Annotated in this window: 41 protein-coding genes; 15 read left to right on the top strand and 26 right to left on the bottom strand. The window is 61.5% G+C overall.

Features of this window, described 5'->3' with window-relative positions; all coding sequences use genetic code 11:
• Window positions 1-500, top strand: a 500-nt coding sequence (locus tag J5J06_17830) for a hypothetical protein (protein ID MCO6438958.1), incomplete at its 5' end; no start/stop codon positions are given.
• Between the two features lie 93 nt (window positions 501-593).
• Here J5J06_17830 and J5J06_17825 read toward each other — a convergent pair.
• Both J5J06_17825 and J5J06_17820 read right to left on the bottom strand, forming a co-directional pair.
• The gene (locus J5J06_17825; protein ID MCO6438957.1) at window positions 594-2,153 is read right to left on the bottom strand and encodes a hypothetical protein; all 1,560 of its coding nucleotides are present in this window, start codon (window positions 2,151-2,153) and stop codon (window positions 594-596) included.
• Window position 2,154: 1 nt separating this feature from the next.
• A complete protein-coding gene (locus J5J06_17820) occupies window positions 2,155-3,090 on the bottom strand; it encodes an ABC transporter ATP-binding protein (protein MCO6438956.1) in 936 nt (311 codons plus the stop codon).
• A gap of 258 nt (window positions 3,091-3,348) precedes the next feature.
• Between J5J06_17820 and eno the strand changes: the two genes are divergently transcribed.
• Window positions 3,349-4,638 carry a phosphopyruvate hydratase gene (gene eno, locus J5J06_17815; protein ID MCO6438955.1) on the top strand — a complete coding sequence of 430 codons (1,290 nt, stop codon included), beginning with the start codon at window positions 3,349-3,351 and terminating at the stop codon, window positions 4,636-4,638.
• A gap of 51 nt (window positions 4,639-4,689) precedes the next feature.
• Window positions 4,690-5,214 carry a hypothetical protein gene (locus J5J06_17810; protein MCO6438954.1) on the top strand — a complete coding sequence of 175 codons (525 nt, stop codon included), beginning with the start codon at window positions 4,690-4,692 and terminating at the stop codon, window positions 5,212-5,214.
• Window positions 5,215-5,417: 203 nt separating this feature from the next.
• On the opposite strand, the gene J5J06_17805 is transcribed toward J5J06_17810, so the two are convergent.
• Window positions 5,418-7,328 carry a VCBS repeat-containing protein gene (locus tag J5J06_17805; protein ID MCO6438953.1) on the bottom strand — a complete coding sequence of 637 codons (1,911 nt, stop codon included), beginning with the start codon at window positions 7,326-7,328 and terminating at the stop codon, window positions 5,418-5,420.
• Between J5J06_17805 and J5J06_17800 the strand changes: the two genes are divergently transcribed.
• Together J5J06_17800 and J5J06_17795 are read left to right on the top strand one after the other, a co-directional pair.
• Entirely contained in the window at window positions 7,279-8,055 is a 777-nt protein-coding gene (locus tag J5J06_17800) for a peptide chain release factor-like protein (GenBank protein MCO6438952.1), read from the top strand. The two genes, J5J06_17805 and J5J06_17800, sit on opposite strands and share 50 nt — an antisense overlap.
• Window positions 8,056-8,227: 172 nt before the next feature.
• Window positions 8,228-9,919, top strand: a complete 1,692-nt coding sequence (locus J5J06_17795) for a cobalamin-dependent protein (protein MCO6438951.1) — start codon at window positions 8,228-8,230, stop codon at window positions 9,917-9,919.
• Here the strand turns inward: J5J06_17795 and galE are convergent.
• The 5 genes from galE to J5J06_17770 all read right to left on the bottom strand — a co-directional run bounded on the left by galE (window position 9,916) and on the right by J5J06_17770 (window position 14,454).
• Window positions 9,916-10,926 (bottom strand): UDP-glucose 4-epimerase GalE, encoded by a 1,011-nt coding sequence (galE, locus tag J5J06_17790; protein ID MCO6438950.1) that lies wholly within the window; start codon window positions 10,924-10,926, stop codon window positions 9,916-9,918. The two genes, J5J06_17795 and galE, sit on opposite strands and share 4 nt — an antisense overlap.
• Before the next feature lie 96 nt (window positions 10,927-11,022).
• On the bottom strand, window positions 11,023-11,295 hold the full coding sequence (locus tag J5J06_17785; protein MCO6438949.1) for a hypothetical protein: 273 nt from the start codon (window positions 11,293-11,295) through the stop codon (window positions 11,023-11,025).
• A gap of 116 nt (window positions 11,296-11,411) precedes the next feature.
• Window positions 11,412-12,755, bottom strand: coding sequence for an acetyl-CoA carboxylase biotin carboxylase subunit (gene accC / locus J5J06_17780; GenBank protein ID MCO6438948.1), 1,344 nt, complete (start codon window positions 12,753-12,755; stop codon window positions 11,412-11,414).
• A 72-nt stretch (window positions 12,756-12,827) separates the two neighbouring features.
• Window positions 12,828-13,310 carry an acetyl-CoA carboxylase biotin carboxyl carrier protein gene (accB, locus tag J5J06_17775; GenBank protein ID MCO6438947.1) on the bottom strand — a complete coding sequence of 161 codons (483 nt, stop codon included), beginning with the start codon at window positions 13,308-13,310 and terminating at the stop codon, window positions 12,828-12,830.
• Between the two features lie 34 nt (window positions 13,311-13,344).
• Window positions 13,345-14,454, bottom strand: coding sequence for an aminopeptidase P family protein (locus J5J06_17770; protein ID MCO6438946.1), 1,110 nt, complete (start codon window positions 14,452-14,454; stop codon window positions 13,345-13,347).
• A 212-nt stretch (window positions 14,455-14,666) separates the two neighbouring features.
• Between J5J06_17770 and kdsA the strand changes: the two genes are divergently transcribed.
• A complete protein-coding gene (kdsA, locus tag J5J06_17765) occupies window positions 14,667-15,497 on the top strand; it encodes a 3-deoxy-8-phosphooctulonate synthase (protein MCO6438945.1) in 831 nt (276 codons plus the stop codon).
• A gap of 82 nt (window positions 15,498-15,579) precedes the next feature.
• Here the strand turns inward: kdsA and J5J06_17760 are convergent, their stop codons facing one another.
• Together J5J06_17760 and J5J06_17755 are read right to left on the bottom strand one after the other, a co-directional pair.
• Entirely contained in the window at window positions 15,580-16,629 is a 1,050-nt protein-coding gene (locus tag J5J06_17760) for an ABC transporter permease (protein MCO6438944.1), read from the bottom strand.
• Entirely contained in the window at window positions 16,622-17,578 is a 957-nt protein-coding gene (locus J5J06_17755) for an ABC transporter ATP-binding protein (GenBank protein MCO6438943.1), read from the bottom strand. The genes J5J06_17760 and J5J06_17755 overlap by 8 nt, the downstream gene beginning before the upstream one ends.
• Window positions 17,579-17,799: 221 nt before the next feature.
• Between J5J06_17755 and J5J06_17750 the strand changes: the two genes are divergently transcribed.
• Window positions 17,800-19,407, top strand: a complete 1,608-nt coding sequence (locus J5J06_17750) for a glycosyltransferase family 39 protein (protein MCO6438942.1) — start codon at window positions 17,800-17,802, stop codon at window positions 19,405-19,407.
• 29 nt (window positions 19,408-19,436) lie between these two features.
• Here J5J06_17750 and J5J06_17745 read toward each other — a convergent pair whose 3' ends face one another.
• From J5J06_17745 to J5J06_17735, 3 genes are read right to left on the bottom strand one after another with little or no spacing between them, the layout of a single operon-like run.
• On the bottom strand, window positions 19,437-20,156 hold the full coding sequence (locus tag J5J06_17745) for a hypothetical protein (GenBank protein MCO6438941.1): 720 nt from the start codon (window positions 20,154-20,156) through the stop codon (window positions 19,437-19,439).
• Window positions 20,157-20,174: 18 nt separating this feature from the next.
• Complete coding sequence (locus tag J5J06_17740; GenBank protein ID MCO6438940.1) at window positions 20,175-20,804, bottom strand: hypothetical protein; 630 nt, start codon at window positions 20,802-20,804, stop codon at window positions 20,175-20,177.
• Entirely contained in the window at window positions 20,801-21,361 is a 561-nt protein-coding gene (locus J5J06_17735; GenBank protein ID MCO6438939.1) for an RNA polymerase sigma factor, read from the bottom strand. The genes J5J06_17740 and J5J06_17735 overlap by 4 nt, the downstream gene beginning before the upstream one ends.
• A gap of 166 nt (window positions 21,362-21,527) precedes the next feature.
• On the opposite strand from J5J06_17735, the gene rpmB reads away from it, so the two are divergent.
• Complete coding sequence (gene rpmB, locus J5J06_17730; GenBank protein ID MCO6438938.1) at window positions 21,528-21,806, top strand: 50S ribosomal protein L28; 279 nt, start codon at window positions 21,528-21,530, stop codon at window positions 21,804-21,806.
• Window positions 21,807-22,248: 442 nt separating this feature from the next.
• Here the strand turns inward: rpmB and J5J06_17725 are convergent, their stop codons facing one another.
• Complete coding sequence (locus tag J5J06_17725; GenBank protein ID MCO6438937.1) at window positions 22,249-25,323, bottom strand: indolepyruvate oxidoreductase subunit beta; 3,075 nt, start codon at window positions 25,321-25,323, stop codon at window positions 22,249-22,251.
• Between the two features lie 137 nt (window positions 25,324-25,460).
• Window positions 25,461-27,077, bottom strand: coding sequence for an indolepyruvate ferredoxin oxidoreductase (locus J5J06_17720; GenBank protein MCO6438936.1), 1,617 nt, complete (start codon window positions 27,075-27,077; stop codon window positions 25,461-25,463).
• A gap of 296 nt (window positions 27,078-27,373) precedes the next feature.
• On the opposite strand from J5J06_17720, the gene J5J06_17715 reads away from it, so the two are divergent.
• Together J5J06_17715 and J5J06_17710 are read left to right on the top strand one after the other, a co-directional pair.
• Window positions 27,374-32,005 carry a S8 family serine peptidase gene (locus J5J06_17715; protein ID MCO6438935.1) on the top strand — a complete coding sequence of 1,544 codons (4,632 nt, stop codon included), beginning with the start codon at window positions 27,374-27,376 and terminating at the stop codon, window positions 32,003-32,005.
• A 198-nt stretch (window positions 32,006-32,203) separates the two neighbouring features.
• Window positions 32,204-34,915 (top strand): insulinase family protein, encoded by a 2,712-nt coding sequence (locus tag J5J06_17710; protein MCO6438934.1) that lies wholly within the window; start codon window positions 32,204-32,206, stop codon window positions 34,913-34,915.
• A 9-nt stretch (window positions 34,916-34,924) separates the two neighbouring features.
• Here J5J06_17710 and J5J06_17705 read toward each other — a convergent pair whose 3' ends face one another.
• On the bottom strand, window positions 34,925-36,481 hold the full coding sequence (locus tag J5J06_17705; protein MCO6438933.1) for a DUF2723 domain-containing protein: 1,557 nt from the start codon (window positions 36,479-36,481) through the stop codon (window positions 34,925-34,927).
• A 201-nt stretch (window positions 36,482-36,682) separates the two neighbouring features.
• Here J5J06_17705 and J5J06_17700 point away from each other — a divergent pair, with 201 nt between their 5' ends.
• Window positions 36,683-37,357 (top strand): HAD family phosphatase, encoded by a 675-nt coding sequence (locus J5J06_17700; GenBank protein ID MCO6438932.1) that lies wholly within the window; start codon window positions 36,683-36,685, stop codon window positions 37,355-37,357.
• Between the two features lie 72 nt (window positions 37,358-37,429).
• Window positions 37,430-38,629, top strand: a complete 1,200-nt coding sequence (locus J5J06_17695) for a trypsin-like peptidase domain-containing protein (GenBank protein ID MCO6438931.1) — start codon at window positions 37,430-37,432, stop codon at window positions 38,627-38,629.
• 69 nt (window positions 38,630-38,698) lie between these two features.
• On the opposite strand, the gene J5J06_17690 is transcribed toward J5J06_17695, so the two are convergent.
• The 3 genes from J5J06_17690 to miaA are packed head-to-tail and all read right to left on the bottom strand — an operon-like array spanning window position 38,699 to window position 41,526.
• Window positions 38,699-39,631 carry an ABC transporter permease gene (locus tag J5J06_17690; protein MCO6438930.1) on the bottom strand — a complete coding sequence of 311 codons (933 nt, stop codon included), beginning with the start codon at window positions 39,629-39,631 and terminating at the stop codon, window positions 38,699-38,701.
• Window positions 39,632-39,634: 3 nt separating this feature from the next.
• The gene (locus J5J06_17685) at window positions 39,635-40,606 is read right to left on the bottom strand and encodes an ABC transporter ATP-binding protein (GenBank protein MCO6438929.1); all 972 of its coding nucleotides are present in this window, start codon (window positions 40,604-40,606) and stop codon (window positions 39,635-39,637) included.
• On the bottom strand, window positions 40,582-41,526 hold the full coding sequence (gene miaA / locus J5J06_17680) for a tRNA (adenosine(37)-N6)-dimethylallyltransferase MiaA (protein MCO6438928.1): 945 nt from the start codon (window positions 41,524-41,526) through the stop codon (window positions 40,582-40,584). Before miaA ends, J5J06_17685 begins: the two co-directional genes overlap by 25 nt.
• A gap of 105 nt (window positions 41,527-41,631) precedes the next feature.
• Here miaA and lpxD point away from each other — a divergent pair, with 105 nt between their 5' ends.
• A complete protein-coding gene (gene lpxD, locus J5J06_17675) occupies window positions 41,632-42,684 on the top strand; it encodes a UDP-3-O-(3-hydroxymyristoyl)glucosamine N-acyltransferase (GenBank protein MCO6438927.1) in 1,053 nt (350 codons plus the stop codon).
• Between the two features lie 22 nt (window positions 42,685-42,706).
• On the opposite strand, the gene J5J06_17670 is transcribed toward lpxD, so the two are convergent.
• A complete protein-coding gene (locus tag J5J06_17670; GenBank protein ID MCO6438926.1) occupies window positions 42,707-42,994 on the bottom strand; it encodes a NifU family protein in 288 nt (95 codons plus the stop codon).
• Between the two features lie 174 nt (window positions 42,995-43,168).
• Between J5J06_17670 and J5J06_17665 the strand changes: the two genes are divergently transcribed.
• Window positions 43,169-45,490 (top strand): HEAT repeat domain-containing protein, encoded by a 2,322-nt coding sequence (locus J5J06_17665; GenBank protein ID MCO6438925.1) that lies wholly within the window; start codon window positions 43,169-43,171, stop codon window positions 45,488-45,490.
• A gap of 13 nt (window positions 45,491-45,503) precedes the next feature.
• On the opposite strand, the gene gmd is transcribed toward J5J06_17665, so the two are convergent.
• On the bottom strand, window positions 45,504-46,547 hold the full coding sequence (gene gmd, locus J5J06_17660) for a GDP-mannose 4,6-dehydratase (GenBank protein MCO6438924.1): 1,044 nt from the start codon (window positions 46,545-46,547) through the stop codon (window positions 45,504-45,506).
• Between the two features lie 123 nt (window positions 46,548-46,670).
• Complete coding sequence (locus J5J06_17655) at window positions 46,671-47,825, bottom strand: glycosyltransferase (protein ID MCO6438923.1); 1,155 nt, start codon at window positions 47,823-47,825, stop codon at window positions 46,671-46,673.
• A gap of 350 nt (window positions 47,826-48,175) precedes the next feature.
• On the opposite strand from J5J06_17655, the gene nadD reads away from it, so the two are divergent.
• Complete coding sequence (nadD, locus tag J5J06_17650) at window positions 48,176-48,799, top strand: nicotinate-nucleotide adenylyltransferase (GenBank protein ID MCO6438922.1); 624 nt, start codon at window positions 48,176-48,178, stop codon at window positions 48,797-48,799.
• Between the two features lie 77 nt (window positions 48,800-48,876).
• Here the strand turns inward: nadD and J5J06_17645 are convergent, their stop codons facing one another.
• The 4 genes from J5J06_17645 to J5J06_17630 all read right to left on the bottom strand — a co-directional run bounded on the left by J5J06_17645 (window position 48,877) and on the right by J5J06_17630 (window position 55,539).
• Window positions 48,877-49,746: an outer membrane lipoprotein carrier protein LolA gene (locus J5J06_17645; protein MCO6438921.1), complete on the bottom strand. Its 870-nt coding sequence runs from the start codon at window positions 49,744-49,746 to the stop codon at window positions 48,877-48,879.
• Between the two features lie 76 nt (window positions 49,747-49,822).
• Complete coding sequence (locus J5J06_17640) at window positions 49,823-51,325, bottom strand: aminoacyl-histidine dipeptidase (protein MCO6438920.1); 1,503 nt, start codon at window positions 51,323-51,325, stop codon at window positions 49,823-49,825.
• Window positions 51,326-51,498: 173 nt separating this feature from the next.
• A complete protein-coding gene (locus tag J5J06_17635; GenBank protein MCO6438919.1) occupies window positions 51,499-53,721 on the bottom strand; it encodes an OPT/YSL family transporter in 2,223 nt (740 codons plus the stop codon).
• A 210-nt stretch (window positions 53,722-53,931) separates the two neighbouring features.
• Window positions 53,932-55,539, bottom strand: a complete 1,608-nt coding sequence (locus tag J5J06_17630; protein ID MCO6438918.1) for an MFS transporter — start codon at window positions 55,537-55,539, stop codon at window positions 53,932-53,934.
• Window positions 55,540-55,573 lie beyond the last annotated feature (34 nt).

Raw genomic sequence — 55,573 nt, 5'->3', positions numbered from 1 at the left:
CGCCGTTCCCGAATTCTCCGGGCTCGGCGCCGAGTGTGCAGGTGCCTCCGTTCCAGTCGATCGGGCGGGGCTTCTTCACCGAGCCCGACCCGGACAATCCGGGCCAGGTGATCACCACGCTGCGGGGTTACGTGCTGGCGTGGGCGATCGGGCAGTTCCCGGACGGCAACGGTGGGTTGCGGATCAACGAGATCCACTGGAACCACCTGTCGGGCATGGCGACGATTCTGAATTATGCAGACGCATCGGCGTGGGAGTACAACGCGTGGGCGTTCCAGGCGGTGGCCGATCTGGCGCCGGGCACGGAGCTTCCGGGCGCGGCCGGGGTGTTGAACCTGGACGGCGTGGACTATGACTGGGCGCCGGACGTGCTGCTGTTCGACTTCTATGCGTCGGACGCGCGGCTGACCTCCGATCGCGATCCGAGCAAGCCCTGGCCGACGTTCACCGTCGATACCGATCTGACCCTCTGGCCGGCGATCAAGGACCTGAGACGGTAGTAGACAACGTAGTCTGACAGTCCATTTTGCCGGCACGGGCGAACGCGCGAAATCAGGCGCGGTCGTTCGTGCCGGTTTCATTTGCGTCGAGCATCACGTGGTAGTCGAAAGGCGAAGCGTGCGAAGTCGCCAGAACCGCGCGGCGAATGAGGCAATCAGTAGCAGCAAGGCAAGCTGAACCAATAGTCCGGGTTCGAAGGCGATGGGAATGCCCTGCCAAATGCCGACGATCGTGCCGAGGGGGGATGCGCCGAAGAGCCAGGTTCGCAATTCAGGCTGGAACGGATCATTCTTCGGATACCGAGCCATCCCCAGGAAAAAGTCGGTTGCAGGAATGGCCACCCAAAGGAGCAACGGGAATGCAAGGCATGCGATCCACGGACGTTGCATGATGGCGTTCGTCAAGCGCAGACATGATCGCAGCGTGAATAGCATGATGGCAATGGTAAGCACCGTGTAGGCAACTCCCATCCATTGCGCGGCGATTCGCCGCTCCTCCGAATGCGTGGGGAAAGTCGGAATCCAGCGCTTCAGCCAGGACGCGCGGTAAAGCACCGTGGGATCATCGGACAGGCCGACATTCCAGATGGCACCCGAAAGGGCAATTGCGGCTGCGGCGATGAACAGCAGGGCAATCGATGTAATCAGAAAATCAGGCATGCGATCCGACCAGTCGCGCAGCGGTGTCCCGCGAACACGATGAAACGCGCAAGCGACTGAGCCGCTTACGGCCGGGAGCGCAAGCAATATGCTTGCGATCAAGAGGGCGATCCAGGGCAGGACAATCTCTTCCTGTGTCCGGAGGGCGGGGATTCGCGACGCCTGCTGGGCCATCAGGGCCGCCTGTCCCCCGAAGGCGAAGACCAGCCAAAGAGACAAGAGGGTCAAACCACGAACACCGGCGAGCGCGGGGAGATCGGGACGGCGGTAGCGCGCGGCTCCGGCGAGCAGCCAGAATACTGTGAGAACGAGGGTTGCAAAGATGATTCCGGAGACGACCGCGGGCGTAAAGGTCAGCGATCCGGTCATCGCGGAGTACGCAGTGAATCCCACGTATACTCCGCTGAAGAGGCCGAGTCCCGGAACGCCCCACATTGGGGCGGCCAGCGAAGAGCCGATCGCGACGATGGCGATGGGATTGGTAGGTTTGGCGAGGCGGATACCGAAGAATACGGCGAGTGTCCAGACCATGACGGCGCACAGGAGTGCCAGAACATTGCCCAGAATCCAAAGGTCGGGGGCCGCGCCTGCGATCGCGCAAAGCGCCAGCCCGATGAAGACGTTTATGGTAAAGAAGCTGAGCATCTGGATTGTCGGGCCGAACAAATAGCCGAGAATAATCGTGACGTTGGAAAGCGGCGTCAGGCGGTGGCTCTCGATCATCTTGGATTCGTAATCCCGCAGCATCGCGCGGTGCAGGGCGCCGCAGCCGCCCAGGATCAAAAGGGCAAGTTGGACCGCCGCGAGGAAGCGGAGGGCGCCGTCGGCGAATTCGGCCGGTGGTATGTCCCGAAGCGAATGGCGAAAGAGGCTCCAAATGGCCACGGCGGTCATGATATAGATCGTGCAAAACTGCAAGGTGCGGCGGTGCCCACCGAGCAGATTGTAATGCAGCGTCCACAGGGGCGTCGGAAGTTGGAGTCGTTCGCGCATGTCAGTCTACCTGTTTCACGCCCGCCCGAAGGTAGAGCTCTTCCAGGCTGGCGCGGATGGGAGAAAACGAACACACCGGCGCTTTGATCTGCATCAACGATTGAAGCAGTTCCGTGGCCGCTTCGTCGCCGTCGGCGTATTCGATGATCACCACGCGCCCGTCGGGATTGACCGTTCCCACGCCGGCGAGCTCGGCGATCCGCGGTGCCCAGTCGGCGGCGCTGCCCGCCAGCTCGACCCGGTAAGGACGGCGCTGGGACTCATCCTGCCGGATCGCTTCGGCCGTCGCCCAACGAAGTATCTTGCCGTGCTCGAGAATAGCGATGTGAGAGGCGATCTCCTCCAGGTCGGAGAGAATGTGTGACGAGACCACCATGGCGCAGCCTTGTTCGCGAAGCATGGCCAGTACGCGACGGAGCTGGATGCGACCGGCCGGGTCCAGTCCGCCTAGGGGTTCGTCGAGCAGAATGACGTGCGGCCGGGACAGAAACGTGCGGGCCAGCGTGACCCGCTGGCGCATGCCGCGGGAGAGTTCGCGGATTTTGCTCTTGCGTTTCTCGGTGAGCCAAAGCTGCTCGAGCCAATAGTCGATTCGCTCCTCGATTTCCCCGTGATCAAGTCCATAGGCACCGCCGATGAACCGGAGGAACTGGTCCACGGTAAGGTCGTCGTAGGCGGGCGGGGAGTCCGGGGCGAAGCCGATGTGATGGCGAACGACCTCGTGTTCGCCGAGCACAGGATGCTCCAGGACATAGGCCATGCCGCGAGTGGGCACCTGCAGCCCGGCGATGACCCGCAGGAGGGTGGTTTTGCCCGCCCCATTGGGGCCGATCAGCCCAAGGAGCTGTCCGCCTTCGAGTTCAAAAGACAGGTCAGCCAGAGCGACAAGCCGACCGAATTCGACGCGCACCCTGTCCGCCCGAAGTATGGAGCTCATGTGGTCGCCTCTGGCGGCTGAAACTGGTTCGTGGAACCTCGGTCCGCTGCGAGAGAATCCGGGCAAAAGGTAACCGCATGCTCGACGTCGGCAAGTGGGGCCCGAGGGGCCACCTGGTTTGTGTGCCGGCCGTAATGTCCGGTGAAGCCCGTTTTCGGGTGATGCCGATGAAGGTACCATGGACTTCGAATGTGATCTGGGTCGCTGCGATCGGGACGGGTCGCGGTCGGCGGGTTCAGACAAGGAGCAGGTGCGATTATGTCAACGACGATCGTACAGGTCGAAGCGCGTGAAGTGCTCGACTCTCGCGGGTTTCCGACGGTAGAAGCGTCGGTTGTGCTCGAGGACATGAGTTACGGAGAGGCGGCCGTGCCGTCTGGGGCATCCACCGGCGAGCATGAGGCCGTGGAGCTTCGTGACGGGGACCCCAATCGCTATATGGGGAAAGGGGTGCTCAAGGCCGTCGAGCACGTGAACGGCGAGATCGCGGATGCGGTGATCGGGCTGGACGCCGCGGACCAGGAGGACGTCGACCAGAGCATGATCGATCTTGACGGGACGCCGAACAAGGGCCGTCTCGGGGCGAACGCGATTCTGGCGGTGTCGCTGGCGGTGGCCAAGGCCGCGGCGCAATCCTGTGGGCTTCCGCTCTTCCGATACCTGGGTGGTCCCAAGGCCCGTGTACTGCCCGTGCCGATGATGAACATCCTCAACGGTGGCAAGCACGCGGACAACAACGTGGACTTTCAGGAGTTCATGATCCAGCCCTGGGGGGCGTCGTCCTTCAGTGAAGCCCTGCGGATGGGGGCCGAGTGCTTCCAGTCGCTGAAAAAGGTGCTCAATAAGAAGGGCTACAACACGAATGTTGGCGACGAAGGTGGATTTGCGCCAAGCCTCAAGAGCAACGAGGAAGCGCTGGAGGTCATCGTCGAGGCGGTCGGCGCGGCGGGGTACCAGCTGGGTAAGGACGTGTTCATTGCGCTCGATCCCGCTTCATCCGAGATGTTCGACAAGAAAACCGGGAAGTACAGCTTCTTCAAGTCGGCACCGGACAAGAGCGTGAGTTCCGACGATCTGATCGCGCACTGGAAAAAATGGGTGGAGAAGTACCCGATCCGGAGCCTCGAGGATGGTCTGGCCGAGGACGACTGGGACGGGTGGAAGAAGTTGAACGCGGCACTGGGAGAGCGAGTCCAACTGGTTGGCGATGACCTCTTTGTGACCAACACCGAGCGACTGAAGCGCGGGCTGGAAATCAAGGCGGCGAATTCAATCCTGATCAAGGTGAACCAGATCGGCACGCTGACCGAGACGTTCTCCGCCGTGGACCTGGCGATGCGCAACGGCTGGACGGCGGTCATCAGTCATCGCAGCGGTGAGACCGAGGACACGACCATCGCGGACATTGCCGTGGCCACGAACGCGGGCCAGATCAAGACGGGCAGTGCCTGCCGGAGTGACCGGATCGCCAAGTACAACCGCCTGCTGCGTATTGAGGAGCATTTGGGCGATGCCGCGATTTTCGGCGGTCGGTTCTGGAATCACTGAAAAAACGTCCCGGGGCAAGTCGCAGGGAAGCGACCAGTGGAGTAGTGGCGCATGGATGGCAGATTCGCGGAGGGATCCGCGGGAGACAGGGACCGGTGGGGCGGCATGGTCTTCTGGGGGCTCGTTCTCCTGGGGTATGCCTGTCTTTCCATGTGCGTACTCCTGCCTGAGTGGCGCACGTGGCAGCTCCTCCGTGTGGAGGAGCAGATCCAGGCGTATCGCCTTGAGGATCTTGGGCGGTCCGTGGAGCGCTACCGGCGGGAGATTGAGGCTCTACGGAGCGATCCGGCCACGGTGACGCGGCTGGCCCAGCGAGAATTCAACTATCATCGCCGGGTCGAAAAGACTGTCTCTGTTCCCTTGGTCGCGGCACAATCCGGGCCCGAGCGAACATTCGAACCCGAGTTCCCAAGTCCGCCCGCGGCCATCGCCCCTTTGGTTGCGCGCCTGCCGGCCTATCCATATGACAGGGTATTCTGCGACCCGGGCGTGCGGTTCATCGTTCTCTGCATGTCACTGGGGCTGATCGTCGCGGCGTTTACCTTGTTCTGTCGGCCGAAGGCGCATCAAGCCTGATTGGACGGAAGGCGAGCACCGGCCCGCGTTGCCCCAAAGCGAAAGCACGCGATCCGCATGTCCGGCGACATGCGGATCGCGTGCTTTACAAGATTGATGATAGTTCTTACATCGGTCCGTAGGCTGAGGACCCTGCTCAAGAGCAGTGGCACACGGGCCGCATACAGCCGTCCTCGACGCGCGAAACGATCGAAGGGTTCTCGTTACGGTTGAACCTGATCTTCGGTCCGAACGTTGCGATACCAAACCAGGCGATCATCGCTGAGTCCAGCGCCGCTGCGGCGGTCGAGCGTGCCGATGATGTCGTTTCGGCCGTCGCCGTCCAGATCGACGATCAGCAAAGCGTTAATGACCGTATCAGTGTCCACCTGTGTGACGCCGACGCCGCTGCCGGGTGTCGGCTGCGTTCCGGGCGCCTGCGCGGGATCGACGGCGTCGGGCGCTCCACTGTCCTGAATGATCGTATTCGGTGCCCAGGGATCATAGGGGCTTGTCGCGGTCGAGCCGTCGTACCAGTACACGGCGCCCTCGGCGGCGATGACGACGTCAAGCAAACCGTCGTTGGTGATGTCTCCCAGGGCGATGCCCTCCGGCTCCTGCATGTCAAACTCGGACAGCGTGTACACCTGCCACGGGAAGTTGAAGCGATCGGGCACGGGATCGTTCGGCGGGAACTCGGGCTGAACCTGCAGCGCGTTGGGTCGCCGGAACCATTGGACGATCTGGCCGTCGGTGGAGCGGATGAGGACATCATCCGATCCGTCGCCGTCCACGTCGCCGATGGCCATCACATCGGCGCCCGTATCGAGCTCGCCGATGGGACGGCGTTCCCATCCGGACGCGATGAATCGCCATCCGTCACTGGTCCCGCGAATGACTTCGGCCAAGCCGCCCGCACCACCGACACGGTGAGGGATCAGCGGGTTTCTTGCCCAGCGGATGTTCTGGCTGATGGCGTTGGTGACGGTGGCAATGATGTCCAGATCGCCATCACTGTCTACGTCCATAGCCGCGAGATCCTTGATCTGCGGAGCGTCGAGGATGATGGAGATGGGGACATTTCGGGCGAATTCATCCGAGGGGGCTCCCCAAAGGCTCGCCGTTTCCGCATCGTCCGGACCGGGGTTGGTCCATAGGTCGACCGTGTTCGTCGGGGGTTTCTGGCCCAACTCCTCGCATTCGCCGGGATTGAGCGCCACAACGATGTCATCGCCGTCGACGCCGTCGAAGTTGGCGACGAGCAGCGAAGTGAAGCCGTTCCACTCAGGCTTGGTCTTGGCGTCCTCGAAGTCCTTGAATTCGATGCCGGGATACTGGTTGTGAATCCAGGGGAGCTTGTCTCGGACATATGGGTTAACCAGGATCATCTCGTCCCACGCGTCGCCGTCCGGCACCTGCCCGCGGTTGCCCGGGCTGAAGAGCACGACAATCTCACCCTCGGTGGCGCTGATCTGCGCCGGCGGGTTCTTGGGGCACAGGGTGACATACCCGGTGGCCTTGGCGAGAACGACCACGTCGAGCCAGTCACCGCAATCTGCGCAGGCGTTACCGTCGGCATCCACACAGGCGTTGTCGTCATTGAGGTAGCAACCCGGATCGCCGTAGGTGATGCGGCCGTCGCCGTTGTCGTCGTTGAGTTGGCCGAATTCCACGCCGGCCATGATCGCCAAGGGGTTCGTACCGCCAAGCGTGATGGTACGGAAAGAAATATTGCCCTCCGCGTCGCGGCGCTGAAGATGCAACTGCACGGGCTGGGACTCGTTCCACGCGCTCATCAGGTCGAGCAAGCCGTCCTTGTCGACGTCCGCGGCGACAACGAACTTGGGACCGGCGGTGTCTTCCGCAAGGGGGTCAATCTGGTATGCCTGGAAGAAACTGCGCGTTTCCTCGGCTACCGATTCCCCGTCGTTGACCATGAAGTCATCGTCGGGCATGCCCACGCCGCCCGTGCCACCGGGGGATTGGGGGGCGTCGGTGAAATAGCTGTCTACGGAGGTGAACGTTTCGCTGGCGGTTTGCGCGGCGTTATCATCCGTCGGTGGGACGGGCGTGCAGCCGACTACGATGGCCAAAGCCAGAAACGTCCAGAAGGGTGCAAAGTTCTTGCCGTTCATGGTGATCTCCCGTGCCGGTAGCAGGCCGGTTGCTGGGAACAGACGTTACTCCTGTCGAGTTATCGGCTTGGACGATGGACGACTTGTGCGTTGCATGTGGTTCCGAGAGGAACAGGAATCAGCGGAAATCAGCCTGTGGCTTAGCTGGAAAGGCACGCCTCCGCGCTCTGAAGCGGACACTCCTTTCTTGTGGAGATGCGCCGTGAACATGCCATCAGCCAGGGCATTTCTTCTACTCAATGATGCGGCGTTGATCGCCCAGTGCGCGATCGATTGTTATCGGTCCAGTGGACCGGGCGGGCAGAAGAAGAACAAAACGAGCTCGGCGGTGCGGCTGCGACACGAGCCGACGGGATTATCGGTCATTGCAGAAGAAGATCGCTCGCAGCATGTGAACAAGACACGGGCGCTACGTCGCCTTCGGGAAGCGATTGCTCTTCATCTGCGCTCGACGATTGCCCCCGAAGGCTATGCTCGGAGCGAGGAATTGGAATCGGCCATGGGCAGGGACGGTCGCCTGCACATCGGGCAGCGGGATCCAAGGTATCCGCTCGTGGTCAGCGAGATTCTCGATGTACTGGTCGCCTGCCGTTTGCAGGTCAGCACCGCGGCGGAAAGAGTCGGCGTGACGACCGCGAATCTGGTCAAGTTCATGCACGACGATCCCAAGCTATGGGCTCGGGTCAACCAGCTACGCGCGGAACTCGAACTCAAGCCCCTGCGTTGAGACCGTGGGTCACATCGGCGGCGTTACGTCGATCCGCGCCGGCGATTCGCGGGTTCATTCCCAGTCTCCAAGTCACGATCGCAGCCATTTTCGGTCCCTGGTCCTCAATGTCGCTTCCCTGCCTGCCGATGGGACGATAACGGCAGATTGAGGCCAAAGAGGAGTGGCGCGCGTGGAGAACGTACAGACAGGCGGGATGGGTGGAAGTGCCGTCGGGCGGACGGAGGATGCGCTGGATGCCCTGCTAATCAACCCACCCTGGATAAGCAAGGACCAGAACATCTGGCACGGCATCAAGGGGGCCATGCCACCGCTGGGGTTGTTGAGTATCGCGGCGTACGCGGAACGCGAGGGACACCGCGTGCGCGTCATGGATGTACATATCGAGCGATGGAGCATTGACGAATTCCGTGCCGCCTTGGCTGACGTGCGCCCGCGTGTCGTGGGCATCAGCATGATGACGGCCACGGCAATTGCGGCCAACCGCCTGGCACGCGTGGTGAAGGAAGTTCACCCCGAGTGCGTGGTCGTGGTCGGCGGAGTACACGCCGAAGCGATGCCCACCGAGTGCCTCAAGAACAGCGCGATCGATCTCGTGGTGCGCGGTGACGGAGAAATCACGTTTTCGCGGATCGTCGCGGGAGAGCCCATCGAGCAGATCGAGGGATTGAGCTTCCGCCGCGGGCATCGGGCCGTGCACAATCCTCCGGCCAAGGTCATCGAAGACCTCGATTCGCTGCCGACGCCCGCCTACCACCTTGTGCCCATGAAGCGCTATTTCCCTTCCATCGGCGCGTATCGGCGGCTGCCGGCGATCAACATGCTCATGACGCGCGGTTGTCCGGGAAAGTGCACGTTCTGCAATAGCGCCGAGACCAAGCTGCGGACGCGCTCCGCCGAGCAGGTTGTGGAGGAGATCGCCCATCTGCGCAAGGCATACGGCATTCGCGAAATCCAGTTTTACGACGACACGTTCACCATGTTCAAAGGGAACGTGATGCGCTTCTGTCAACTGATGAAGGAGCGAAGACTGGGCGTGAGTTGGACGGCATTCGTCCGGACGGATTGTTTCAGCGAGGCGCTGGCCAAAGCCATGAGGGAGGGCGGTTGTCACCAGGTGATGTTCGGCGTGGAGAGCGGGGACGACGAAATCCTGCGCAACATCCGCAAACCGATCGATCGTGAACGTACCGAGTGGGCGGTGAAGGTTGCGCAGCGCGCCGGGCTTGAGGTTCGGGCCACATTCATGTTCGGCAACCCAGGCGAGACCGTGGCGTCAATGCAGCGGACGATCGACTACGCCATGAAACTCGACCCGGATCTTGCGCTGTTCAATATTACTACGCCATACCCCGGCACGCAGATGTTCCATTGGGCCAAACAGCACGGATACCTCAACACGGAAGACTGGGGGGACTACGAGCTCAGCGGGGCAATCATGACGCTGCCGACGGTTTCCAACGAGGATATCCAGCGGATGTACGCCGACGCCCACCGCCGCTTCTACAGCAGGCCAATCATGTTCTGGCGACGGCTCATGCGCATACGCAGCATCAGCCATGTCATCGACAACGTTCATGGATTCTGCTACATCGTCCTTCGGCGCAATGCCAGCCGCCGGGGACTGCATCGACGGGAATGGATCGCCAACGTCAAAGAAGACTTCTGGAACGTGCCGCTCGACGATCCTGTCCTGGGAGCCAGGCTGATCCTGACCCACGAGGTGTCCAAGCTGTCAATCCCTGTGCCGCCGCGCGATGCGGAAGCAGTCGCAACCCGGTCACTTCCGGTGGTACGCGATGTTCAGCCAGACGCATCGGATGGTGAATCGAACACCGGAGCCATGATGAAGACTTCGAGCTAGCCGCTCGATTGGGATTTGGATCCGTCTTCGTAGCCCCGCGGATGGCTGCGGTGCCAGTTCCAGGCGGTCTCGAGAATGTCGCGAATCTCGCGGTACTTGGGCTGCCAATTGAGTTCGCCCATGACCTTCGTGGGATCGGCGTACAACTCCGGCGCGTCCCCTTCGCGGCGCTGTGCTGGAAGGGCCGTGATGTCCTGGCCGGTGACCTCGCGAGCGGTCTCCACAAGTTCCTTTACGCTGACACCCAGCCCGGTGCCCACGTTATAGGCACGGAATGCGCCCTCCGGCTGGCTGACAAGTGCCAGGCGATGAGCGGCTGCAAGGTCTTCCACGTGGACGTAATCGCGCACACAACTGCCGTCGGGAGTGGGATAATCCAGCCCGAAGATGCGGATATCCTCACGCTGGCCGAGGGCGACCTGAAGCACAACCGGAATCAGATGAAACTCGGGATCGTGATCCTCTCCCATCGAACCGTCGCGAGCAGCACCTGCGGCGTTGAAGTAGCGCAGGGCGGTAACACCGAGCCCCCATGCATGGGCGCAATCCTGCATGGCCCATTCCATCATCAGTTTGGATCGGCCGTAAGGCGTGATGGGGTTCTGAGGCATGTCCTCGGTGATGGGTAGCGCCTTCGGAATGCCGTAGGTCGCGCAGCTGGAACTGAAGACCAAGCGCTTAACCTCGTTGGCGCGCATACGTTCGAGGAGCGCAAGGCTATTGATCACATTGTTGCGGTAGTACCCCAGCGGCTCACGGACCGAGGCGTTGACATCCAGCAGGGCGGCGAAGTGCATGACGGCGTCGAATCGATATTCGCCAAAGGTGCGATCCAGCAGGGCGTCATCGGAAAGATCGCCGACGAGAAGCAGGGCCCGGGGATCAACCGCGCTTCGATGGCCGCTGATCAGGTTGTCGACAATGACAACCTCCATCCCGGCATCGCACAATTCGCGCACGCAATGGCTGCCCACGTAGCCGGCGCCGCCTGTCACCAGAACTTTCATCATAGCACGTTCCGGAAGGTCCACTTGTGACCCCTTGGGGTTTCAAAAGAGGAGGGTATCGGGCGTCGTTGTTCGCCGCGCCGCGAACAATGCCGCCTAGCTTGTAACGATGTCCTCCAAGAGAGAGACGCTGATGATGGCGTTACGCATGACGACGATTCGACGGCGATTCACGGTCACCCCGTCCTGGAAAGTGTCCGCGAGGTAGTGCTCCTTGTTGGCGTGCCCGTCGCGGCAGTCATGCATATCGGCCGACGCCAGGACGAACACGTGCTCGCCGATTTCCTCCAGCGTGCCGATAAAAACGATCGGCGTGCCCGTATCCAGGACGACCGGCTTGCCGATCATGCGGGACAGGGCATCGTCCATCGTCAACTCTCGACCGCTTTGCGGCAAGTAAATTACCATGACAACCCTTGGGGTTACTCTATGCCGTCAGACGGCAGGCGTCCAGCGGGAAGGTGGTCCCGGTTGCGGGGACGCACTTAGGTCAGCGCGGCTCGTTCCAGGAACGACGTGTCGAAGCTTCCACTTTGGAAGTCGGGATGCGACATGATCCGCTGGTGAAGAGGGATGGTCGTCTTGATCGGCTCGATGATGAACTCCCTGAGACAGCGGCGCATGGTCTGAATCGCCTCCGCGCGCGTGGGCTGATGGACAATGAGTTTTGCGACGAGGGAGTCGTAGCGGGGGGAAATGCGGCAGCCATCGTGACCGAAGGTGTCGACACGAACGCCCGGACCGCCCGGCGGGCGAAACTTGGTGACCGTACCGGCGCTGGGGCGGAAACTGTGTGCAGGATCTTCGGCGTTGATGCGGCATTCAATAGCGTGCCCGCGGTGCACGATGTTGCGTTGCGTGACGCCCAGTGGTTCCCGCGCGGCCACGCGAATCTGCGCCTTGATCAGATCCAGGCCGGTGACCATTTCCGTGACCGGGTGTTCCACCTGGATGCGCGTATTGACCTCGATGAAATAGAATCGTCCGCGAGCGTCTACGAGAAACTCCACCGTTGCGGCGTTGTGATATCCGGCGGCCTTGGCGAGGCGAACGGCAGAGGCGCAGAGATCTCGCCGGGTGCGGGCATCCAGCGCGGGAGACGGTGATTCCTCAATCAGCTTCTGATACCGGCGTTGAACGGTGCAATCGCGCTCGCCGAGGTGGATGATCGTTCCTGCGGTGTCACCAATAATCTGCACTTCCACGTGCCGCGGCTTCTCGATGAGTTTCTCGAGGTAGACATCGCCGTTGCCGAATGCGCCGCGTGCTTCCTGCCGCGCCTGTTTGAGCACGGAGGAGAGATCGGTGCGGTGATGCACCACGCGCATGCCCCGGCCGCCGCCCCCGGCCGCAGCCTTGACCATAATGGGAAAGCCGATTTGCTCGGCGTGCTTGAGGGCGTCTTCGTCGGTTTCCACCACGCCCTCGCTACCCGGAACCGTGGGCACTTTGGCTTTGCGGGCCAGCGTGCGTGCCATAGCTTTGTCACCGAGCAGGCGCATGGCCTCGGCCGAGGGGCCGACGAACTCGATATTGCAGGCGCGGCATTTCTCGGCAAACGCGGCGTTCTCGGCCAGGAAGCCGTATCCGGGATGGATGGCGTCAGCCCCGCTGACTTCGGCAGCGGCGATGATGCGGTCGCTCTTGAGGTAGCTTTCGCGCGGAGAGGCGGCGCCGATGCAGATGGTCCGATCAGCGAGTTCCAGGTAGGAAGCGCCGCGATCCTCGTCCGAGTAGACGCAAACGGCCTCGATGTCGAGCTCGTGACAAGCCCGAATGATCCGCAGCGCGATTTCCCCCCGGTTGGCGATCAGGATGCGACGGAACATGCCGATTTCACAACACCCTTGAGTCCGCGGCCCGCGCGAACGGTGGGGCCTCGACCAGCGAACGAACGCGAATTACGTCGGACGAACCAAGAACAGCGGTTGGCCGAATTCCACCGGCTCCTGGTTCTTGACCAGGATGCGCTCAATTGTCCCGGTGATCTCGGACTTGATCTCATTGAAGACTTTCATTGCCTCGAGCACGCAAACGACCGCTCCGGTGGAAATTTGCTGCCCCAATTGAACAAACGGAGGCGAATCCGGGTCGGGTGCAGCGTAAAACGTGCCGACCATCGGTGAAGGGATGGGGACCAGTTCAACGTCCTCCACCTTGGGTGACGGAGCCGGTGCGGGCGCAGACGCGTCGCCTCCCGGGGGGCTCACCGTCATGCGGGGCATCGCGCCAAAGTCCACGCGACCCTCGCCGGCCGGATTTGGTCGCCGCAGGTTGATCTCTTCTTCCCCATCGCGCAGGGACACTTCGACGAGGTCGTTCTTGACCATCATCTCCACGAGCATGCGAATCTTGTCGATGTCGAGCAAGCCCGGAAACTCCATTGAGTAAGCGACGCGGTACGTCACGCCCGCAGTTCTACAGGACCGCCTCTTCCAATGACTTGGACAGGCTGGTCAGTACCTTGTAACCGCGCGGAGTAACGAGGATGTCATCCTCGATTCTGACGCCGCCGACGCCGGGCAGGTAGATGCCCGGTTCCACTGTTACCACCATGCCCTCTCGCAGCTCCTGATCTGACCGCCAGCTCAGCGAAGGGGACTCGTGAATATCCAGGCCGAATCCATGACCCAGCCCGTGATTAAAGGCCTCCCGGTATCCCGCACCGGCAATGTGGTCCCGCGCCACTGCGTCCACATCGCACATTCTTGCTCCGGGACGAATGGCCTCGATGGCTTTGAGTTGCGCATCAAGCACCAGTTTATAAATCTCCCGGATTCTCGCCGAAATGCTACCCACGAAGAGCATACGGGTCAAATCGCTGCAGTATCCGTCCACCCGGGCGCCCCAATCCAGAAGCAAAGCGCTGCCTTTACGCAGCTTTCGCTTTCCAGGGTGGGCGTGAGGGAGGGCGGCATTCGGCCCCTCGGCGCAGATCGTACCGAAGGACGGTTCCGAAGCCCCGCGGCGCTTCATTTCGTACTCCACGCGGGCGGCAACTTCCAACTCCGTCTGGCCGATCTGAATGGACTCCCGCGTGGCCTGAAACGCTTCTTCGGCCACGCGGATCGCCTTTCGAATGACTTTGAGCTCCTCGGGACTCTTGATGAGACGCATGTCCCGTGAGATCGGAGGAGCGTCCTCGAACCTCGTTCCTCGATTCAGGCGGGAAAGCTCCTGGAGCTCCTGAACAGTTAGATGATCGCCCTGAATACCCACGCGGCGGAGGCCGGACTTGCGCGAGACCGTAGCGATCTCCGGAATCAAAAGGCCCTTCCGCATCCATCGTTTGGCCCAGGGACATTCCTGGTTCAATGTTTCGTCGAAGCGACCGTCGCTGATCATGTGCACGTCCCGGGCGGTGATCAGCACGGCCGAATCCTCCCCGGTGAAGCCGGTAAGATAGAGGTAGTCCCGGGGGTTGGTGATGAGCAGGCCGGGGAGCTTGGCTTTCCTCATGGCCGCTCGACATACCGACAGGCGTCGGCGGTGGTGCGGTGCCGGTCCGCGCGATTTTCGCTTGGCCATTCGACCGGTCCTTTCGAGTCAGGGCATGAGCGCCGGAGACGACAATCTACCGGTTAGCCTCCAAGACCGCGCCATGCGTCATTCCGCCATTGTCGATACGAAGTGGAGGGCTGTCAAAACACGGGCTCCGTCATCGTGAAGACAACGTGGATCGCACTCGAGTTGACGCCACGAGGGCCGGTCCGTAGCGTGGCGGCAACGGAGGTGTGAGGATGAGAGAGACACTGAAAGAAGCCCGAATCGGCAGTGTTCGGATTGGTTCGGGCTTGCCTATGGTACTGATTGCCGGCCCCTGTGTGATCGAATCGCGCGACCACACCCTGCAACTGGCCGATGCCATCCGCTGCATCTGTCGGCACCGCCAACTGCCGGTGATCTTCAAGGCGAGCTTCGACAAGGCCAACCGTTCGAGCATTCACAGTTTTCGGGGCCCCGGCCTCGACGAAGGGCTTGCCATTCTCGAAGAGGTTCGTCGCGTGGTCGGCGTTCCTGTGCTTTCCGATATTCATGAACCGGGCCAAGCCGCGCCGGCGGGCGAGGCTCTGGACTGCATCCAAATCCCCGCGTTCCTCTGTCGTCAAACCGATCTGCTCGTCGCGGCGGCACGATCCGGTCGATGCGTGAACGTGAAGAAGGGGCAGTTCGTCTCGCCGGAGGAAATGAAGAACGTTGTTGACAAACTCGGCGAGTCCGGGTGTCACAACTGCCTGCTCACGGAGCGCGGGACGTTTTTCGGTTACAACCGCTTGGTCAACGACATGACGGCCATTCCCCGAATGCGGCGCCTGGTTCCTGTGGTATTCGACGCGACGCACAGTTGTCAGCTTCCCGGCGCGGGCGGATCGCTGAGCGGGGGGCAGCGCGAATTCGTGGGCACGCTGGCGTCGGCTGCGCTGGCCGCGGGTGCGGACGCGCTGTTCATGGAAGTTCATGACAAGCCCGACGAGGCCAAGAGTGACCCGGCTACGGTCTATCCCTTGGATCAACTTGGGTCATTGCTCGATTGCCTCCTGCGTATCGCGGAGGCCGTTCGAAAGAAGTAGCACACGAGGTCAACGCATGCCGGAGGTCCGCACAGGCTTTTGACGTGCGGCTCGCTGCAGATTCCTGAAAAACTCGTTGTTGTTACGTCCACTTGAACCAACGGAGGGCCAGGGCGAAGGTTACCGTTCCGGTCGCGGCAAGGAAGAGAATTGGGACGATCTGTCCGGGCAGTGATGCACCTTCGAGGATCACGTTGCGAAGTGCATTGTTAAGCTGCGTCAGCGGCAGGGCATAGATGATCGGTTGCATGAAAGCGGGAAAGTGCTCCGTGCTGAAGAATATGCCGGAAAGCAGCCACATCGGCAGCATGACCAGGTTCATCAAGCCTGCGACGGTCTCGATGCGCTCGGCACGCGAGGCGACGAGCAGCCCGATTCCCGCAAATGCCGACGCTCCCAGCAGCACGATGAGAATGATGCTCAGCCAGTTTCCACGAATGGGTACGCCGAAAAAGATTGCCCCGGCGCCCAGAAGGACGACCATTTCCGGCAGCGTGAACGCCAGCCGTGCGCCGATCATTGAGGAGAGAAAGTGACTTCGCCGCATCGGTGTCGCCGAAAAGCGCTTGAGTAGCTTGCGCACGCGCATGTCCACGGCTACAAAACCGACGCCCCACAGTCCGCTGCCCATGAGGTTCATGCCCAGTAGACCGGGTAACAGAAAATCAATGTAACGCGACCCGGGCTCATCGACATGGCGATCGCTTACCGGGACCGGGTCAATCCGGCCCTCGGCCCGCTGCAGGGCGTCATTCACCTGCATGCGCGCTGCGAGACTCTCCGGGCGGGTCGGATCAAAGACGAATTCGTACGCCTGCCCATTCGACCTGGGCACGATCACCACGCTGCTTCGGCCGACACGAAGCCGCTCCCGGGCTTCTGTGGCGGGTCGTATGGAGACCTGAAATTGCTCCGCACCGTCACCGTCCTGCAACGCGTCCAGGACGCGCTGCGCACCTGGGTCATCCTCGACATCTACAAGCACGCGTTGCGGCGGCTGTGTCCGGAATGCGATTCCCAAGGAGATGGCCAGGAGCAAAGGGAAACCGTACGTCCAGAACAGGGCGGCCGGTTCACGGAAGAACATTCGTAGCCGAAACAGCAAGAGCTGTTGGAGAGGATGACTATGCATCGTCGTCTCGCAGGTGTCGGCCGGTCAGATTGACGAAGACATCCTCGAGGCTGGCGTGCCGAGTGGTAAGTTGGGCGAGCCTGCGGTTCTTCTCCTCCAAGTGGCGAATCAAGCCGGGCAGGCTGATGTGTGGTTCACGAACATTCAGCACGTAGACCGCCCCTTCCCGGCCGACGCTGTTGACCCCACTCAGCCCCGCGAGATTTCGTTCGTCGAGGCCGTTCGTGCTGCCCATGTCATCCACCTCGAACTCGATGACGTGGTCTCCACCCAGTGTCAGGATCAGATCACGAGGGGTACCGAGGGCGATTGCACGGCCCTGATCAATGACCGCCACGCGATCGCACAGCTTCTCGGCTTCGTCCATGTAGTGCGTGGTCAGGAGAATCGTGCAGCCGCGTTGCCGCTCGGCCCGGACGATGTCCCAGACAGCGCGCCTGGCCTGCGGATCGAGCCCCGTCGTGGGTTCGTCCAGGAAGAGGAGGTCCGGATCGCTCACAAGGGCGCACGCCACCGCCAGGCGCTGATGCTGTCCGCCTGAAAGATGCTCCACGTACGACCGGCGCTTTTCCTGCAATCCCACGAGCGCCAGGACATCTTCCGGGTTTCTTCCGTGGTTGTAGAAGCTTCCGAAAAGGTGGAGAGATTCAATGGCCGTGAGCTTGTCGGCCAACCGAGTCTGCTGCAAGGCGATGCCGATTCGCTGGCGTATCTCAAGGTCGTTACGACCCCAACGCATGCCCAGGACCTCGACTTCGCCGCTGTCGGCCGAGCGCAATCCCTCGAGGATTTCCACCGCCGTAGTCTTTCCAGCGCCGTTGGGGCCAAGCAGTCCGAAGCATTCGCCGGCGCGGACCTCCAGATCCAACCCGCGCAAGGCATGCACGGGCTCACGCTTCCGCTGAACGTAGCGCTTGTGAACGTCGCGGCAGCGGATGGCGAGTTCCACGAAGGTCCCCCCTTGCCGATGGTCCGGCACTGCACCATATTCCCGACCGGAACTTCTTGGGACGCGTGTCCCGCTTTACCAGTATTGGCAATGTGACACGCAGCTCGAGCCCTGGGGCCGAGCGGAGCATTCTGGCTCCCGGCGCCTCAAGGGTCAATGAAGCGGGACCTTTCGGCCGGGTGCCGTTTCAGCGCCGGCGATCGACTTCCGATAATCGCGCAGTGAACGGCTACGACTCCATTCTCTCTCATCCAGTCACCGGCGACCGCGGCGCCCGTTTCAATAGCACTCCCCAGGAGACTCACTCGGCAGCGGCGTCATCCTTCGGCGCTCCAGCGATCTCTCATCTTGCTGTTGTCTTGTTGCTCGGCGCCTGGTTCATTCTGCCAAGTCTGGGCGAACGGAGCCTCTCCCATGCCGAGGCCTACCGAGCGCGGCGCATCGAGATCGGCACACTTGCCGATGCCCGTCGGCTCCCACCGCTGCAATTCGTGTTGCTTTCTGCGATTCACAAATGGGTGCCCGATAGCGAAGCAGCGCTGCGAGCACCGTCGGCGATTGCCGGACTGGTATGTGCGGCGATCGTCCTGCTCTTGGCGCAGTCCATCGTCGGCCGACTGGGAGCGCTGTTCGCCGGCCTCTTCATTGTCAGTCAGCCGCTGCTGATCGCGCATGCCAGGGAACTGAAGGAATTTGCCATCGAAGCGGCGTTCGTTGCGCTGCTATTCTATTCGGGCTTGCTGGCCTCACGTGTTCCCAGTATCAAGCGGCTATTTTACTTCCACCTCACCGCGCTAATCGGACTGGGTATGACGTTTACGTCCTCGCTGGCCGTCGTGGCCTGGTGGCCGGTGCTGACGTTGAACGTGATACGCAAGGACGTTCGTGATCGCAAGACGATCCTTGTGCATGCACTTCTGAGTCTTGTACTGCTTCTGGCAGGGATTTGCTGGTACATCTGGCTGGCAGGGTTTCAGGACCGCGGTGTATTCGTGAACTACTACTATACCGAGATCGAACCGTCGTGGCCGGTCTCCTATGCTCCCGGTGAACTATCAGCCTGGCTGGGAGATAAGCTCTTCGGCACGGTCTGCTATACACTCGGAATCAGCCAGGTCTGGTCGCCTCTGAAGTGGTGTGTGGGATCGTTGGGGCTCGTGGCGCTTGCGGCGGGGCTCGGGCGCTGTTGGGGACAGGCCCGGGCATTGGTGCTGGCGTCAATGGCCATCCTCCTTCTGGCGGTCGCGTCGGCAATGATGCGTATGTGGCCGATCGGCAACGTCCGGCAGGTGGCGTTCCTCATTCCGCTGGCGGCGTTGTTTGTGGGCGTTGGGGTCTTTGAGCTGGCAAGACGGGTCGGCTGGCGATCCCCGGCCACATGGCTGATCGTCGCAGGTTGTGTGGCAATCCCCGTGCTGCGTGCCACGAAGGCTTCGCTCGGCCCTCCTGCTGTCTATGAGCACATTCGTCCAGTCGTCGAGCGGATGGCATCAGAAGCCAAGCCCGGAGACGCGGTGCTGGTTTACTACAGTGCCGCCGACGCGTTCCACTATTACTGGAAGCGCCAGGATTGCACCATTGTGGAGCAGCCCACTTCGGATCGCGACCGGCCCGACCTGCTATTGCGGCGATTTGAAGACCTTGCCGATTCCCATCACCGGGTTTGGTTCGTCTCCGCACATGATTGGAAAACCGAACGCCGTGATTGGATGGACTTGCTCTCGAAACAATATGAACAAGTTGAGGATCTCGCTACGGTGGACGCGAACGGCCAGCTGTTCGATGTTCAAAGCCGCCGACAATCGGCCACAATCGTAGACTCGCCATGATCGACGGGCGGTGCCGCTCGGTACTTTCGCTAGCGCGGGCGATCCGGAACGTCATGGTCTTCCGTGTTCTCGCGTTCCAAAGGTACAGGTGCCGTGAGGTAACGCTCCACTTCCCGTTCGACGATCTTGTCGCGCATGCGGGCGTTTTCCTGCTGGCGGGTGCGCAATTCGCTGAGTCGAGTTTCCATGCGCCGAATCTCCAGCTCGCGTCGCTTCTGGCGCAGGTCGACAACTTTTTCAGTCAATTCGCGAATACGCTCCTCCATCCTGGGCTTCCGGTCGTCGTCTTTGTTGCGGCGGTAGGCGGCTGCCAGAAAGCGCAATTGGGCTTCGCTCCGCCGCTCTTCGATCAACACCGCGCCCAGTTCGGGATCGGATTTCATGGTTTCCATGATTTCGAGCAGCGGTCCGGCGAAGCGCTCGACGCGACGCTCATAGAGCTGAGGGTTCCGCTCGCGCAGACCCTCCAGGTTTTCGTGGAGCATCGGGAAGTACTCGCGCACAAACGCTCGGAGCTCGTCGCGTTGCTCTGGAGAGATACGATGCTCGCGCCGAGCGTCACGGTCGAGGATGGCGCGGCGATCGCGCATCAACCCCCGCCGCGGGCGGCGCGTCCCGTCGAGCGCATCTTGCTGAACTTGCCGGTCCCGGGGAGGCGTCGGCTGTTCTGCGGCAGCCGCGGGCAATGCCGTGAATAGAAGCACCAGTGCTGTGATTCCCGTGTGACGTGTGCAAAGTTCCTTAGACATGTTCCCGCCCTTCAGTCGCTAGCCTGAGGTTCCTTCTCGACCCACGCCCGACTCGGCGTCGAACATGAGGTCGTCCATCAATCGCAGAAGTTCATCATCGTCGGTTAGGCCGATACCAGTGTCGTTGTTCCAAGCCAGTTCTGCCGAACGGATCTCTGCCCGCAGGTCGGCGAGCTCGTGGTCGATCTCGTCGCTTTCCGGACCGGAGAGGGCGGCTTCGTAGGCGACAAGGTCTGGGTGATTTTCCATTGCCACAGGTCTGGGCTCTTGCAACGTGATCCAGAACGTCAGCGCAGCCGCCGCGGCCACTCCGCTCGAGCACAGACTCAATATCCATCCGCGCCTTGGTCGACGCGGTCGCGATGGACTTCGCTCCTGCGGACCGTGATGGTCCGAGAGCTGGACGGCCTCTTCGCGCAGGCGCTGCTTCACTCGCTCTGCGAGCCCCGGAGGTGTCGGGACGTTTATGCGACCTGCCAACCACTCCTCACCAGCCGCGATTTGCGTCCGTATTTTCAGCATCCCGGCGTGATCGAGCCGCTCATCGTCGCGCGCAAGCAACCCCCGCAACCAAGCCTCGTTCTCTGCGATCTCGCGGCGAATCGGGTCGCTTTCCTTTGGCGTCGGGTTTTCATCGTGACTATTCACTCGTCGGACTCCATCCAGGACCGCAGCTTGGCCAAGCCGCGATGCGCACGGGCCAAGGCGGTGCCAATCGGCGTGCCCATCATCTCGGCAATTTGGGCAAAGCTGAGCTCCGCGTAATGACGTAGCAGGACAACTTCCCGTTCCGAATCGGGCAAACGATTGATTGCCGCCTGCAGTCGTCGACGCACAGTGGTTCGGTCTTCGCCGCGGTCGGATTCGCCGTTGGGTGCCTCCGATTGCGGCATTTTCGACGTGATTGGATCCCCGGTTCGCGCCTGTTCGCGAGACACCCGCCGGGCCCGATCGCGCGCGACATTTCCCGCAATTCGAAAAAGCCATGCCTCGAATCGGTCGTCATGCGCGTAAGTTCGGATGCTCCTCACCATCTTGAGGAACACCTCCTGGACGAGGTCTTCGGCACTATCGCGGCGCCCTGTCATGCGATACATGAATCCGTAAAGCCGAGATGAATAATGATCGACGAGCAAGTCGAGCGCCTCGGGGTCGAGGTCGACTGCTCGGCTGATCAGGTCATCCTGGCTCGGAGCGATTTCCATGGTTTACAAAGGCCTAACGCTCGGGGCGGCGGAACATTGCTGGAATTCGGCTGCTACCGGCGAGCAGGCTTGCAGGGACTGAGTTCCTTGCTATGATACCGGGCTCGTTTTTGTTTCGGGCCGCAGCTCACGCGGGCTGCGTGGTTTATCGACCCAGGGTGCAGGTATGGCACGAGTCTGTTATTTCACCGGCAAGAAGACCCGTTCAGGCCGCTCCATTGCACGGCGCGGCAAGGCCAAGTACCTCGGTGGCGTGGGTCGCAAGACCACGGGCATCACCAAGCGCAAGTTTCGCCCCAATCTCCAGCGCGTGCGTGCCGTGGTTGAAGGAAAAGTCTGCCGGATCCAGGTCTCGGCCAAGGCCATCCGAATGGGTCTGGTAACCAAGCCCACGAAGCGAAACTACAAGCCGCAAGAGCACAAGACTGCGGATAGCGCATCCTAGAACCGTTTTCCAGATGAATAAGCTGCGGTTTTGAGCAGCGCGCGGATTTCCGCGAGGCCTTGCACCTTATGCGCGCTCTATTCCCGTTCGCTGACGCTCCCAAGAAATTCGTCAACCAGCGCTGCGAAACACTCCCGGCAAAGCTGTTCGTCGCAGCCGGCCGCGGGATCGCCGCATGCGGCACATGCGGTGTCCGCATCTGCAAGGAGATCCTCCCGGCCAGCTCCGGCGGAAGAGGCTTCTTCGATGGCCGGTCGAATCGCATCGAGGTCCGCCCGGTTGAAGCCGGCGTCCCGACAAACCGGGGGAATGCTGTCCAATGGGGACGGAAGGGGAGTGCAACCGACGAGAGCCACTGAGAGAAAGTACACCGCGCGCCGCAGCTTCATCCTGGCGTGAGTGTGCGCGTTCGGCGACGAGAAGGCAAGAAAGCCCAATCGCCCTATGTTGTGGTCGAGGCAGCCTCAGCTTCCCGCTCCGGATTCTCGGCCACTCCTTCCACCCACTGCGCCGAGGCGGCCTGTTCGCGGGCTGCGGAGCGCTCCATACGATCCGTGCGGTAGCACAAATAGCGTCCGAGCGAGCGGACCGCCTGATCGCACGTGCGGAAGACGGGCACGCCGCCTTCGCGAATGCGCCTGGCCATCGCGTCGTACGACCGTCCGGAGTCGATCACGGCAATGATCGGCTTGGGGGCATTGCGCAGCAGGGCGGGGAGACGGTCGGCAAGCGAGCCCGGTTTGGCCAGTTCCTCCTCGGTCGTCAGGAGTTGCGGCGTGAGGGGTACACAGGCCACGACCACGGCATCGACGTTCTCGTCCTCGATCATGGCTTCGATACCTGCCTGGTAGGCGTCCTCATTCGCCATGGGTGTGATATCCAGCGGGTTGCGGACATTGATGAGCCCTTCGAGCTTGAGCGTTCGAAGTCGGGTCGAAAGATTCTCGATGGTGTTCTCGCTCAGTCTGGCGATCTCCAGCTCGTAGCGCATGCCCAGGATGGCGTCGGCCATGCCCACGGTTTCGAATCCGGCGTTGCTGATGGCACCGATGCGCCGCCCGCGTACCTCCTTGGCATGCAACGCCGTGGAAAGTTCCAGAAGCTGCTCGAACTCCTTGAAGGTGTCCGTAACGATCGCGCCGGCGTGGGCGACGGCCGTCTGGCAGATGTCGTAGTCGCCGGCGACGGAATGCGTATGTCCGGCGGTGGCGGCGCGACCCGGAGCGGTCCGGCCTGCTTTGTAGAAAACGATGGTCTTTCCGGTGGACGTAACTTCGCGCACCGCGCGGACGAAGGCGAGACCGTCGAGGTCGTTGAAGCCCTCGACATAGACGCCGATGCAGTCGATGTCGCCGCGGGCACCGACCGTGCGGAGGAAGTCTGACACGGTCAGATCAATCTGGTTGCCGAGCGAAATCGCCAGCGTCGGGTCGAGCGATTCGAGGTTGCTCATACGGCTGATGATGTAGGCTCCGCTCTGGGAGATGAGCGCCACCCGCTTGGGCACCGCGTTGCGGCGGGGGTCGAGTTTCTCGTTGGGAATGAAGAAGGTGTCGTAGCTGCCCGGATGCGAGCGGACGCCGAGGCAGTTGGGGCCGAGCACGATGGGGCCGCCGTCCGGTCGCGAGCGGGAGTCGAGAATCGCCTTGCGAACCTGCTCTTCGATGTGTTCCGTGCCTTCGCGCTCGCCCATACCGCCGGGAATGAGGATGGCCGACGCGACCTTGCCGCTTCTTATGATCTCGTCCATCAGGCGGGCGGCATCGTCGGACGACGCGGCCACGACAAGCAGATCGACCGGCTCCGGCAGGTGAGCAATGTCGGGGACGCAGCGAACGCCATCAATGGCGTCCTCCCCTTCCTTAATGACGTAGGCGTGCTCCCTGGCGAATCCGCAGTCGAGCACGTTGTTGAGGATGATCCGTCCAAAGTTGGCTCTCTTGGATGAGACGCCGAGGACCGCGATGGACTTGGGCGTGAGCATCGAACCGATCCGCTGAATGGGTCGGGCGGGCGGCTCGGGCGTGGCTGTGGCCAGGCGTCCACGACCGTCGAGCGGGATCATGCGTTGCCCGGAGAAGGCAAAAGGATTCACTTCGAGCTCCCCGAGGTCCGGGCCTTCCTGTCCGCGGTCCAGGCAGTAGGTTCGCGCCAGGGCGATGAACGCCCGGAAGCAACGGAGCAACTCGCCGTCGGAAACAACGCGGTGATGCCCGCGGGCCTTGCCGGCGAGAATCTCGTAGGCAGCGGTGGACTTGAACATCTCCAGAAACTGCTCGGGAGAGGTGTCGATCGCCAGAGCCTTGGCCACAGCGATACCGGGTTTCATCTTGTGGGCCAGGAATTCGGTGTCCACGCCGCCGAGCCCCGCGGCGATGATGGCGCCGAATTCTCTTGTGGCGCGAATGCCTACGAAGAGCTCTTGTCCGAATCCCGACCCGGCCCGCTCCACGAATTCCACCAGCAGCACGCCGGCAAGGTTCTCGTCCTGGTCGCCAAAGCGGGCGGCCATCTGGCGAAGCTCGCGGTTGACGGCGTCAACGTCGCGGGGGATGAATCGCACTGCTCCGGCCTCGGTCTTATGGACGACCTTTGTCGAGACGAGCTTGAGCACGACGCGATCGCCGGAGAACTCGGCCAGGGTTTCCGCAGTCACGCTCTCACCGGGCTGGAGGAATTGATGTCGAGGCGGTGTGATGGCGCCGACAAGCTCGACAAGTCTGTAGACCTCGTGTTCGTAGAGCTGGCGACGGCCTTCCTCATAGGCGCGGAGCAGCGTTTGGGCGACGGCTTGCGCCTCGGCGTCGCTGAGTCGAAGCTCGCCCATCGGGATGGGGGGAGCGGTTCCGGCCTCAATGTCGAGTTCCAGCTGTTCTGGCGAGAGGCTGTCGATCCAACGCCGCGTTTCCAGAGGGGTGGCGCCGCGACGGAGGCCGTCCTGATACGCCGTTGCGGCGGCGCGGCCGAGCCGGCAGGCCCGTTGATTCATCTGCACGAGCGACGCGCCTTTGGCGCTGAACATTTCGCTCAGTGCAGCGTCGAGCTCATCAAGTGAAATGCCGAGCAGCCCGGATGCGGCGCCGAGCATGACCGTGTTGGCGGCGCGGACGGACCCGGCGGCCTTGGCGATGTCTTCGGCATTGACCAGCACGTGGTCCGGATAGCTCGTGACCCTTTCCAATATGTCCTCGACTGGCGGGTAATTGGGGATGTTCACGAAAGGGGCGGTACTCGCCACGATGCTTCCATGCGGGGCGAGAAACTCGACATAGCGCAGCGCCTCCAGCGGCTCAACCGCGAGGATCATGTCCACCCGACCCTTGGGGATCAGCTCGCTGAAGAGCTCATGATCGGCAATGCGCAGGTGAGATTGCACGGCTCCACCGCGCTGAGACATGCCGTGTACTTCGGCCTGCTTGACCCACCAGCCGCGGCGCACCGCGGCGATGGAAATCGCCTGCGCGATGGTCAGAATTCCCTGTCCCCCGACGCCGGCAAGAATGAGATTGTGTTCCATGAGGATCCTCGAATGGCTGACAACCGATCGGGCCGACAGCTCCGCTCCCAAGCCCGGCAACGTCGGGTGCCGGCTGATCAGCGATTCCGCCAGGCGATCGCCCGACTTCCGCGGAATCGCTCGGCTGTGACACAGGCCTACGCCGACACCGGCTCCGCCTCGGGTTCTGCACGCTTCGGCGCTACCCGTCGCTTAATCTGAATGCAGGCCCGCCGCGCCACGATGACCGACAGCCCGCGGTAGTCGATCTCCCGTTTGAACATCTGCACCGTCTGGTCGTGATATTTGCGCATCGGCTCGAAGAGCACGATGTGGTTCTCGTTAACACCCAGCCCCTTGAGCAGCCGGATCAGGTCATCCCCGGTGGCGAAGGTCTCCTGCTGGCCGGTCATCCCCACGGTCGCGTTGTCCAGGATGATGACCGTCATATTGGCGTTTTCGTGGGCTGCTCCAAGCAGCGGAGTCATGCCCGAGTGCGTGAACGTAGAGTCCCCGATGGTGCAGACGACCGGGTGGGCACCGCCCTTGGCGGCACCCAGCGCCATGCTGATTGATGCCCCCATATCCACGCAGGATTGCACGGCGTTATAGGGTGGAAGAGCGCCGAGCGTATAACAGCCGATGTCGCTGAACATGAGCGGCTGGGCGATTTCGCCGAGTGCATCTACGAGAGCGGCGAACGTGTCGCAGTGCGGGCATCCTTTGCAGAGAGCGGGCGGCCGGCCTGGAAGATCGATCTGTGCATCCGGCGTCGCCAGCGATTGCATGCCGAGCGCTACGCGAACGAGGTCGGCCGACAGCTCTCCGCTCAAAGGCAATTGCCCCGACCGCTTGCCACGGATCAGCTTGCCCGGAATGCCAAGCAGGCCGCGCAGTTGCGTTTCGATATACGGGTAGCCGTCCTCGACAACGAGGATTTCGCCGCAGTGGTCGACGAGTTGACGTACGAGTCCAACCGGAATGGGGTAGGCGCCGATCTTCAGCAGCGACAAATTCGTGTCACCGGCGAGGACCTCCCGGACGTAATTGTACGCGATCCCGGAAGCAATGACGCCCTTGGGACCGGCGAGCGTGAGCTGGTTGTAACGGGAGTTGGCCGAGAATTCATGGAGCGATTTCTGCATATCCAGCAATCGCCGGAAGCGGCGACGCGCATTGACGGGCAGCAGGGTCCAGTCTCGGGCATCCTTGACGATGTTGAGTTCGCGGCGAGGCGGCGATGGAGGCGTGCGCTTTACGTTGGACCGGCTGTGCGCCAGGCGCGTGACCAGACGGATCACCGCGGGCAGTCCGAGCTTTTCGGAAAGTTCGAACGCCTCACGGGTCATGTCGTAAGCCTCCTGTTGGTTGGTGGGCTCGAACATGGGCACCTGGGCGAAGTCCCCGTAGAAGCGGCTGTCCTGCTCGTTCTGGGAGGAGTGCATGCCGGGATCGTCGGCCACGGCCAAGACGATAGCCCCGTGCGCTCCAGTCAGTGCCGAGTTGATGAAGGGGTCGGCCGCGACGTTAAGGCCCACGTGCTTCATCGCCACCAGCGAGCGTTTGCCGATGTACGACATGCCTAGGGCTTCCTCGAAGGCGACCTTTTCGTTGGCCGACCATCGGGCGGCGACGGATCCGTCCCGTGTCCCATTCCGGGCGACAAACTCGAATATCTCCGTGGCCGGTGTCCCGGGGTAGGAGAACATCCCGCTGATGCCCGCATCGAGCGCCGCAATACCGACCGCTTCGTCGCCTAGCAGCAGTTCGGCCATAACTGGTCGTCCTTGCTTGAATTGGATGAACGCATTTCCCGTCCGAACCTCCACCGCAGCCGAGCCCGCTGCGGCGTCAGGAATACCGACGGCCCATGGAGGTCGTCATGCAATACCTGTGCCATGGGAGGGAGAAGGAGCGGCCAAAAGCCCCCCAAAGGCCTGCCAACAATGGCCATATTCCGTTGGTCCATGCTGTCTGCCGGCCCTATAATGGGCACACCCGCCGGGGGATTCCGTGGAAGCCGATGTCGCGCTGGAACAGCCGCGCCCGGATCAGGCCGGAGAATTTCACAATGGCGAAAGGCCGGATCCTTTTCTTGCTGGCCACCACATGGGCGGCGCTGCCTGCTACGGCTTTCGCTCAGTCGTTTCCTCGGATCGACTACACCAAAAGCGAGATTTCACAGGGCGTCCAGCCGCAGTCCGCGTGGGAGTTGGCCGTAGGACTGCGAGAAGGCGAAGGGTTGGCTGTTTCGCCTAATCTGACATCGGGCCCCGCTGCGGCCCATCCCGGACGAATCCTCGTCCGTACCAAGCCGAATCCGCTGGCTGGGGGCGGCGCCCGCATGGAAGCGCCGAAGCTCGCCGTCATCGATACCGACATTCGCAGGCTGCCCGTCGTAGACGGACTTTATCTTTTCGAGGTCGATCCCGCTCAGGGGGACGCAGCCCTGCAGGCACTCCGGTTGGATCCGGGCGTGGCCTATGCCGAGCCTGACTTCGCCGTTTTCTTGAGCGAGGTTCCCGATGACGAGTACTTCAGTTTCCAGTGGGGCTTGTTGAACGCTGGCGATCCCGTATTCGATCAGCCCGGCGTCGCGGGTGCTGACATCAACGCCACGGCAGCCTGGAATCTCTGGACCGGCGCGAGCGATTTTCGCGTGGCAGTGATCGACACGGGGATCGACTTTTTCCATCCGGATCTGGTCCCCAACATCTGGACCAATGCGGGCGAGATTCCGAACAACGGCGTTGACGACGACGGGAACGGCTACGTCGACGACGTGCACGGCTACGACGTGTATGAAGGTGACCCCGATCCGACCGACTACGTCGGTCACGGCACGCACGTCTCGGGCACAATCGCGGCCGTGGGAAACGACGGCCTCGGTGTCGCCGGCGTCTGCTGGCGGGCGCAGATCGTTCCCGTCAAGGTTTTCGGTGATGACGGGAACGGATTCGTGTCTGCCCTTGTCGCGGGGATTCAGTACGCTCTCGACAACGACATTCCGCTGTCCAACAACAGCTACGGTCTGACGGATTATTCGCAGGCACTATACGACGTGATCGCGGAAGCCCGGCAGCGCGGTCACCTCTATGTGACAGCCGCGGGCAACTTCCTGGGGCGCGACATCGACCGATACCCCGTTTATCCCGCCTCGTTCGATCTGGACAATATCGTGGTCGCGGGAGCAACGGCCAGCGATGATACACTGTCCGCGGTATCGTGTATCGGCTCGGAGTCGGTTGATGTTGGCGCTCCGGGGCAGGACATTCTGAGCACCTATCCAGGGGGATGGGCATTCGCGACGGGGACATCGATGTCCTCAGCCTTCGTGACAGGCGTTGCGGCGCTTCTCATGAGTCGCCGTCCGGAGCTGGACTGGGAGGCGGTGAAGTCTCGAATGCTCGATACGGTTCGGTCGGTGGGGGGGTTGTCGGGCCGTATTGCCACCGGCGGTGTGATTGATGCCGCCGCAGCCGCAGGAGATTGCAACGAAAACGGTGTGGCCGACGAGGCGGAAATCGCTGCAGGAGAAAGCCTGGATTGCGACGGGAACGGCGTTCCCGACGAATGCCAGGATGACTGTAACGGAAATGGGCGTTACGACGCATGTGATGTCGGGGATGGGACAAGTTCCGATTGCAACGGCACCGGGATTCCTGACGAGTGCGACCTGGCCGGTGGGGCGGCTCGCGACTGTAACGGCAATGATATTCCCGACGAGTGCGACGTCGCCACCGGCTCGAGCAACGACCTGAATACCACCGGTGTGCCCGACGAGTGCGAGACGTGCGCCATGGAAGCGGATTGTGATGACGGCAATCCCTGCACCGATGAGAGCTGCACGGGCACGTTGTGCTACTGGACGGACAACTCGTCGACCTGTGACGATGGAAACGAATGCACGGAAAACGACATCTGCGAGGCTGGTGTCTGCTCAGGATCGCTTGTGCCGACGCTGGATTGCGCCCCTTTGCTTTCCGTACGCGCAGCGGCGATCAACGGCCGCGCCGTGCCGGGCGGTCCGGCCGACAGCATCACTGCCGATCGCGGTGATCGCATCACCGTGGAGTTCTACATCGAGCGCTGGTGGCCAGACATCATTCAAGGCATCAACCTGTATCTGGATACGACAGGCTTTGCCAGTGGGGCGACGGGCCAGCTCCTTCCCGTGGTTGATCCGACCCCGGAGGCAGGGGCGTTCATGGATCGTTCCCGGCAGGACTTCATCTTTTATGATCTGACAACGATCACCATTGTCCAGGCGCTCCCGCCGGACTTCTACCAGTATATCAGTGTGCTCGTGCAGACAGATGATTGCGCCGGCGATCCCGGCCGACCTGCCTACGGAGGTACCCTGCTCCTCGATATTTCCGATACTGCTTCCGGTGACTTCCAACTCTGTCTCGATCCGGACTATTTCGAGCGCAGCTTCCTGATCGATTGTCCCTTCCCTGTGGCGGTTGCGCCCCTTACCTATTCCTGCCTGACGATTCATGTCCCGCTGGAGGGATGTCAGCAGGGTCCGGACTGCAATGGAAATGGCACATGGGATATTTGTGACATCGCGCAAGGAGACAGCCCGGATTGCAATCGTAATGACGTACCCGATGAATGCGACTTTGCGGCGGGGACCAGCTTCGACTGCAACGGCAACGGTCTGCCGGATGAATGTGACGTAGCGGCCGAGACGAGCGAGGACTGCGACGGCGACCTCGTTCCCGACGAGTGCGAGCCGGACTGCAACGGCAACGGTACGCCCGATGACTGTGATCTCAGGACGGGTGTCAGCCTGGACTGCAACGACAACGGTATACCGGACGAATGTGACATCGCATCAGGAACGAGCGGCGACTGCGACAGCCTGGGTAACGGGATTCCCGACGAATGCGAGCCCGACTGTAACAGCAATGGCGTGGCGGATAGCTGTGACATTGGAACCGGAACCAGTATCGACGCGGATGACAATCTTATCCCCGATGACTGCCAGGTTACACGGCTTGTGCCGCAGGAATATGCGACGCTGCAGGCGGCTATTGACGCCAGCGGACCCGGGGATGTCGTGGCAGTGGCGGATGGATGGTATGTGGGCGCCGGATTCCGGGACATCGATTTTCGAGGAAAGGTTATCACGGTACGAAGCGTTAATGGGCCGGAGAACTGCATTATCGATGGACACGGCGTAGGTGCAGTATTCCGCTTTCGAGGCAAGGAGACTCGCCGGTCCCGGCTGATCGGTTTCACGATCATCAACGGCGCTCTCGGCGTTCAGGTCGAGCGGTACACCGGCCCGACCGTGAGGAATTGCATCCTGAAGGATCACTGGGGAGCGGCGATCAACCTGTTTCTGGCGGATCCACTTTTTGAAGATTGCCTCATTGAGGGAAACGAAGCCAATCTGACAAGCTGGAACGTATGGAGTCGCCCCGTCTACCGACGCTGCACATTTCGGAACAATACGCGCGGCGGGGCGATCCTGCTGGTGGAGAGTGACGCAGTTATCGAAAATTGTGCACTGATCAATAATTCCTTCTCGGCAGGTGCGGCGTTGTACATTGAGGGTTCCAAGCCGACGATCCGTGGCACCACCATCGTGGGGAACCGCGCAGGGACCGCGGGCGCACTGTATGCCGAGCGGAGCATCGTGACGCTCTCGCATTCAATTCTCTGGGATAACTTGACGCTGGATGTGCCGGACGGAAATGCGGGTCCCGACCTGGACGTCGTGTATTTGGAAGATTCCATTTTGCATGTTTCCTATAGCGACATCTCCGGCGGGACAAAGTCGGTGCGGACGACGGGGGAGAGCGCATTGGAATGGGGCCCGGGCAACCTGACCGGGAATCCACTATTCCAGAACACGGGTGCGGGCGGACGCGGTCTGATCGACGGCGACGTAACCTTGGGGCCGTTGTCTCCCTGCATCGACGGGGGGGATCCGGCCTTCGCTGTCGATCCGGGGGCTTCGGACATTCAGGGAGATCCAAGGAAGATCTTCGCCGCCATTGACATCGGCGCCGATGAGGCGGTTGCGTTCAGCGACTGCAACGATAACGGTCTGCCCGACGGAAGAGACATCGTGGAGGGACGCAGCGCCGACTGCAATCGCAACCGAACTCCCGATGAATGTGATCTTACCTCGGGCAACAGCACGGATGCGGACGGAGACAGCCAGCCGGATGAGTGCGCCGCGCCGCTGTTGATCGCGGCCGGGCCTACTCAACTGCGCGTGCTCGTCGCGGAACAGCTCCCGCCCGTGGCACTGGGTATCGAGAGGTTGAGCGCGGAACCGGACACCGGCTGTGCAGATGGATTTGTGCAGGCGGACGGAACGATTGGCCAATCGCCTGAATTCCGCGTTCCGTCCGAGTGGGGCGCGGTCGTGATCCGAGACGGCATTGTGCCGCAACGTACCTACATGCTGAGGGCGTTTGTCGAGACCGACTTTGCCCTCCCGGCAGACGGCGTGTCGATTTCGACCCCGAGGCGCGCCGATGTGAATGGGGACGGTCTCGTCGATGCCGCCGACATCGGAGCATTGACCGAGGTATACGGAGGCACACGGGCTTCAGCCGAGACGGCTGTGCGGTCCGATCTCGAGCCTTGCATCGCGGACGGTCGGATTGATGCCCGGGATCTTCTGCGCCTCGTCCGCATCCTGGATGGTGAGGCCGCAGCCTGCCCGGCGCCTTGTCCGTAATTGTATTTCGCTCGTTTGGGCAGGCGGCTGGATAAGGGATCGCCGAAAGGGCCGAGGTCATAGCAACTGTCGTTTCCTGTCGCGTCCGTCTGGTTGCGGCAGCGCCCGCTGGTTACCCTATCGAAAACGATTTGCAGCAGTCGCCGCGCCGGATCGGGCGGACGACTGCAACGACCCATGTCCCGGTAGGATACAGGAATGAAAAGGCTAAACGCTCTGATGGTGGTAGGGCTGGTCGCGACGACTTCGGCAAGCGCGTCAAAGGCGCAGCAGGTGGAGTATGAGCGCTACACGCTTCCCAACGGTATGACCGTCATTCTGCACGAAGATCACAGTCTGCCGACGGCGTGCATCAACACATGGTACTACGTCGGCTCGAAGGACGAGGCCGACCGGAGGTCGGGTTTCGCCCACCTCTTCGAACATCTGATGTTCATGGGCACGGAGCGCGTTCCCGAGGGTCGATTCGACCAGATCATGGAGAGCTACGGGGGATGGAACAACGCCAGCACGAGCCAGGATCGGACCAACTATTACTCGTGCGGGCCGGCTGAGTTGCTGCCCGTTCTTCTCTGGCTTGATGCTGACCGGCTGGAATCGCTTGGCAAAGCCATGACGCAGGAAAAGCTCGACAAGCAGCGCGACGTGGTCCGTAATGAGCGACGGCAGAGCTATGAGAACCAGCCCTATGCCAAGGCTTGGCTGGCAGTCTATGAGATGATGTATCCGGAGGAACATCCGTACCACGAACCCGTAATCGGCACTCACGAAGATCTCGAGGCCGCGACGGTCGACGACGTGAAGAACTTCTTCGCGACATACTACGTTCCGAGCAACGCATCTCTGGTGGTCGCGGGGGATTTCAACAAAGACGATGTCAAACCGCTTGTCGAGAAGCTCTTCGGCACGCTGCAGCGCGGATCAGACGTCGTGCACAAGTCGGCCGATCCCGTCGAGCTCGACGGCGTGATGACCCGAACTTTGACCGACAACGTCCAATTCCCCCGAACGATGATGGTCTACCACAGCCCAGCCGAGTTCCAGCCCGGCGATGCCGAGATGGACCTTGTGGCTGACATCCTCGCGGACGGCATCTCCAGCCGGCTGTACCAGCGGCTCATCTACAAGGACAAGCTGGCCAGCGATGTCTCGGCGTTCCAGGCGTCGGGGCTGCTCGGTTCGCTGTTTTTCATCCAGGCGACGGCCGCGCCGGGTGTGACGCTCGATCAGGTGGAGACGGCGGCGGACGAAGTAATCGCAGAGTTCCTCCGTGAGGGACCGACCTCGGAGGAGCTGGAGCGGCAGAAATCGCGGCGCGAATTCAGTTTCGTGTCTCGATTGGAGTCGCTGCTGGCGCGAGCGGACGCTCTGAACAAATATCAGTTCTTTTTCGACGAGCCGGACTCCTTCAAAGTCGACCTCGACCGCTACCGGACGGTTTCTCGCAACAGTGCCATCATGTGGGCCCGCAAGGTGCTGACGCCGGACGCTCGGCTTATCCTGCGCGTCGTTCCCGAGCTGGAGACACCGGAGGTGAATCCGCGCGACACCCAGCCGAGCGTTGCTGAAGGCGAACACTTCGATGTCCCTTTGCCGGTCGAGTTCAAGCTTTCCAACGGCATTCCCGTTTATCTATGGGAGCGTCCCACACTTCCGCTAGTGGACGTCCGCCTTATGGCGAAGGGCGGATCGTCGCTGGATTCACCCCCGAAGGCGGGTGTCACGGTGCTCGCTGCGGGAATGCTCGACGAGGGTGCCGGCGACAGGGACGCCGTTGCGTTTGAGCAGGCCCTGGACGAACTCGGTGCATCCTTTTCGGCGTGGGCAGGGCGGGAGGACTGCAACGCGTCGATGTCGGTTCTGCGTCGAAATCTCGAACCTGCGCTCGACCTTTTCGCGGACGCGGTCCGGCGCCCCCGGTTTGATGACAAGGAGTGGGAGCGCGTCCATCGGCTGCACATCGAGGGATTGCGAAAGGCCATGGATCGTCCGGGGTATATCGCCCGGTTTGTCGCGATGCGCGAGTATTTTGGCGAGGACCACCCTTATGGCATGCCGACTTCAGGAACGCCCGCGACGGCAGCGACCATCTCACTCGCCGACGCCAGGGCTGCGTACGAGCGTATCTTCCGCCCGTCTTCCGCGGTGATTTTGGCCGCAGGCGATGTTTCCCAGGATGAATTGAAGAACATGCTTGAGCAACGCTTCGGTGACTGGAAGGAGCCGAGTGGCGCTGCCTCCCCGCAGGAGCCGGCCTATCCGACGCTTTCCCCACAGCCCTTCCGAGTCGTGATCGTCGATCGTCCCGAGGCGGTTCAGACGGTCATCAATTTCGTGATGCCCGGCCCCGTGTACGGCAATGCCAATCGGCTCAAATTCGAACTTCTCGGGACCATTCTGGGCGGAAGCTTCACCAGCCGGCTCAACCAGAACCTGCGCGAAGAGCACGGCTATACCTACGGTGCCCGCAGCGGGTACACCATGGACCGCAGCGTCGGCTATCTCAGTGCCGGCTCGGACGTGTTCGCCAACGTGAGCGGTCCGGCCGTCGGGGAGTTTCTCAAGGAGCTGCGCGGCATTCGCAACGGTGACATCACCGCGGACGAGGCCCGCAAGGCGAGGCTCTCCCAACGTCGATCGCTTATCGATGCGTTCGAGGGACTTGGTGGGATTCTGGGATCGGGTGCTGAGATGCTCCGCTACGGTCGGCCTTTTTCGGCAATCGGAGACGACCTTGCCGCGGTCATGCGGATTTCGGAAGATGATCTGAACAAGCTGGCAAATAGCGCCGTTCCCCTGGAGAATGCCTTGCTCGTGCTCGTTGGTGATCGCAAGGCAATCATGGAGCAACTTCAGGGGCTCGATCTGCCCGAGCCAAAGGTGATTGAGGCAAAATCGCTGTTGAACTGAACGCGTCGGCTAGCGATCACTCCGCAGTACGTAAAGGTCTCCTTCGCGCTCCCACGTTCCCACGGGCGGCGCCTTGGGGACCTTTTTCGTGTCGCCCGGCACGAAGACAACACGACGTCCCTCGTGTAAGGCTGCGAGGACGCGATCGGGATCGAGGTCGGAGAGCTTGCTGGCGAGCACGGTCGGCGAATCATCGGCATATTCGATTGCGCCGTACCTGATGGCCCAGGCACTCATGGCGTCGCCCACGATGATCAGTCCGCCCGGACCTGCGAGCGTAACGGCGTGGCGGCTCATTCGCTCGGCGGACGTATCCGCCACCGACCAAGGCCAGAAGAGATAGCGATAGTCGCTGCGGTAGGGGCGGTGGCGCTCAAGTCCGTCGAGGACGTCCAACCGGCGAGCTACGGCTGGAGCGGGTAGATATATTGCCGGTGTCAAGGCCAATAAGACCGCGCTGGCAACATAGAGCCGCCGACGTCCGTGCGCCGTTGATCCATGTTCGAACCACGCGAACCCCACACCGCCGAAAACAGCGAGGTACAGGTACGTGGGGATCATGAAAAGATATTGATCAGGAACCGAGTAACGGAATGCGAAAAGGGCGTGGATGCCAAGTCCCGCAAGCAGGACAGCGAATGATGCGCTTCCGATCTCGGTGCGTCCGCGCGCGATGCCCAGAAAACTCAGGGGCAGCAGCAGATTCGGGAAGCTGAGCATCGTGAAAGCGCCGACGATCGCGAGCATGCCGGCGCTGGGAATCAGATTCAGTACCTCGCGCGAATACTGGTGCCCGAAAAGGGCGGATTGAAGCGTTTCGGCCCAGTGACCGGTGCGAAAGCCTTGTTCAACAACCATCAACGCATACGGTGCCGCGCCGATCAGCCAGAGTAGAATGCCGCCAATCAGGATGCCCGGCGAGATTCGCCGCCTCCACAAGGCTACGAGCGCCACGGCCAGAACGATCGGGGTGGTCAACAGGGCGAGCAGATGGTTACTCACACCCAGCCCATTTGCCAGAGCGGCCGCCAACAGATACGGGATCCTCCGAGAACGATACCACAAAACGATCGACCAGCACTCGATCGTCAGCAAGGCGGTGACAAGCGTGAACATCTCCGTCTGGGTGGCCTCGCGCCAAAACGTGTGGGCCAGTCCAAGCGATGCTGCGGCAAACAGGCCCGCTGGCGTTGAGCCGGTCAGCGTGCACACGCATCCGAAAAGGCAGGCCACTGTGATCGCCCCGAACAGCGAGCTGATCAGCGTGATGGCCAGGGCGGGTTCAAACAGGTCGATCCGCAAGGCGAGCCGTCCCAGCCAGTAATGCAACGGGTGCGTAAGCGCCAGGCCTAAGTGATTGTCCAGGGTGCCGGTCAGAATGCGTACGATGTGGTGCCCGGAATCCTGCCACTGCGGACCACGGCAGGCCGTCAATCCGTAAAGCAGCAGGAACGCGAGGAACAACCCCGCCATGATGCCGGGATGACTTTGCGATTTCGGGCGGTCCAGTCGAGGGTTCTGCGCCGCAAGATCCGCATAGGAGCTGTCTTCATTCGCCGGAGGCAAAGGATCTCCTTGGGTCGAGTCGCGCCGATCAGGCCGTGCCTGAGTGACTTTGCCAAAGAATAGGCCGCTGGACCTTATGCGACAATCACTCCCGATGGCCGGCTCAATCACGTCGAATCCTCCGTCGGACTTCCTATAATGTCCACAGGGCAGGTTTCCGCTGAGGGCGAAGCAGCGACGGGGGGGGCAGAGGAAGAACAGATGGTCGATAAGGACGGCATCGGGGTGATATTCGACATGGACGGTGTCTTGATCGATTCAGCCGATGCGCACCTTCGAAGTTGGCGGTTGCTAGGCGAGGAAAACGACGCGACCATTTCCCACGAGCAATTCATGCGCACCTTCGGACGGCCCAATCGCGAGATCATCCCTGTTTTGTTTGACGAGCACGATGGGCGCTGCGTTGACCGGCTCGCCGAGCGCAAGGAGGAAATCTACAGGGACCTGATTCGAGAAGATCCTCCGCTGGTTGATGGCGCATCCGCATTGCTGCGGGAGCTCCAGGAGCGCGGCGTGCGAATAGGGATCGGTTCATCCGGCCCGCCGGCCAATATCAGGCTTGTGGTTGAGGCGCTCGGAGCCGAGCATCTGATTCGCGCGGTCGTCAGCGGGGACGATGTCGAACGGGGCAAGCCCGACCCGCAGGTATTCGAGCTTTCGGCCAGGCGGCTGGAACTTTCCCCTTCCCGGTGCGTCGTAATTGAAGACGCTCCCGTGGGCGTCGAGGCGGCCAAAGCGGCGGGGGCGTTGGCGGTGGCGGTGCTCCTGCACCATGGTGCGGAGAAGTTTCGCGCTGCCGACCTCATCGTGCAGCGGCTTCGCGACCTGACGGCCGACCGCCTGATGCGGATGGTTCTCGGGAGGGCCTGCGCATGATGCATAGGATGAATTGCGGGCTGCTTCGAGACGTGACCGCCCCCCCGTTATGCGCGTTGGAGCAGAAGTCCAATGTCTGACCGTGAAGTCCGCCGCGCCCCGACACTGCTACAGCAATTCCTGCTGCTACTGGCGGTCACCTTTGTCGTGCTGGTGGGGAGCGTCCGACTGGGTCTCGTGGAGTGGTGGGCCTATTCGATGGAGCGCGGCCGGATTCAGGCGATGCGTGAGAGCTTCAAGGAATTCAGTCCCACGGAATCTGATGCAATACTTCGAGAAAATGTGATCGCCACCGTGATTCCGGCGGTCGTCAGCGTGGAAGCGGATCTGGAGCTTCACGCGAAAGAATCAACGTCGGCGCCCAGCCAGTCCCGCGACGGGCTTGTCGGTCCCCCGGCGCCGCCGGAGTCCGAGAGAGAATTCGACGGGGACCGCGGCTGGGGCAGCGGGTTCATCATCGATGCCGACGGCGGATACGTTCTGACCAATGCCCACGTCGTCTACGGGGCGAGCGGCGTGCGCGTGCACACGGCCGACGACCGCAAGCTCGCTGCGCAGGTCGTGGGGATCGACACCGAGACCGACTTGGCTGTCGTTCAGATTCCTTCAGAAAAGCTCCATCAAATTCCTTTGGGCGACAGTGAACGCGTGGCCGTCGGAGAGGAAGTGCTGGCCGTGGGGAGCCCGTTCGGACTGGATCGGACGGTGACTCAGGGAATCATCAGTGCACTCAATCGCCGCGGCATTCGGGGTGAGACTGAGCGGTATGCGAGATTGATCCAGACCGACGCCGCGATCAGTCCAGGTAGCAGCGGCGGGCCGCTGGTGAATCTGCGGGGCGAGGTCATCGGCATCAACACGGCGATTATTTCGCCCGGTGGACGGTTCCAGGGAGTGGGCTTTGCCATACCATCGGCGATCGCAGCGGGAATGATCCCGGATCTGATTTCAGGCGGTCCGGCGTTTCTGGGTGTGCTCGTATGGAACGCGACGGACCCGGCGGGACGTGAGGAAGTGCGCTCGTTGGGGTGGACGGAGGACTACGGTGCCGTCGTCGACGAGGTTTATGCGAATACGGGCGCGGCCGAGGCCGGACTGCGCGTGGACGACATTCTACTTTCCCTCGATGGCGAACGAATCAACTCCATTGAACAACTCGGCGAGATGGTCCAGCGCCGCAAGCCGGGCGAGGCGGTCGACCTCACTATTCTCCGCGACCACGCCGAACAGGTGGTGACGCTCGAATTGTCGCGACGATATGCGCCTCGCTAAGTCTCGCGCAACCGCATGAGCCGGAAGGCCTGCCGAACCGGATACGATGGAACAATCAGCGGCACCATGTCATAGGTCGCGGCGACAGAAGTAGGCCATTCCGAGCGCTACAATCACGGCTTCAAATGCCAATGAGGATCCGACCGATAGCCAGGCACTGCGCTTCATGTGGGCCTTCTCGGCCGCTTGAGCGCGCTGGACGATCTCAGTTTGGCCTTCTCCCGTTGGCATGGGCATGACCTCCACTGGATTGGCCGATCCAGCCCACCGCCGGGCGAGATACGTAAAATCAGAGGTCTTTGGAACGACCCAGCTGGCAATCTGCACGGCCCGATACATCGAGCGATGCTGCTGCCATTCCGGATACATGACGAATGTATCTCCCAGTGACTGTACGCCGCTAAAGCCGATCCAACTAATAATGGTCAAGACGATGGCCAAGACGGTGCTTCGCGTCAGCACGCCCACGAGCGCGGTGACGCAATAAAGATAACTGAACAGAACCACGACCAGAGGGATGCACAGCAGGTATCCGGGCAGCCAGACCTTCCATTGAAGTCCCGCGACAAGGAACGTCAATCCAACGAACACGCCGGCTTGGACAAAAACAAAAAACAGCGCGCCGAGGTATTTTCCCAGGTAAACCTGCCATCGGGGCAATGGTTTGGAAACCAGCACCTCGACGCCGCCGCGCTCCAGCAGCGCCGGGAAGAATCCGGCTGAAGCAATAATCAGGAGAATGACCCCGTAAGCGCCGAGAATATTATCCATGATGCCGTCGACGACCACGGCTCCGACACGATCCGGCTCGAGACCTTGATCCGTGAAGAAAGCGGTCGTTCGGATGTCCCACAACCCGAAAAGCAGACTGACTCGGTCGGGATAGAATGTTACCGATGCCATCAACGCGGCAGTGAGGACAGAAATCAGCAGCATCAACCAGAAGATGCGCCGGTCGCGCGCTTCGCGGAAGGTGTCAACGATGAGTACCCAGAGTTGCATAAGCTAGTCCGTCTTGGCCGATTCGTCCTTCTTGGGCTCGCGGCGGTCGTGTACGACCTCCACGAGGAGGTCTTCCAGCGAAAAGCGATGCGGCTTGACCGAGTCGATCAGCACGCCTTCGCGCCGTAGCAGGTCAATGGTGCGATTCACTTTCTGAACATCTGCGCCCGGTATGCGCACGGTTTGCGCGTCCATCTTAGCGCCGATTTCTGAAATCTCACCCCCTGCTTTCCCAGCGTCGCCACGAAACGCGATCTGATACTCGACCGTGTGTTCCGTCAGTTGGGTGAGCGTACCCTGTCGTGCGACCAGACCATCCACGAGTATGGCCACGCGATCACAGACCATCTCCAGCTCGCTCAAGAGGTGCGAGTTCAGGAAAATCGTGGTGCCCTGGTTGCGGAGTTCGTGGAGCAATTCACGCACATCCCGCCGCCCGACGGGATCGAGGCCGTCCGTCGGTTCATCGAGCACCAGCATCTCCGGATCATTCATAAGCGCCTGCGCGATACCGAGGCGTTGGAGCATGCCCTTGGAGTACTTGTCCGTACGCATGTTCCTCCAGCGAGCGATATCCAGGCGCTCCAGCCAGCGAGTGGCATTCTCTCGGCGCCGAGCCTTGGGCACTTTCGCCAGCGCGGCGTAGTAATTCAGAACCTGCCCGCCGGCGAGATAGGACGGGAAGCGCGGGTTCTCGGGCATGTATCCCATCCGGGCGAGCTTACCCCGATGACCGAGTGGCCGGCCGAGAATCGTGCCTCCGGCGTGCGTCGGGCGGACGACGGACATCATGATCTTGACCAGCGTGGACTTGCCGGCGCCGTTCGGACCGAGCAGTCCGAAAATCTCCCCGCGGCCCACTTGGATGTTGACTCCGCGGAGCGCATGTACCGACCGGCCGTAGCGCTTGCGCACGTCGATCAGGTCGACCGCCCAGTTGGTCATCTCCGTCACGCCGACCATAGGTGTCCCCATTGTCGCATGATTTCGTCCGCCACCCCATGTACTTCGGCGTCCGGTGGCAGATCGATCAACTCCGCCTGACGGAAGCGATTGAACCACGTTCGCTGCGCTTTGGCAAAACGGCGGGTGTTGATCTTGATGAGTTCCACGGCGTCGGCGAGTTCCAGCACGCCTTGGAAGTGCTCAATGATCTCCGCATAACCCAGCGCCTGGCGTGCCGACCGGCTCAGGGGATTGGGCTCGGCCAGGAGCGATTCCACCTCCTGAACGAGCCCCGCCTCCATCATCCGCATGACCCGCATATTGGTCCTGTGGTTCTGGTCGGCAAGTTCCCTCCGAAGTCGCAGAAGTGTATAGTCATATCGACGTTGGTCGCGATCCCACTGTTGCTGAAGTTGCGTGATCGGGGTCCCGGTCAATTCGAAGACCTCCAACGCGCGGACCAGACGACGAAGGTCGTTGGGGTGAATGCGCTCTGCGGCTGCCGAATCGACCTCGACCAGCTTCCGGTGCAAGGCCTGCGGACCCTCCCGCCTGGCCATTTCGTGCAGCCGACGGCGCACCTCGACATTCGCTCCCGGGCCCTCAAAAAGTCCCTCGGTCAGCGCTTTGAGGTATAACGGCGTACCTCCCACGACGAGAACCGGGCGGCGGCGGTTTTGGATTGCATTTATGGCTTGGTTTGCCCGGTCGACAAATTGCGCCACCGAGAAATCCTGTGAGGGCTCGACCACGTCGATCAGATGATGAGGGACCTCCCGGCGCTGTTCCGGCGTGGGTTTGGCGGTTCCGACGTCCATGCGGCGGTAGATCTTCATCGAATCAAGCGAGATGATCTCGCCACCGGTCCGCCGGGCGATTTCTCTCCCGAGCGTGCCCTTGCCGCTTCCCGTACAACCGACGATAAAGAAGAGATGCGGCTTCTCGCTCATGGTTTCCTTCGGAGGGCGGGCCATCGTTTCCATCCGGAGAAATAAGAATGTACGTTCTCGGGTCGCCGCCGCCAATCGCATCTGGGTCCAACGGAGCACTGCGGGTTGCGTGAGAAAACTGCCATTGACGCCGCCGAAATCGCCAAGCGGGTAGCCGGCGAGCTTGTTGGCGAAGGCAGCGTCCGGGTGGACGGCATTGCCACACCGGAGGTCGCCGGACCGACGTCGCTGTGCTGGGTGGGAGGGCCGGAGTACCTGGATGGGGCGATCGCCTCCTCCGCGGGTGTATTGTTGCTGCCCGGAACAATTCCAGCTCCCCAGGGGCGAACGGTCATTCGGGTGAAAGATCCCGATCTCGCACTTTGTGAGGTTCTTCGGCTCCTGGCGCCACGTGTCGAGCGAGTTCCCGTCGGAGTTCACTCGACGGCCGTCGTGGCGGCCGATGCGGAGGTTGCAGGGGCAGCCATCGGTCCACGCGTCTTCATTGGCCCGGGTGCCCACGTGGGCCCCGGAACCCAGCTTCACGCCGGAGTCCATATTGGAGCAGAATCGATTGTCGGGCGGAATGCCGTCTTATGGCCGAACGTCGTCGTGCGGGAACGCGTGACAATCGGAGATTGCGTGATCATTCATCCCAATGTGACGATCGGGGCGGATGGTTTCGGGTATCTTTTTCGCGACGGCCGACACGTCAAGATTCCGCATATCGGCACGGTGATCATCGAGGACGACGTGGAAATTGGGGCCAACTCGACGATTGATCGCGCCAAGAGCGGCGTCACGCGGATCGGCGCGGGCACCAAGATCGATAATCTTGTACAGATCGGCCACAACGTGACCGTCGGACGAAACTGCATCATTATCGCGCAATGCGGGTTGGGGGGCTCGGTAGTGCTCGAGGATGGTGTCGTGATGTCCGGCCAAGTCGGCGTCGTCGATCACGTCCGAATCGGGGCCGGCGCGCAGATCGGCGCGAAATCGACAGTTTGGGGCGACGTTCCGCCCGGCGCGATCTATAGCGGGACGCCGGCGCGGCCCAACCAGCGGTATCTCCGTGCCCAGGCGTCGATGGGGAAAGTGCCTGAACTGCTCAAGGAACTCCGCGATCTGCGCAGGCGCGTCGAGGAGCTCGAGGGGCGCATCGGACTGGGGCGCTAAGTCGTACTGAATCCGGAATGGGTCAGGCAGGCCCTTCTTCGACGCAAATGACCCGGGAGACTTCGGGAATTTCATCACGGAGGTTGCGCTCGATTCCCAACGCAAGGGTAAGGCTGCTGGAAGGACATCCAACACAGGCGCCGCGGAGGCGGACACTGACAACGCCCTTGTCGTCGACATCGACAAACTCGACGTCCCCGCCGTCGTTGTGAATCATGGGGCGGAGACGATCCAGCACAGCCTGGATGCGGACGCGGAGATTACGTGATGACTTGGATTCGCCCGATCTTGCATTCGACTGCGCATTCATGGGCATCATTACCGCCGACCATGTGCGCTCTAGTCCCGGTTCCGGTGACCAAAGCCGGCTGAATCCGACCGAGCGGTGATTCCGATGATGTACTTTAGGAGCTTGTTGGCGAACCGACAACGGGTCAACGGGGTATAAGAGCCATCGGGGCCCCCTTTGTACGGTACTCCCGGCGTGGACGAAGTCATTCAGGGGATTATGCTGAGGGAAATGCCGACGTACCGTACCGCGTCCGATAGTGGGTTCCGCCACTTGCGATTGTGCTTCCCGCGTTCGCTGGGAACCCTATTTCTGCTCATTTTCGCAGCCGTGCTTCCCGTCCAGGCGCAATCCCCCCCGGCACGGGATGCGGCTCAGCCCATCGAGATCGCCGGGGAATCCCCGGACAAAGACGCACTTCACCTTCAGCAACTGGCCAACTGCCGCGCGGGTATCACCGACCCACAAGCTCGCCCCGAGGAGCGTCGCCGGTGGGTCGATACGCTCTTCGGTTTTGACACTCCGGAGTCCACGGCGCTGATCGCGGAGCTTCTCCAGTTGAGGAACGATCCGGCGCCGGTCATTGCGGTTTGTGAGGCCATTGCGAGTCGGACACGCGTCGCCGCAGGGCAGCTTCATGATTCGCTGGTTGATCCGCTGCTCGGATTGCTCAAGTCTGAGAATCCGTCCCTTCGGTCCGCCGCTTCGCAGGCGCTTGCCGATTTCCCGTCACCGTCCGTGGTGGAGAAGCTGGGCGAAATCGCTTCCGATCCGGAGGCACTCCCGGCGGCCCGACTTGCCGCCGTCGACGCGCTCAGTGCCCGCGTGGATGATCGCGTCGTTGTGGGAATTCTGATGTCGCTTCTCGATCAGGGCTCAACGGAGATGGTCGATCGCGTTCTGGCTGCGCTGGAGCCCACGACGCGTGAATCCTTCGGCAAGGACCTTGACCGCTGGCGTGAATGGTGGCGGGAAAAATCGCGAATGAGCGATGAGGACTGGCTGGAAGACCAGACCCTGGTCTACCGTGATCGCCTTCGCCGGACAAAACGGGAGCTCCAGACCGTCCGCCAGGAGACACAGCGCCAGCTTGAGGCTGCCAATGCACGCCTGCGGGAATTTCAACGGGACCTTTTTCGATCGATCTCGCCCGATCAGCGAGAAGCGCGCCTGATCGCCTGGCTTGAAGACCCCTTGGAAGAAGTGAGGAGGACGGCCTTATCGACGATTCGCTCACAGATCGCCGACGAGGGCCGGAGGCCTCAGGGGGAGCTCCTGGCGGCCCTGCTTCGCCTTCTGCAAAGTGATTCTCCGGCCATTCGCCGCGAAGTCCTCCAGATTGTCCAAACACTTAAGGATCCCGGCGTAGAGGAAGCGGTTCTTGCTTTGCTGACAAGGGAGCGTGATCCGTCCGTTCGGCAGGCCGTCTTTAAGGCGGTCGGGCAATTGGAGTCCCGAGGGGCGGTAGACGAAATTCTGCGGGAAATCGAAGGCCAGAATAGTCCGGTGGAGAATGTGCGGGAAGCGGCGCTGGCGCTAGGGCAGATTGCTCCGCGCATCCAGGAGACCCAAGTACGGGAGCGGGTGGCCAATGTCCTCAGGGAACGCTACGCGGCTTTGCCCCCTGATGATCGGACGCTCAGGCCCGCGTTGCTCTCGGCGATGGCGGGGTTGGGACACCCGTCCTTTACCGAGATATTCCGAGAGGCGATTGAACTTTCCGATCCGGGGGTTCTGCGCAGTGCCGCCCGCGGACTGGCGGCGGCGAATGATGCGACAAAACTACCTCGACTACGAATGCTTACCAACGATCCGGACCAACTCGTTCGGCGAGCCGCGCTGGAGGCCGTGGGTATACTGGGGCGGGAGGATGCCGATCTGGAGGCCGTGCTGGCCCGGTTGAGCATCGCCGCCGAGCCGAGTGAACTAATTCGGGACACGGCCTGGACGGCATTCCGCGAGTTGATGGGGCGTCGGCCGCCCGCAGCTCAAGTACAGGCCTCTCGGCAACTTCGCGACATGCCCGAATTGGAAATTCAGTACCTGGAATTTCTGGATACCGAGTTGAGCTCGTCCGGCAACGATCTTCGTTTACGCGAAGAGGTACTGGACCGCCTGTCCGAAGTGCTGATCGCACAACATAACTTCGATGAGGCGGCAGGGGCCCTTTCTCGACTTACTGACCTTGTGAGGCAGCGGGGAGGGGACGCCTTTCCCGCAGCACTCCGTTGGCTCGACGCAGCGATGCGCGGGGCGGCTCGGCCGAATCTCACCTCGATTGCCGGGCAGACGGCGGACTTGGCCAAGTCGACTGAAGAGCAAACGCGATTAGTTGACACCGTGCGGCAGCGCTTTTCGGTTGTGGATCCGCAGCAGGCCGATTCAACTCGTGCGATGCTGGCAGCACTGCGGAAAGCGGTCGCGGATGAGTCGCTTCCTGGGTGGGGGCAGATGCTCGACGAGGTGGAGGCGAGCCTTCCCGAGCAGGGGGACTCTCCGCAGTCTCCCGGTCCTTAGACCGCCGGGCTGTTCAGCAGGCTTCCACAAGCAGATGTCCCGCATCCACAAGGATTCGTTCCCGCTCGGCCAGGGCGAGGTCGGCGTCGACCATCATGTGACAGAGTTCCGTCATGTCGATCGTCGGTTGCCACGCAAGGGCGCGCCACGCCTTGGACGCGTCTCCCTGGAGAAAATCGACTTCCGTGGGGCGCAGGTAGCGCGGATCGAACCGAACATGCTCTCGCCAATCCAAATCGAGATATTGGAATGCGGTTTCGAGGAATTCGCGGACGCTGTGGCTTCTGCCGGTTGCGATGACGTAGTCGTCAGGTTCGACCTGCTGGAGCATGAGCCACATCGCGAGAACGTAATCCCCGGCGAAGCCCCAGTCGCGCTGGGCATCGAGGTTTCCAAGGTGCAGTGTCCGTTGAAGCCCCAGCTTGATCCGCGTTGCGGCACGGGTGATCTTCCGAGTCACAAACGTCTCGCCCCGCCGCGGAGATTCGTGGTTGAAAAGGATGCCGTTACAGGCGAACAGCCCGTAGGCCTCGCGATAATTCACCGTTTGCCAGTAGGCATGGACCTTGGCGCAAGCGTAGGGGCTTCGTGGATAAAAGGGCGTAAGTTCGTTCTGGGGCACCTCGGCCACTTTGCCGTACATCTCGCTACTTGAAGCCTGGTAAAGCCGAACCTCGTTTCCGGATGCGTCTCGATAATCGCGGATCGCTTCGAGCAGGTTTAAAGTGCCGATGGCGACGACCTCGGCCGTATACGTCGGTTGATCAAAGCTCGTCCGGACATGGGACTGGGCGGCCAAGTTGTACACTTCGTCCGGCCCAACTTCCGTCAGGATCCGCCTCAGGCCCATGGGGTCGAGTAGGTCGCCGTAATGAAGACGCAATCGCAGGTCCGGCTCGTGGACATCCTGGTAGAGATGATCGATGCGTTGGGTGGTGAATACACTTGCCCGCCGAATGACTCCGTGGACTTCGTAGCCTTTGCCGAGCAGGAGTTCGGTCAAGTACGATCCGTCTTGTCCGGTGACTCCAGTAATCAGAGCGGTTTTCTTACCCACGGTTCGGCTCCCGGGATTGGCGACGGCGATGCCGGTCGGGCACCATGCTTTGTGGTCAGGTCCGCACGGGTTGCGGAATCGCCGATCGCCTCAGATCATTATCGGCCTTTGGCGGCTGCGCGCTTACTTGGCGTCTCCAGGGTCGATCACGCATGGTCGGCTGAACCAGTCGTGGACGGGCCGGTCCGTCCGGTTCCGCCAGCGATCTGCAGAGGCCGCTGACAGGGCTGCCGCCATATTGGCCACGACAACGGCATCAAAGGAGCCACGAACAGCTTCGAAGGGGGGGAGGATGGCGATCCCCCGGTAGATCCGGCCGGGCCGGCAGAAGCGGTCGTCGGCAATCGCGATCGGATCGATTCCTGCGAGCCGGGCGCCACGAACGAAGGGGAAGACGTTCTTTCCGAGGTCCGCCAGAAGGATCCGACGGACGCCGGAATCCGCCAAAGCGACCATCCGACGGTGAACGTCATCCCATCGAAAGAATGCCTCAAATGTTCGTGGTCCAAGCGGGCGGGGGTTGATCCCCGAATGCCGCGTAAGCATGCGTAGCGCATCACGCTGCCCTCGCCGACATGCGTCAAGGAGTCCCTCACGGAGCGCGAGCCAGCGATATCTCTGGACCCAGTCTCGGCGATAGACCTCGCGCGCATGACCGGGAATGTGGCGGTCGATTACCAGTAGATTGTTCCGTGTGTCGAAATAGGCCGTCCGCCCTGACCTACGCCCACGAGGCGTCTTCAAGTGGTCGACAAGAAGATCGGCGAAGACACCGACTTTCCAGCCCGCCTCCGCGATGCGGAAGCAAACGTCAAATTCCTCGGCCTGCATGAAGAGGAAACGATCGAGCCCTCCGACGGCACGGAGGGCATCCGTTCGAAATCCAACCCCGCAGCCGACAAACACGCCGGGAAGGGCACTTGATTCCCGCCGCCCGTCGGGAAGCTCGACGGTGAATCCGGCACATGCGAGTCCCGGATCATTATTGAATCGGTCGAGCATGCGCGGGATGGAACCCGGCCGAGGTACCGAGTCATCGTCCAGGAACAGCACGTACCGACCACGTGCCCGGGACACGCCGAATGCTTTCGCGCAGCTACCGAGATTCCGGCGGAGTCCAATCAGCCGGTCTGCCCGCATGCGTACGGCTCCGCGCGTCCCGTCACGCGAGTCGTTGTCAACGACAATGACTTCGTATTGAGAGCGTGGCAAATCGAGCGTTTCGAGCGCATGCAGCGTATCACGCACCACCGGCAGGCGCCCTCGCGTCGCAAGCACGATACTCAGGTCGACCCCGGTGGAAGAACGCTGCCGCGCGGTGCCCGAGCCCGACCGGTCCGACCTCACATCGACGAGTGTGCGCGTCCCAGGACAGTCGGCTGTTGGTGGATGATGTGCGATTTCGACGCCCATAGCGATTCGATTTTCCTGGAATCAGTATCGACCAATTCAGCCTTGCAGCGTTTGTTCGATCGACAAAGAAGGGATCCCTATCGAGATTGAGCGCGGCGGGAAGGGCTCGGACCGGGGGGTATGCGCGTGGTTTGACGCCTCCCAGGGGTCGGAATAGCATCGCCAAGTCGGCTGGCCACTCGCGCGCTGGCAGAACGGCTCCGGAACAGAATCACATGCCTCGGCGTATCGGGCTTTACGGCGGAAGTTTTGACCCTATCCATATCGGGCATCTGATCGTCGCGCGGGCCGTGGCGGAGCAAATGTCGTTGGACCGCGTTCTGATGCTGCCGGCTGCTCAGCCCCCGCACAAATCCCCGGACCAGCTGGCGCCCGCCGAACATCGTGCGGAGATGGTCCGGCTGGCGGTTGCGGATGAACCGCTGTTTGCCATGGATCGTTGGGATTTGGATCGGCCTGGACCGGCGTACACCTTGGACACCGTGCGCCACTTTCGGGAGATGCTCGGTCCGCAAACGGAGTTTTTCTGGATCATCGGGAGCGATTCCCTTCGAGAGTTGCCGACCTGGTATCGCGTGGCAGAGTTGGTCGAATCCTGCAGAATCGTCACCGCGGCGCGGCGCGAATCGGGTCCCTTCGACTGGGATGCGTTCCGCCCCTTGTTAAAGGATGCGCAGATTCGCCGGCTGGAAGAGTCCGTACTGGCTACCCCGACAATCGACGTCTCCGCCACGGAAATTCGTGCACGCGTCCGCGCCGAACGGTCCATCCGCTTCCTGGTGCCGGAGGTGGTCGGCGACCACATCCACCGGACGGGACTCTACAGGGCCAAGCCCTAGTCGCGTTCGTTTCCGTGGGTAGCGGCCCGAAAAAATGCCTGCCTCCAGCGGCTATTGGCCTCAGCAGCCCGCTTAGCCTACTTCTTCGGCTCTGCAGAATGGCCGTCCGAGGAATCCATTTCAGATCCCTTCTTGTTCGAACCCGCTGAATCCGACTCCGCGTCTTTCTCGTCGGCCTTTTTTTCCGCGGCACTTGTCGCCGCCGGCGCCGCAACCTGGGTCAGGTCCTGTACGGTAACGCCTTCCGGGGTCTTGAACGAAAACCGCGCGGGATCGATCTTCACATTCGTTTGAATGTCGGTCATCTCCATCGTGTTGTACGGCGTATCGTCCAGATCGTACGTCACCTGCTTGAGAATGAGCCCATTTTCCTTGCTGAACCAGGTGATCTTGCGCTTGATGCGAAACCTTCCGGGGTCGTGTGGAGTCGCAACAATAACATACGCCTCCTGCCCATTGACCTTGTCGTCGGGAAGTAGATCCAGTTTCTTGTCGGTGCGAAGTTCGTTAAAGAAACGGTCGTTCGGAAACAGAGGAGCTTCAGCGTCAATCCGGTTCTTGGCGGCGCTCTTGATTGGGAACCGTTCGCGGGTTCCGTCGACATAATAATAGATATTCTTGCCGTCGCAGACGGTAAGCGTGTCGCGGTCCATAAAGCGCATGGCTCGCTCGGGAGGCATGTACCTGCCGGTAATGGTGCCTTCCATGCGGTACAGAATATCGTCGCCGACGCGAGACAACTCCATGGTGGCGTCGAGCTTCGATTCGTGGAGGTACTCGTTGTCGATCTTCGTCTCAGTCGTCATCTTGGCCCGAAAGGACTTGATCTCGCTGGCCTTCTTCTTAATTTCGTCCTCGACATCGACGATGCGCTGGGCCATGGCGCAGCTGCAGAGTGATGTAAACGCGACCAGGGAAAGCAGGCTGATGTGAATCCGCGTATTCATGACTCAGACTCCTTTGCAATAGGATCGACGGATGAGGTTGCAGTTGAGCTCATCGTGGAGGCCGTCCTCCGTCGCCTCAGCCGGCAGCCAGTTTGCGCAACAGAACGCTCAAGAACTGCCAGCTCTTTTCCACAGAGGGTATGAACACGCACTCCTCGGGTGTGTGCGCTCCCGTGATACGCGGGCCAATCGAAATCATGTCCATCTCGCCCACGCGCTTGCCGATGATGCCGCATTCCAGCCCGGCGTGAATTGCGGCGACCTCCGGATCGTTGTCGAATAGCTCTTTGTAGACATTCCGGGCAATCTCCAGCGTCGGCGATTGCGGATTTGGCGCCCACCCCGGATAGTCATTCGCCCTTTCCACGGACGCACCGGATAGCCGCGCCACGGCCTCAATCTGCGCTAGAACTTCCGCAATTCGCGAATCACTGGAGCTTCGCGACAACGTTCCGACCTCAACACGCAGGCTGGAGCCGTTCTTCGATGAGGCGATCGTCGAGATGTTGTTCGAGCTCTCCACGAGACCTGGGACACGGGGGTGCATTCCCAAAACGCCGTGCGGAAGACTCAACAGGGCATCAAGGAGCCGTTGGGTATCCGAAGCGGACATGGCGGACGCGGCGTCCCCATCGGCCGCCTTACGCACCTCGATCTTAGCCGACGGCTCGAATGACTCCGCCGCCGATTCCGCCCGCACCTCCTCGGCGGTTCGCGCCAACCGGTCGAACAGACTCTTGGGCCCACAGACGGTCGCGGCCGCGTCCCGTGGGATGGCGTTTCGTTTGCTGCCACCGGAGACTCGGACGATCCGCAAGTTCTCTTCGCCGCACCGCGAAAGGATGCGAGCCAGGAGCTTGATCGCGCTGGAGCGCCCCTCGTGAATGTCGCAGCCGCTGTGGCCGCCGCGCAGGCCGGAAATTACGACCTCGGCTGATTCGTATCCGGGCTCGACCGGCGCGGTGTCGAATCGCCATGTCAGATTGGTATCACAACCACCCGCGCAGCCGATGTAGATCCGATCGTCTTCCTCCGAGTCGAGGTTGAGCATACGCCGGCCTCGGAATGACTGCGGCGTCAGCGCCTTGGCTCCCGTCATGCCGGCCTCTTCGTCGATGGTGAAGAGCAATTCGAGGGGGCCGTGAACCACGTCCTTGTCCGTCGCGGCCGCGAACGCCAAGGCGACACCGATACCGTTGTCGGCGCCCAAGGTTGTTCCGCGGGCCCGCAGAATCGCCTCACCCGAGGCCGGGTCGCGATCGACAAAAGCGTGAATGCCCTCCTGATCGAAGTCGTGCGTGGAGTCGCCGGTTTTTTCGCAGACCATGTCCAAGTGGGCCTGAAGGACCGTGAGCGGGGCCTTTTCGTGCCCCTTTGTGGCCGGTACGTCGACCACAATGTTTCCGACACCGTCCTCCTTGGCTTTCAGGCCTTTTTCCTTGGCAAGCCCCAGGATATGGGCGCGAATCTTCTCTTCGTGCTTGGAGGGTCGCGGAACGCGCAGAATTCCCGCGAATACGTCCCAAACCGGGCGCGGCTCGAGGCTTTCGATTTTGGTCCCCTCGGCTTTTTGAATCATGATGAGATCTCCGACTCCCGGCCCGATGACCACGGCTATTCTGCAGGAATCGACGTGGTCGATCCAAGTCCAACTTCACGCGAATTACAGTTCCGAAACAAAGCAAGGGGCGTCCGGCGCTTTGGACGCCCCTGTGCTCGGCGATCACGAATATTGAGCCAGCGGCTCGACCATCACATGTGGATTTCCGGCGCGCCCTCTTCCGGTTTGGCCCGGCGAGCGTCCCAGAAGATAAACAGGCAGAGCAGGCCAAAGGCCAGTAGGCCGAACCAGTTGAACATCCGCCCGAGTTCCGCGGCCTTTGCCTCAGGATTCGCGGTATCGCGAACCATCGCGCTGAAAATATCGAGGGACTTGATGAAATCTTCAGTGAAAGACCAGCTTCCCAGCCCGTTCAACAAGACGCCGATGATCGCCGCGCCAGCAATGAATCCGGAAGCGATGATAATGCCCTTGTTGCGGCGAGCAGTCATCGTCGCCTGATCGGCCTTACCCTTGGTCACGGCTGCAGCCACGAGTGCTCCGACAAGAATCGGGAGGTTGAGGCCCATGGGTAGGTACATGCCGAGTCCGAAGGCCAGCGGAGACACCTTGACCAGTTCGAGCGCCAAAGCAACGACTACGCCAACGCAGTAGGGCAGCCAAGGCACCTGCCCGGTCCCCAAGAAACTGTCCAAAGCGCTCTTCATCAAGTTAGCCTGCGGGGCCTGAAGCGCCTGGGTGCTCACCTCCGGATCATAGCCGGGGCTCTTGGCCAGCATCATGATTGTCAGCGAGACCACCGCCGATGCCAGCACGCATGCGATGATGCAACTCCATTGGATTCGCTTGGGACTTGCTCCCGCCCAATAGCCGAGTTTGAATTCGCTAACCAATGTTCCGGCCACGGACAGGGCGGACGCCACGACGCCTCCGACGAGCAACACGGCGAGCTGCGAGTTCGGGCCACGTCCGAGCCCCGCCGCGCTGAGCACGACGGCCGTGACAATGATCGTCGTGACGGTCATACCCGAGATGGGCGTGACGGAGATCGTCGCGATGGCCCATGCCGAGACCGTGATGAAGATAAATGCAACACCTAACGCGAGCAGCACCGAGATGATGGTCAGGAAGTTTGCGCTCTCCATCGTGTTAAACACGAGGAATCGGAAATACGCCGCCATCACGACCGTCGTGATCAGTCCGACGAAGGCGAGCGCCGGATAGCTTATGTCTTCATCGGTACGATCGATCGTCAACGGGCCGGCTGACTTGCGGAACAGGCTGCCGAGCGCCTCCCGGAGTGCTGTTACGATGACCTTCCCCATCTTGAGAATTGACAGCAAACCGGCTGTGAAAATACATCCGATGCCGATGTTCTTGGGGACGTTCGAGAAGATGGTCTGTGCGTCGGTGTTGGAGATCGCCGGATTGATCGATTGAAGCGCTTCCAGGCTCAGGGGTGCAAGCAAAGGCGTGATGACCAGGAAGCTGAGGAATGAACCGGCCATTATGATGGACGCGTAACGCACGCCGATGATGAATCCCAGGCCGAGGAATTCGGCCCCTGTACCCATCTCCACGACGGCTTTGATCCGCTCCGTAATGTCCGTCCAGAACTTGCCCGTGAATGCCAGGGCCTCAGTCGACTTGTCTACAAACGCGGAGGCGGCCGTCGCAGCGGCGGCGGTGGCCCCTTCCGCGGCTTTGCCGACCTTCTCCGTCCAGCCGATCTCCAGCTTGCCGGTGGTGAAGTCGGCCGGCCAGAGTCGCAACGCTGCCGTCATAAACGTATAGATCGATGCGACGACAAACGAATAAACGAGAATGAGCGCGTTGGATCCGCCGCTTTGGCCCGTGACGAGAATCTCATTCGTCGCCGTGGCCTCGGGGAAGGGCAGCTTTCCGTGCATCTCCTTCACGAAATAGCGGCGGAACGGGACCAGAAAAAGCACACCGAAAATCGCGCCCAGAAACGGCACGAGAAAGATGTGCATGAAGATCATGGTTCCGGAGAGGTTGAGTTCCTTGTTCAAGCCGAGCAGGTAAATCGCCGGCATGGTGAAGACCGTGCCGCCCGCGACCATACCGCTGGTCGTGCTGATGGCCAGAATGTTGATGTTCTCGATGATCGTGCTGCGGCGCAGGCCGATCTTCAGAAGGAAGCCCGACAGGCCCACCGCCAGAATCGAAATCGGAATCGCCGTTTCGATGCCCTGCCCGACCTTCAGCGCCAGGTAGGTCGCGGCCATGGCGAAGAGCACGTTCATGGCCAGCCCGAACAGGATTGACCGGGGCGTGATCTCCGGGACGGTCACGCCCGGCGGCACCATCGGCACATACGACTCGCCGGGCTTGAGCTCTCGATAGGCGTTCTCCGGAAGCGATGTCTGGATACGGGGGTCCAGTTCGGCCATGCGTCGTTCCTCCAGGCGTGAATCAGGTCGCGATACTCTCAACCCGGTGCCGCGCTCGCCCGGGCGTCTCGGTGCCGGGCAGACTAGCATTGACGGGCTTCGGAGGGAAGAAGGGCGGCCAGGCGGACGGCGTGGGTGCGGGTCGCCAAGGTGGTCCGGCGCCGCGGCACCCAAGATTTCAAGCCATGCCAACCGCCTGCAAGAGAGCGGCTACGACCTCTTCTTGAAGTCCTTTCCAACCCATCCCCGGGCAAGCAGCAGCGCCACCGGGGACATCATGGCAATGCAGGCAAAGATCAGCCACATTGTCGACGTATCTCGGGCACCCTCCGCAGGGCAGTACCGCTCAAGCATCCAACCAGAGTACAGCGCCGGTACAAGCAGCTTGGTCAGGAACCAAGGAAACTGAGCCACGCCGATATAGATTCCCGTTCGGCCCGGCGGGGCGATTTCCGCTGCGTACTGGAGGAAGCGAGGTTGCCACATGGCCTCCCCGACGGTCATCGTTATGAGGTACGTGAAGAGAATCCAGGGATTGGGTCCGATCGTCAGCAGAAACGCTGGCGCGCCCATGACCAGCGTGCCCCATATCATCATGTTGTAGACTTTCGCCTTCTGCGTGAGTGCCGTGATAATCGGGACAAAGATGAAGATCATCAGCGGGTTGGCGTTAACGGGTATCTCCCACCAATCGCCCACCCAACCGGCGTACGCCCGGGAAATGTACTGCGGCAGGATTAGCCAGTTGTACGTGAACAACGTCTGCACGGGAATTAACGCAAAGATGAAGAATGCGAACTTGGCATCGGCCAGCGGGTGCCGAGCCAGGAATCGTCGCGTCGGCGGAACCAGGTTCACAGCAATCCAGATGGCCGCGAAGATTCCGGCAACAATGTGTTCTGAAGGAGCGGAAAGGCGCCAATAAACTGCGCCAATCGCGGCAAAGAACATGAGCCACATGTGGGCCGGGACGTGCTCGCGATGCAGGAGCTCGACGGCAGCCTCCGAAGAAGCGACTTCAGGAGCCGAATCGCTCACTTCCGACACAGGGGCGGCCGCCTTTATCGCGGACGATTCCGCCTTTGCATTCTCCACGGCCTCCCTTACGGTCCGGCGCGTCAGGATCGCGGCGGTGACGATGAGTGAGACGACCGTAATACCGGTGTAGATCCAGTATGTTCCGGGGATGCCCCACCCGAGGAACTCGTCGTCTCGAATCAGAAAGGCGAATGTGGGAAGCCAGCCGCCGAGATTCATCACTGCGTAAAGCATGGCATAGGCCATGCTTGCGGTCTTGGGATTCGTAAATTGTCGAACGGCCGCGTAGGCCGCCGGTTGATACATGCCGTAGCCGACAACGACAAAGAGGATGCCGGAGAGGGTCACGAGCTGAAGGGCCGACCAAAGTCCCGCAGGCTGAAGGCCCATTACGGTGGGCGCTGCCGCCATTAACGCTCGTCCGACGATCATCAGACCATACGCAGTGAGTAAAGCAAATCTGACCCCGAATTTGTCGGGTATGCCGCCGAGGAGAAACATCGCGATGGTAATCCCGGCCGAGAGCACCAGCACGTTGTCGTGGGAGTAGATATCGGCGTGTTCCATCCCGGCGAAGATGAAATCAGAGAAGTGAATCGCGAGGGCATTGAGCACTCCCCAATAGGCAATGCCCTCCAGGAAGTAGCCCAGGTTCACGCCCCAAAGCGCGCGCGGGGCATGAACGAGGTCGACGAATGGCTGCTTGATTTCGCGAAACGCCTTGCCCAGACGGAGCCCCAGCGAGGCAGGAGTTTGCGCCGCATCCTGGTCAGTGCCCATACAACATTCCGTTTGGTGCGCCCGGACCGAGCCG

Source organism: Phycisphaerae bacterium (assembly GCA_024102815.1).
Taxonomy (GTDB): domain Bacteria; phylum Planctomycetota; class Phycisphaerae; order UBA1845; family UBA1845; genus JAGFJJ01.
The sequence above is the reverse complement of the archived record's forward strand: the minus strand, read 5'-3'. Positions and strand labels throughout refer to the sequence as shown.

What these genes read in the sequence shown, in the direction of transcription:
- J5J06_17825 (MCO6438957.1), bottom strand. Translation starts at nt 2,153, where the DNA reads ATGCGCGAACGACTCCAACTTCCGACGCCCCTGTGGACGCTGCATTAC.
- J5J06_17820 (MCO6438956.1), bottom strand. Translation starts at nt 3,090, where the DNA reads ATGAGCTCCATACTTCGGGCGGACAGGGTGCGCGTCGAATTCGGTCGG.
- eno (MCO6438955.1), top strand. Translation starts at nt 3,349, where the DNA reads ATGTCAACGACGATCGTACAGGTCGAAGCGCGTGAAGTGCTCGACTCT.
- J5J06_17810 (MCO6438954.1), top strand. Translation starts at nt 4,690, where the DNA reads ATGGATGGCAGATTCGCGGAGGGATCCGCGGGAGACAGGGACCGGTGG.
- J5J06_17800 (MCO6438952.1), top strand. Translation starts at nt 7,279, where the DNA reads ATGGCCAAAGCCAGAAACGTCCAGAAGGGTGCAAAGTTCTTGCCGTTC.
- J5J06_17805 (MCO6438953.1), bottom strand. Translation starts at nt 7,328, where the DNA reads ATGAACGGCAAGAACTTTGCACCCTTCTGGACGTTTCTGGCTTTGGCC.
- galE (MCO6438950.1), bottom strand. Translation starts at nt 10,926, where the DNA reads ATGAAAGTTCTGGTGACAGGCGGCGCCGGCTACGTGGGCAGCCATTGC.
- J5J06_17785 (MCO6438949.1), bottom strand. Translation starts at nt 11,295, where the DNA reads ATGGACGATGCCCTGTCCCGCATGATCGGCAAGCCGGTCGTCCTGGAT.
- accC (MCO6438948.1), bottom strand. Translation starts at nt 12,755, where the DNA reads ATGTTCCGTCGCATCCTGATCGCCAACCGGGGGGAAATCGCGCTGCGG.
- accB (MCO6438947.1), bottom strand. Translation starts at nt 13,310, where the DNA reads ATGGAGTTTCCGGGCTTGCTCGACATCGACAAGATTCGCATGCTCGTG.
- J5J06_17770 (MCO6438946.1), bottom strand. Translation starts at nt 14,454, where the DNA reads ATGGCCAAGCGAAAATCGCGCGGACCGGCACCGCACCACCGCCGACGC.
- kdsA (MCO6438945.1), top strand. Translation starts at nt 14,667, where the DNA reads ATGAGAGAGACACTGAAAGAAGCCCGAATCGGCAGTGTTCGGATTGGT.
- J5J06_17760 (MCO6438944.1), bottom strand. Translation starts at nt 16,629, where the DNA reads ATGCATAGTCATCCTCTCCAACAGCTCTTGCTGTTTCGGCTACGAATG.
- J5J06_17745 (MCO6438941.1), bottom strand. Translation starts at nt 20,156, where the DNA reads ATGTCTAAGGAACTTTGCACACGTCACACGGGAATCACAGCACTGGTG.
- J5J06_17735 (MCO6438939.1), bottom strand. Translation starts at nt 21,361, where the DNA reads ATGGAAATCGCTCCGAGCCAGGATGACCTGATCAGCCGAGCAGTCGAC.
- rpmB (MCO6438938.1), top strand. Translation starts at nt 21,528, where the DNA reads ATGGCACGAGTCTGTTATTTCACCGGCAAGAAGACCCGTTCAGGCCGC.
- J5J06_17725 (MCO6438937.1), bottom strand. Translation starts at nt 25,323, where the DNA reads ATGGAACACAATCTCATTCTTGCCGGCGTCGGGGGACAGGGAATTCTG.
- J5J06_17720 (MCO6438936.1), bottom strand. Translation starts at nt 27,077, where the DNA reads ATGGCCGAACTGCTGCTAGGCGACGAAGCGGTCGGTATTGCGGCGCTC.
- J5J06_17715 (MCO6438935.1), top strand. Translation starts at nt 27,374, where the DNA reads ATGGCGAAAGGCCGGATCCTTTTCTTGCTGGCCACCACATGGGCGGCG.
- J5J06_17710 (MCO6438934.1), top strand. Translation starts at nt 32,204, where the DNA reads ATGAAAAGGCTAAACGCTCTGATGGTGGTAGGGCTGGTCGCGACGACT.
- J5J06_17700 (MCO6438932.1), top strand. Translation starts at nt 36,683, where the DNA reads ATGGTCGATAAGGACGGCATCGGGGTGATATTCGACATGGACGGTGTC.
- J5J06_17695 (MCO6438931.1), top strand. Translation starts at nt 37,430, where the DNA reads ATGTCTGACCGTGAAGTCCGCCGCGCCCCGACACTGCTACAGCAATTC.
- J5J06_17690 (MCO6438930.1), bottom strand. Translation starts at nt 39,631, where the DNA reads ATGCAACTCTGGGTACTCATCGTTGACACCTTCCGCGAAGCGCGCGAC.
- J5J06_17685 (MCO6438929.1), bottom strand. Translation starts at nt 40,606, where the DNA reads ATGGGGACACCTATGGTCGGCGTGACGGAGATGACCAACTGGGCGGTC.
- miaA (MCO6438928.1), bottom strand. Translation starts at nt 41,526, where the DNA reads ATGAGCGAGAAGCCGCATCTCTTCTTTATCGTCGGTTGTACGGGAAGC.
- J5J06_17670 (MCO6438926.1), bottom strand. Translation starts at nt 42,994, where the DNA reads ATGAATGCGCAGTCGAATGCAAGATCGGGCGAATCCAAGTCATCACGT.
- nadD (MCO6438922.1), top strand. Translation starts at nt 48,176, where the DNA reads ATGCCTCGGCGTATCGGGCTTTACGGCGGAAGTTTTGACCCTATCCAT.
- J5J06_17645 (MCO6438921.1), bottom strand. Translation starts at nt 49,746, where the DNA reads ATGAATACGCGGATTCACATCAGCCTGCTTTCCCTGGTCGCGTTTACA.
- J5J06_17640 (MCO6438920.1), bottom strand. Translation starts at nt 51,325, where the DNA reads ATGATTCAAAAAGCCGAGGGGACCAAAATCGAAAGCCTCGAGCCGCGC.
- J5J06_17635 (MCO6438919.1), bottom strand. Translation starts at nt 53,721, where the DNA reads ATGGCCGAACTGGACCCCCGTATCCAGACATCGCTTCCGGAGAACGCC.
- J5J06_17630 (MCO6438918.1), bottom strand. Translation starts at nt 55,539, where the DNA reads ATGGGCACTGACCAGGATGCGGCGCAAACTCCTGCCTCGCTGGGGCTC.